Raw genomic sequence first — 55080 nt, 5'->3', positions numbered from 1 at the left:
AGTCTGTGATCAGATAGGGCAGGGCGTGCCCCAACCCGCCAACCGTTGTCATCACACCAGAGGCAAAGCCGCGTTTTATCGGCGAGCCACGCCCAGACAATTGGCCATCGTCACTGGCCGCTTCGGTAAAGCCCATGGAAATCCCAGCTCCGACCGAGGCCGCCAAGCCCACCAAGAATGTGGTCCACGTGTCTTGTGTGGCAAAGGCCGTCGCAAAGATCGGCGCAAGTGTGGAAACAGACCCATCCATTAAGCCCGCCAAGCCCGGTTGAACCCATGTCAAAAGAAACTGCCGCTTGGCTGTTTCAGACTCTACATCACGGGAATCCGCATCCAAATGCGCGTTTTCAAGCTGATGCGCCGTGTCCTGATGATCGGCCTCAGCCGCCGCCAAATCCCCAAGCAGCTTACGCGTTGCCGCATCGGTGCTGTGCTCTGCGGCTTTGCGGTAAAATGTTTCTGCCGTGCGTTCCATTTCTGCCGCTTCGGCCCGCAGGCGCGCCACATCCAAGTTTGTCATCAGCCAAACAGGGCGGCGTGCATAGGCACCTGCCACATGCTCGCGTCGGATTAGGGGAATTGTTTCACCAAATCGCGCAACATGCAGGTTGATCAATTGCTGTCGATGCGCGTCTTCTTCGATGGCCATTCCGTCAAAGACCTTGGCCGTCGCCGGATAGTCATCGCGCACAGTTTGCGCAAAGCTACGATAGATTCTGGCATCGTCTTCTTCGTTGGAAATGGCCAGCGCAATAATCTCTTGCTCGGTCAGATCGCGGAAACGCCGTCTTTGCGTGAAAAATCGCATTTTTCCCCTCACACTTAGAATAATTCTAATTTAAGAGCGAAGTTCCGCCAAGGCAACCGCCATAGACGACTTGTTAAAAATGAACTGATTAGTTTATATTCGAAACCTCATACAAATACAGGCCACTATGAACGCTCCAGCACCAACACTTCGCAAAGGCCGTAAGGTCGAACAGGTTCTTTCAGGCGCCCGTGAAATTTTCCTGAGGGATGGCTTCGAAGGCGCGAGCGTGGATGACATCGCAAAAGCGGCGGGTGTGTCTAAGGCAACCTTGTACAGCTACTTCTCTGACAAACGGCAACTCTTTGCAGAGGTCGTGACCAGCGAATGTGATCGCATGGCCACGGAAATTGTCGGGCAATTGGATGAAGCGGCCCCCGTGCGCGAGCAACTTTTGATGGCCGCCTGCGGTGCTGCCAAGTTCTTAGTGTCTAACTTTGCCCAGCGGATCTTTCGAATTTGCTTGGCAGAGCGGGATCGCTTTCCAGAGCTCAGCATTGCCTACTATGAAAGTGGCCCTCTGAACGGACATCACCAAATCTGCCATCATCTGCAGAAATCGGTCGAGTGTGGCGAGTTAAAAATCGACGACGTCGAAATGGCCGCTTGGCAATTCTCAGAACTTTGCAAAACCCGCCTGTTCATTCGTGCGAACTTTGGGGTGCAAACAGAATTCTCCGAGGAAGAAATCCACGAAGTCGCAATAGCCGCGGTTGATACCTTTATGGCCCGCTACGGCGCATGAAAAAGGCGCCTCGGTAATCCGAAGCGCCTGCTTTTCTCTTAACCAGACTCAGTAAATCTTAGAATTCCACAACCGCGCGGATAGATTTACCTGCGTGCATCAGATCAAATCCTTCGTTGATTTGATCCAATGTCAGTTTATGCGTGATCATTTCGTCGATCTCGATCTTGCCGTCCATGTACCAATCCACAAACTTTGGAACGTCAGTCCGCCCCTTGGCACCACCAAACGCAGTCCCTTTCCAAACACGGCCTGTCACCAATTGGAACGGACGTGTTGAAATCTCGGCACCTGCAGGGGCCACACCGATGATCACGGAAACGCCCCAACCACGGTGCGAACATTCCAGCGCATCGCGCATCACTTGCACATTGCCGGTCGCATCAAACGAATAGTCCACGCCGCCGAATGCGTCTTTTTCCGTCTTCGTCAGCTCAACGATCGCTTCGGCCACCGATTGACCTTTTGGCAATTTCGATGGGTTCACGAAATGCGTCATGCCAAATTTCTTGGCCATCTCCGCCTTTTCGTCATTCAGATCAACGCCGATGATCACATCCGCACCGGCCATACGCAGGCCTTGAATAACGTTCAAACCAATGCCGCCCAAACCAAACACTGCCGCTGAGGAGCCGATCTCGACCCCAGCCGTGTTGATCACCGCGCCAATCCCCGTGGTGACGCCACAGCCGATATAGCAAATCTTATCAAACGGCGCGTCGTCGCGGACCTTGGCCAATGCGATCTCTGGTAGAACCGTGTGGTTCGCAAATGTCGAGCAGCCCATGTAGTGATAAATCGGCGTGCCATCCAACATCGAGAAACGCGTCGTGCCATCCGGCATCAAACCCTGACCCTGCGTGCCACGGATCGCGGTACAAAGGTTGGTTTTACCTGACAGGCAAGCATGACATTCGCGGCACTCAGGTGTGTAAAGCGGGATCACGTGATCGCCCGGCTTTAGTGTGGTCACGCCTTCGCCCACTTCCATCACAATGCCTGCGCCTTCGTGGCCTAGGATCGACGGGAAAATCCCCTCTGGATCAGCGCCAGAGCGGGTAAATTCATCCGTGTGGCATAGGCCAGTGGCCTTGATCTCTACCAGAACCTCTCCCTTTTTTGGGCCTTCTAAGTTCACTTCCATAACTTCGAGTGGTTTGCCGGCCTCTAGGGCAACGGCTGCACGGGTACGCATCATTGGGCATCCTCCAAATGTATTTGCCGCCGACTCTGCGGTAATTGCAGCGCCGGTTCAAGGGCTCCCACGACAGGATCGAGGGTCAATGCGACGTCTATTATTTCTTTTGGCGATAGGCTTTGTGACAGCCGCCACATGACCCACCCAATGCACGCAACCCTGCACCAATTGTTGCCGCGCTAGAGGTATCCAGCGCAACCGCCGCTGCCGCCATCACATCCGCCTTAGCGGAGAAATCCGCATAGTCGTCCCAAATGGCAGGGCGGGCTTCGCTGACCGGATCACTGGCGTTTTCTTGGAACAGCGCAGGCAGGTCTTGCGCAACTTGGATCAACGCGGCTTTGGCCTCTGCCGCTTGAGTCGCGTCATAATCCACAGAGCCTTTGGCCATATCGCCCAAGACCTTGGTCGCTTGTCCCGCCGTGCCCATGGCGTGCATCCGTGCCTTTACAAACGGGTCTTTAACCCCTTGATGCGCCAATGCAATTGAACCGATCATTAACGATCCCATCAAAGCCACCGATAACGTTTTCATGCAATCTTCCCATTCTTGTGTTGGCGAACATGAAACGCTGCCTGTGCCTAAGAATCAAGGTCGCAACACTTTACCCGCAAAAGCAAAAGCGCCCCTGGTTGAGTGAACCAGAGGCGTTTTTAGGTATTAGCCCCCGACGGCACATCTGGGTGGGGGCAAGAAAAGCGTGCCGTCGGGGTAGCGTTAACTTTCGCTATGAAACCGTTATGACGGTCACCTTGGGCGGATTCGGGGAACATGCGCGGCCTTTTGCGGAAGAATCTAAGGCAAAAGCGAGGCAGGGTTGATTTTAGGTAAATTCGGGGCGAGGGTAGAGGTATGAACATATCTCCAACAACACCCTTTTCCGGAGATCGCGGCACATCCACTCAGGTGGCCTTTCATCGTACCGAACTTAACGTGATTCTTTCGCTGTATGGCCGCATGGTCGCTGCAGGAGAATGGCGTGATTACGGTATCTCCAATCTGCGCGACGTGGCGATCTTTTCCGTCTTTCGCCGGACCGCAGAACGCCCCCTGTACCGGATCGAGAAAAACCCCAAGCTGCGCAATAAGCAGGGGCTTTATTCGGTGGTGGCCATGGACGGTCAAATCCTGAAACGCGGGCACGATCTAAAAACCGTGCTGCGCGTTCTGGAGCGGAAGCTGATCCGCGCGGTTGACTGATTAGGCAGGTAAAACCACACGCTTGCGCGACGTTACCGGCCCATCACCCTGTGCATTGATCCGGTTAATCGCGGCATCCACGCCCTCATAGGTCACGGCCATATGATGCGCGTTCGCATGGATCAATCGCCCCTCATCCGCGACAAGGGCCACATGACCCTTCCAGAACAACAGGTCGTTCCGCTCAAGCGGTGCGTCGGCTGGCAGGTCATAACCCAACTGCGCCTCTTGCAAATCGCTATCCCCGGGGCAGCCGACACCACACGCTAGAAACGCGGCCTGCACCAAGCCAGAACAATCTATGCCAAACCGGCTGTTACCACCCCACAAATAGGGCGTGTCCAAAAACAGCTTTGCCTCGACCAAGGGGTCCGGCTGCCGGTCCCCCACATCGCCGCAATGCACAAAGGGCACATAGCCATCCGCAGTTTGCAGAAATCCGTTTTCCACCGCCAAGCCGTGCAACAAACACCCGTGCGACAACCGCATCAAATCCCGCGATTTGAAATCGGGCCGTGCATAGACATGCGATGCCGCTGCCGTCACCCGGTGCGTGGCCTCCGGCACATTCGCCAGTGATGATTTCGGCACATAGCCCACGTAGTTGTCCTTGGTCGATTGAACAAAGGCCCAACCCTCGTGCATTTCGTAAACACCAACGGTCTCACCAAACAACAACTGCCGGTCGCGCCGTCCTTCGGGCGCGTTGCGCAGATCAACCAATGGCCAATGCACCGCATATGGCTCGGGGTCGACATACTGCACACCGGGCCAAGACTCGCGCATCGACGGGTCAGCCACACGTTTATTTGCCGGGGACAGACGCCGATCCATCATAGTTTTAGCACCTCAGGCAAGGCTGCCAAAATCGCCCGCGCGCCCATGCCGACGCCACCTTTGGGGCGGGCGGGTTTCGCGCTTGGGTTCCAACCGTAAATGTCAAAATGCGTATAACGTCCTGTGTCGACAAAGCGCCGCAAGAACAGCGCCGCAGTAATTGACCCCGCAAAGCCACCGCTTGGCGCATTGTCCAAATCCGCGATGCCGGGTTCGATCATCGTCTCATAAGGGTCCCAAAATGGCATCCGCCACAATGGGTCGGCCACGCTGTCCCCAGCCTGTGCTAAGGTCGCCGCTATTTCATCATCCTCGGCATAGAACGGTGAGAGATCAGGCCCAACCGCCACACGTGCCGCACCCGTGAGTGTGGCCATTGAAATGATCTGATCCGGGTTCTCTTCGCTAGCCAAGGCCAGCGCATCGGCCAGCACCAAGCGCCCTTCTGCATCCGTGTTATTGATCTCTACCGTCAGCCCCTTGCGGGAGGTTAGAATATCACCAGGCCGGAACGCATTGCCAGCCACCGCATTTTCCACCGCGGGGATCAGCACCCGCAATTGCAGCGGCAGCCCCAGCGACATGATCATATGCGCAAGACCCAGCACCGTCGCCGCGCCACCCATGTCTTTTTTCATGATCGCCATAGAGGCCCCGGGCTTTAGGTTCAGCCCGCCAGTGTCAAAGCACACGCCTTTGCCAACCAACGTCAGTTTCGGCCCATGTTCCCCCCACCGCATATCCAGTAAACGCGGTTCCTGCGCGGCGGCGCGTCCCACCGTGTGGATCATTGGAAAGTTCTGTTCCAACAAATGCGCCCCACGTGTCACGGCGAAGCCCGCACCAAACTGTTCCGCCAACTCCTGTGCAGCAGCCTCTAACGCATCTGGTCCCATGTCGCTGGCCGGTGTGTTAACCAAATCCCGTGTCAGCGCTTCGCCCGCTGCAATGGCCTCGATCCGCGTGCAGTCCGCACCCTTTGGGCACACCAATTGCGCACGCTCCGGCGCTGGGCTGCGATAGCGATCAAAGCTATAGCCCGCCATAAGCCATCCCAGCAGCTCGTTCTCTGTTTCAAACTCCTCCGGCGTTTCTGCCAAGGCAAACACCCGCGCGGGCAAAGACGGCACCGCCGCCGCCAAGGCAAACCGCCCCCGCTTGCGTGCTTTTGCGTCACCAAAACCAACCACAGCGCAGCCAAAACCACCCTTTGTGTCTGGCACCAATGCCACCTTGCCAATCGACGGCTTAAATTCACACGTCTCCAACCATTGGCACGTCGCCTCTGGCTGGGCTTTCAACCACGCGTCATAGGAATCGGCAGAAACCACATGCAGCGGCACAGCTTCAGAACGGTCAGAGGCAAAGGTCAGGGGCATAGTTTACTCATCTTTTGGTTGCCGACTTTTGATCAGCCTAGCCCGTGACGCATCCGCTGCAAGTAAATTATCCCGATAGGTTCTGCTGATCCCAATAATCTGACAACGATCGGTCCCCAATCCGCAATAATCGGTAAAAGGTCGCCGCAATCGCCGTCGTGTCCTGTGCATCAATCGTGTCCACCACATGTTGGCTAACCAACGATAACGACGTCATTCCAATCTGGTCCCCAATCGCAATCATCGACCGCGCCGATTTACGCAAATCCTTCCACTTGCCCAGTTGAAACAACGTCTCACAATGGGCCAGCCGTGCCGACAATTCCTCCATCGCCCGTATCGCGACATCCTCGGCGGTCTTTGCACCCAGCAGTTGCTCTAGTTCCATAATACGCGCATGATCCAAACAGACGGTCTCATCCGCGAACAACACGTTCACACGTTCCACAATATCACCCCAATTTTCTCAGCCCCCACGGCTAATTCCATTTGTGACGCAAAGAACTTTTGAAATCGTTAGCCGCCAAGCGTCTTTTCTCTCGAAAATTACGAAAATAAAGCATAACTAGGCTGAAACCCGCGAATAGGAGACACGATGAAGTACGCCAAACCCCTGCCATCCTATCTAGTCCAGCGCTTCCAAGGCTGGAAAGCCACCACTTATGAAACCAATAAGGCCTGGTTCCGAAATCTCGGCGAAGAGGGGCAGCACCCCCGGGCAATGGTCATTTCATGCTGCGACAGCCGCGTGCATGTCACCTCCATCTTTGGTGCTGATCAAGGCGAATTCTTCATCCACCGTAATATCGCCAACCTCGTGCCACCTTACAATCCAGATGGCGATCACCACGGCACCTCTGCGGCAATCGAATATGCCGTCACCGCCCTGAAAGTCGCGCATGTGATTGTTCTGGGTCACTCTTCCTGTGGTGGAGTGCAGGGCTGCATCGACATGTGCAAAGGCAACGCGCCACAGCTTGAAAAGAAAGAAAGCTTTGTTGGCCGCTGGATGGACATCCTAAAGCCGCGCTACAAAAAGGTCGAAAACATCAAAGACCCCAAAGAGCAGGCGCGCCAATTCGAAAAACACGCGGTCTTGGCATCCTTGGAAAACCTCGTGTCCTTTCCATTCGTCAAAGAACGCGTGGACCAAGGCCAACTGACCCTTCACGGCGCATGGCATGACATCGCAGGCGGCGGAGTCGAAGTGTACGATTGTGAAAACAACAAATTCACCGCGCTATAAACGCCGGTCCAATTTGAACGCGGAAAGGGCACCCCCTCGGGTGCCCTTTTGTGTGTGATAAACCAACATTTTGTCAGACTAGCGAAGGATATAGCCCTCTGGCCATGTCAATTGGTGCTCTAATTCGACAGAGGCCTTTGCCCCCGGGGCCGTCGTTAGATCCCACCGCAGCACGCCGCGCTTGTTATCAGCATTCTCGACATCGGGTGCTGGTGTGGCAGACCATTCGATCTCTAGGTCTTCCTGAGCAGAAAAAGGCACCTGCCCAAACAATCGTAGATCCCAAGATTTTGGCGTAAAGTTTTCAACATCAAACCGCACCTTTTGCGATTGAATATGCCGCCCCCGCAAAATCCCGCGATCCCCAGAATTGTCATCCAAAACTGTGCGCTCCACACGCAGACCGTCAATCGGCCCAAAGGCAAACACCTCTTCCTGACCTGGCGCAATCGTATCAAAGCGGCTTTGCCCCACAAACGCACCATTCAAGAACATGCTCGCTTCGTTACCCACCCCGATCAAGGGCTGACCTGTGTCATTCACAAACGACGCCATCAAAAAGGCGGTCTCATCCCGCGTGGGGTTCGCCTGCGCGAATATCTCGGCATCCAACGTGATTGGGGGCAACGGCACTGTCGTCTCACCCGCCAAGTCTAAACTGATGCGCTCAGGATAGGGATAGGTCACAACGGTGCCGTCATAATCAAACCCACCGCCGCCCGCGACTTCCATGACAACCGGCGCTTCGATCACGCTTTCCGCCATCATGCTATCCGCCACAGCACTCAGCTCGCGTTTCAAAACGGGCTCTGGCTTGTGAATACGCCGAAGCTGCTCCCAAACCTGCGTTGGTTCCGACTGTGACAAGGGGGCCGCCGAGGTCACAACCAATTCAACGTCCCGCCAAGCTTCAAACCCCTCCTGTGAAATAACGATATTCCGCGTCACGGTCAGCGATGGGCTGTCGCCATCGTCTAGGTGGAATTCATAGAACGGCGTCCATTCAACATTATGGTCAAAATACCTTTGGGTGACCGTGGCCCGCACCGCCTCTGCTGCGGTGATCTTGGTTGAAACGATCCGTCCACCATCACCCGCAATCAGCTGGTTCAACGCGTCTTGCGCTGCGGCAACAGCCTCTTCCGCCTGTGTCACTTCGTCATCCAAAACCCGCGCCGCGATCTGCGCCGCCGCTGACATCTCTGTCGCAGCCCGCGATTCCACGCCAATCACGTCGATCAAGGCCTTTAGGGTGTCCGCATCTAACGACGCGGACCCATCATCCGCCCCCAACCGCTCAATAAACCGAAGCCGCGCCTGCGCATCGGTGGACGGCAGCAGCAGGTCAGCCCGCTGATCCAGAACACGTTTCTGCGCCTCCTCAGCCTGTTTTAAATCCGCCCGCGCCTGAGTCACCGCAGCGCTTTCCATCACCTCAGGAAAGGCGCGATCCTGCTCCGTCATCCAAGTGGCCCCTTTTTGAACACCTGAAACCTCAAGCAGGTCCAAACCCTCAATCACCTCAAAATTCGCAGGCAATGACAAAACATGTTCACCTGCTGGAACATCCACCTCGACCTGCCGCGTAATCCACGCGCCTTGCGGGTGAACCGTAACCATTTTGATCGGAGCATAAATGTCGATCTGATCCGCCAAAGCGGCAGAGGGCAGACATAGCGTAAAGGCAAGAAGACGGCGCATGAGCAATTCCTTTGTCAGCAATCAGAGTCACTCTGCATGTGTCTTCCAAGAATTCAAGCGAAGTCAGATTTCGGGCGTGGATCAGCGAAAAAACGAAGGGTGTTGGTCAGGGCAGGTGCTGTGAAGAGGCGAGGAAAAACTTAGCTTTGCAACTTCTGTACTATTTTGCCAATCTGTTTGGGCAATGGCAGTCTTTGGATTGTCCTGTTCTCTTTTGAATAGGACTGGGCGGGGCATCCCCGTCTTCTAATGTTAGCTATACAAACAAGGCGCAACCGTATCTGGGCTTTGCCCAGTGTGGGTTACGCAGGACCGTGAAAGCAAAGACTGTTCATTGCGACTGATTTATAAACGTTGAATTTTTTAATGAATAGTAAAGAACTTGCACAGAATTTGGCGCAAGGCCTCGCGTTAATCGGATGGTCCAAGCCCGAGATCACGGCAGAACTCTGCCGTCGCTTACCCTTGAAAGTACAAAGGCTGAACGAGGCGATCAGCCTTCGTCTTTTGCATAACCTTCCGTCTGCCTACGCACCCACCGTGAATTCGATTGCCGAAGCACTGCGCTATGTTCCGAATTTCGAAAAGGTTATGCGATATTGTCGGCGGCATGACGTCTGGCCCAACGTCGATTTGCCCAAAACGCGAATGCTGCCGATCGCGCCGTTTGTCGGATTAGACATTCCACAACTCACAACAGAAGCCGAACTTGCGGATTGGCTGCTTATTCCAGTTGAGAAACTGGCATATTTCGCAGACATCCACAGCCGCTCTGAAGAGCATGGTGAAACCTCGATCAATCACTATCACTATGTGCATCTACCGAAAAAGCACACCGGGACTCGTTTGGTCGAAGCCCCCAAACAGCGTCTAAAGGGAATACAGCGTCAAATTCATCGGCAGATCATTGCAAAGGTCTCGGATCACGATGATGCGTTTGGCTTTATTCGTGGCAAAAACTGCCTTCAAGGTGCCGCGCGCCATGCGAGCGAAGAGGTGGTTATTTGTTTTGATCTAAAGGATTTCTTTCCGTCTATCGGCATGGGCCGTATTTTCGGTTTCTTTCGGTGCCTTGGCTATCCACCGGAGATCGCACGTCACCTCACAGCATTCTGCACGACACGCACGCCGCCACGCATTTTAGAGCGTATGAGCTTTGAACAGCGCAGCTTATATCGACTGTCTCATCTACCGCAGGGTGCCCCAACCTCGCCAACTCTGGCGAATAAGGTGACATTCACATTAGACCGGCGCTTGGCATCACTGGCCCAGTCACTTGATGCCAACTACAGCCGTTATGCGGATGATCTTAGTTTTTCGGGTGATCAGAAAATCCAAAAAACTTTATTAAGAGCTGTCCCGCAGATTATCCGCGAAGAAGGGTTTCAACTGAATGGCGTAAAAACGCGCGTGATGAAAAACACAGCCCGCCAAACTGTGACAGGCGTTGTTGTAAACAGCCATCTGAACACCTCGCGATCTTCCTTTGATCACCTCAAAGCGGTCATCCACGCTTGCGGCCGAGACGGCGACACCCGTCTTAGGGACCCTGCTTTCCAAAGCTCGCTGCTTGGACAAATTGAATGGGTCGAATCCGTCAATCCACGCAGAGGGCAAAAGCTAAGGCGACTGTTAGCCGCCGCTTCGGGATAAGTGAATTTAGGAAATCCCAAACGTACGTTTCACCCCGCGAATCGTACGAATTTCCACTTGTAAACGTGCCGTCCGATGCTCCCGCAACCGTTTCGCCGCGAAACCTAGGGGGCCGAAAACGCAAAAGCCCCGCCGGTTAGGGCGGGGCTTTCGGATGCATTCAGACAGGCGATTAGCCTTTCTTTAGAACCTCACGGCCCAGCAATTCAGCGATTTGAACCGCGTTCAAAGCCGCGCCTTTGCGAAGGTTGTCAGAGACACACCACAGGTTCAAACCGTTGTCGATTGTGCTGTCCTGACGGATGCGGCTGATGAAAGTTGCATAGTCGCCCACGCATTCTTTCGGAGTCACATACCCACCGTCTTCGCGCTTATCGATCACCATAATACCCGGCGCTTCACGCAGGATGTCACGGGCTTCGTCTTCGTCTAGGAAGTCTTCGAATTCGATGTTGATCGCTTCGGAATGTCCAACAAAAACAGGCACTCGGACGCAAGTCGCGGTGACTTTGATCGACTTGTCGACGATCTTTTTAGTCTCGGCAACCATCTTCCATTCTTCTTTGGTCGAGCCATCGTCCAAGAACACATCAATGTGCGGGATCACGTTAAACGCGATCTCTTTTGGATAGACCTTTGGCGGCACGTCAGAGGTAGGGTTGTAAACCGCTTTGGTCTGTTCCCACAGCTCTTCCATCGCTTCTTTGCCAGAGCCAGAAACAGACTGATAGGTGCTGACAATCACACGCTTGATGGTCGCGCGATCATGCAAAGGCTTGAGCGCCACAACCATTTGCGCAGTCGAACAGTTCGGGTTCGCGATGATGTTCTTTTTCGCAAAGCCATGAACGTCGCCCGGATTCACTTCTGGAACAATCAAAGGCACATCTGGATCGTAGCGATACAAAGAGCTGTTATCGATCACAACGCAATTCGCCGCCGCCGCAATCGGCGCATATTTCTTAGTCGCTTCGGACCCCACAGCGAACAACGCCATGTCCCAACCCGCGAAGTCGAAAGTGTCAAGGTCTTGGGTTTTCAGGGTTTTATCGCCAAAGCTTACTTCCGTGCCCAGCGAACGTCGGCTGGCCAGTACTGCGATTTCATCAACTGGGAACTGGCGTTCTTCCAGGATGTTCAGCATTTCGCGGCCCACGTTGCCAGTGGCGCCTACGATAACGATGCGATAACCCATGTTTATCTCCAATGTTTCGGACGGGCTCTATTAGCGGCTTTAGTCCAAAGAAAAAAGGGGTGCGATCGTGAAAAATCGTGAGGTGCCCCATTCGTGAACCGAATGCTATGACTTTTGGTCTTCGGCCAGTAGTTGATTATATAGCTCAACAAGCGCCTCGGCTTCTTTCTCAAGGCTGAAGTCAGCCAATACATGCTCACGAGCGGAAATTTTTGCTGCACTTAAATGCCTGTCATCAGACATCAATTTCGATAAAGCGGCGGCAAGTGCATCTGCGTTATCTTTTTCGACGAGGTATCCCGTCTCCCCGTCTCGTATCTGATCGTTAAAGGCCCCGACATCTTTGCTGGCGACCGTTGGGATACCACATGCCATTGCTTCTAATGGGGTTAGGCCGAAACCCTCCAGCAACGAAGGCGCGCTATAGATAGACAAGGCCTGATAAGCCGCGGCCATTTTTGCAATTGGTTGCTCAGGCATGAACAAGATGCGATCGCTTAAGTTGGCTTGACTGATACGCGCCTTTAATTCTTCGGCATATTCTTCATGTTGTTGAGTAATGCGCCCCATAATGATCGCTGAATACTCAGGATGTCGCGGAAGAAGTTGGCAAACGGCATCGACAAAAAGATGCGTGCCTTTCATTGGGCGAATTCGACCAAAGCAACCGATCAGTTTCTGACCGTTTGAGTTGAACAGATCACTTTCACCGGGCTGAAAGCCGTTGGTATCAACACCGTGGGGAATGACGGTCGGCGAGCCGGGCATAACTGTTGCATTGATTTTAGTGGTGGCGACAATCGCATCCATCCTCGCGACTAACCAGCGGGTCAACGCGCCGCGTTTGCGAGGGGACGAGGAGGTGAAAATCAGTTTGAGTTTGCTGCAAAATATGTATTTCAGCAGTATGCCAATAATCATTTCGTTGTTACGGCGTGCGTGCCAAATACGGGTTCGCCGCGAAAGAAATGGAATTCTCCAAAGTGCAATTCGCGGCAAGTCTCTAGGAATGCCCACACCTGTAACAGATACTTTTAGCTGTTTGTTTTGGAGCGGTACAAGGCTAAATACTGTTGCACTAACACCTGATTGGCGCCGATTGAGATTAGGTGCAATAACATCAAGATCTTCCAAGGCGGGCTCCATGTTTAACCATCGCTGTCGCGCAGGTTAAAAATTAACAGTCACATCCGGTAAATCCAGTGCCTTGATCAGTTCGCGCAATTCTTGGCGAGCTGCGACGTTTGAGATGTTGAGCTGCTTTACCCCGATGTCCTTAAGGTCCAACAGTGTCAGACCACGTGGAAAGAGCTCGCGGAAGATAACCCGTTCGTTGAAGCCCGGGGCGGTACGAAATCCAATGCGCTTTGCGAGGCGTTCAATCGCTTTGCCCATTTTCTCTTTGTTGACCATGTTTTGGGCACCAAGACGGTTGCGCACAACGATCCAGTCAATCGGTTTCAGACCAGCTTGCGCGCGCAACTGACGCGCGTTCCATACCATTTCTGAATACACAGACGGACCAAGGATCTTTTCGGCGTCGCCATCAATATGGGCTAGCAAGTCAAAGTCGATGAAACTGTCGTTCAGCGGCGTAACCAAAGTATCAGCCAGTGAATGCGCGACTTGGCTCAAGCGGGTGTGCGAGCCGGGGCAGTCGATCAGGATAAAGTCGTTATCGGGTTCCAGTTCAGCGACGGCCGCAGAAAGACGTAGATCATAGATATTCTCGCCTTCTTGGATCGTGGTGGCGTCGATTTCTGGTAATTCGTGATAGGTTGGGCTTGGCAGAGTAACGCCAATCTTTTCGCAGTAGTTTTTGCGGTTTTCGACATATCGACCAAAGGTACGTTGGCGCAGGTCAAGGTCTAGTCCGCCGACCCGAAACCCCATGCGCGCAAGGGCTGTTGCTACGTGCATAGACACGGTTGATTTACCCGCGCCGCCCTTTTCGTTTCCCACGACAATAATATGTGCCATGCGCCTGTCCCCACTCGACTATTGTTCTATTTCAGCTAGGCCGTCCCCAACCCAGAGTGCTTAAATCACACTATATGTTGTGGCATGCAATAGGGGAAGCGCCATGACTGCCGAAGCTGTTATCTTTTGCCATGTGATGCAGCGGCGCGTCGATTTTGGTCTTATTTGCTTAGACTTCTGCAGCAATCCACTTGCCTGTCGGGATGCTGTCGATGGTCCATGGACCGACGCGATAGCGGATCAAACGCAATGTCGGATGGCCAACAGCTGCCGTCATGCGGCGCACTTGGCGGTTTCGGCCTTCGCCAATCGTTAGCTTAATCCACGTATCTGGAATGCTCTTGCGGACCCGAATTGGTGGATTGCGTGGCCAAAGGTTCACAGGCTCGTCCATGCGTTCAACCTTGGCCGGGCGCGTCATCCCATCCTTTAGTTTTACACCCTCGCGCAGCTGTTTTAGCGCGGCGTCAGAGGGAACGCCCTCGACCTGAACCCAATAGCTTTTGGTCATCTTGTTTTTTGGGTTCGCGATTTTCTGCTGCAACTTGCCGTCAGCGGTTAGCACCAACAACCCCTCGCTGTCGCGATCCAATCGGCCCGCAGCATAGACGCCGGGCACGTCAACAAAATCAGACAGCGTGCGCCGGGTCGATCCCTCGGTTCCCTTGTCGGTGAATTGCGAGAGGACATCGAAAGGTTTGTTCAAAAGGATCACTTGGGTCATGTCTGGGCTTTACACCCTCGGCGCAGTCTTGGCTATTGCAAGGCGCGCAAATTCGCCCTCTAACTTGGACGACCAAGGAGTAGATGATGCGCAAAGATGTCAAACCAGCCACATGGGCGGCCCATGCCGGTGGCGCCACCGATCCGAACAGTGCGGGCATTGTGCCAGCTATTCAGCCCGCCACAACGTTTCTGCGCGATGCGGATTACGAGCTGATCAATAGCGATAACTTGTATCTGCGACCCCACAATGAATGTGTGCGCCATGTCGAACGAATGATTGCGCAGCTTGAGGGGGCGGCTGAAACCTTGGTGTTCCCGTCTGGTATGGCGGCTATTGCTGCTGCATTTCGTTGGGTGCCGAATGGCGGCCGCGTGATTGTTCAGCAGGGGATCTATTGGGGCACCACCAAATGGATCCGTGAATTCTGCGCGCGTCGTCAGATTACGTTGGATGAGGTTGAACTGCGCGATCTGAACACCTTGGCCGAAGCTTGTGCGACTTCTGCTGATTTGGTGTTTATCGAAACGCCGTCTAACCCTTGGCTCGTGACTGTCGATGTTGCCGAGGCCGCGCGTTTGGCGCACGCGGCGGGTGCTGTTCTGGTCGTTGATAACACTGCAGGCACGCCTGTGTTGTCACAGCCTTTGGGCTTGGGAGCGGACATCGTGATGCATTCGGCCACCAAAGCGATGAATGGGCATTCGGATGTCTTGGGCGGCGTGTTGTCCACCAAACAAGAAGCCCCGGTTTGGGAGGCCATTCGCACCGATCGCGCCGACGCGGGTGCCGTGATGGGACCGTTTGAGGCGTGGTTGCTTTTACGCGGGTTGCGGACGCTCCCGTTGCGTGTTGAGCGGATGAGCGAAAACGCTATGCGCATCGCCCGCCATCTTGCGGATCACCCTGCGGTCGAAGACGTGTTTTACCCAGGATTAGAGACACATCAGGGGCACGAGATCGCCAAGCGTCAGATGCAGGGCGGCTATGGCGGATTGCTGTCCGTCTTGGTCAAAGGCGACAAAGAAAACGCTCTGCGCGTTGCTGGGCGATTAGAGCTATTCCTGCGTGCCACATCGTTGGGAGGTGTCGAAAGCTTGGTGGAGCATCGCTTCTCGGTGGAATCCCATACAGGCCTACCCGAGAACCTGCTGCGTCTGTCTGTTGGGATCGAAGATGTTGGTGACTTGATCGCGGATCTGGATCAAGCCTTTGGGCAATAATTAGGGTCTAACAAAGGCCTTTCGGGCGGCTTCTGCTTCGGCGCGGCATTTGCAGCCGTGGGCGTGATCGTTGATCAATCCCATGGCTTGCATAAAGGCAAAGACCGTTGTGGGGCCGACAAATTTCCATCCGCGTTTCTTTAGTTCTTTGGATAGGGCGATGGAGGCGGCGGAAGTGGTTTGTGATTGAGGCTCTGCAAGGTCATCCGCGGCGGGTTCATAGGACCACACAAACCGCGCGATGGATCCTTCTGTTGCGACAAGCTCTTGGGCGCGGCGGGCATTGTTGATCACTGCTTCGATTTTGCCGCGATGGCGAATGATGCCTTTGTTTTGCACTAAACGGTCTACGTCTGTTTGGTCAAATTCTGCCATGATGTTGAAATCAAACTCGGCAAAGGCCGCGCGGAAATTCTCGCGTTTGGTCAGGATAGTGCGCCAACTCAGGCCAGACTGAAAGCTTTCGAGGCAGAACTTTTCAAACAACCGCTGATCGTCTGCAACGGGGTAACCCCATTCACGGTCATGGTAATCCAGAAAGTCAGGTGCGCTGCCAGCCCATTGGCAGCGCGTCTCTCCGTCAGGGGCGAGATAAAGTTCAGTCATGATGAGCCTTGGTTAACGTGCTTGGTCAACCTTACGAATATAATCCGAAACACGCGAGCCGATTTCAGCACTCGCCTTTAGTGACGGATGGATCATGTCGATACCGTGATAAGACCGATCACCATGTGGCACCAAGTCTGCATTCGATAGAAAGTGCACACCACGGTCAGACTCTGCCAACTTTGCAATGCGTGCTTCTAACTCGTCGCCCTCTTCGCGGCATCCCTCAATCGGGGAGCCAACTCCGGGGCTGCGTAAGTAACCAAGCCATAGAACCTGTGCGCCAGATTCGCGCATTTTCGATACTAAATCAGGGATTTTACCGGTACTTCCATCCTCGGAAATCAGTTTTTCGATCTTGCGGTCGCAGGCGTTACAGCCGCATCCAAGCCAAAGATCGTTGCCGCCGCCGTTTAGGACAACCCAGTCCCATTCACCGCCGCGAAACTGTTTTGAAATGTTCAGCCCCATCGCGCCGCTGATCGGCAGGGCATAACTCATGCTGGCGCCAAGAACAGAATGATCAATCACCGGTTCATTCAATTGGCGCGCCACATTATCAGAAATGGCACGACCCGAAACGCGGTGCGCCGCCATCATAGAGTCACCCATGGCCAAGATGCGGGGATCATTACGCGAGGTCGTATCCTGCACGCAGCTGGCTAAGATGAACGTAGAAATCAGCAGAAAAACTGTTGAGAGTTTCATAGCAGTATCCGTCGTCTAAAAAATCGTTGAAAGGTATTAGCAAGGCATTCTGCACCGGCCGCACTCTCAGGGTTCGCCTTGCGATATTTGCACGGCGAGGGTTAAGTCTCAGTTTAAGAATTCACGACAAGGTAGAGCGTTATGTTGACAGGAATGCGGTATTCGCATGTCATTGCCGGATTTATCGCGGTTTTGGTGGGCTACGCGGGCAGTGCGGCCATCATTTTCCAAGCAAGTGCAGCCGCTGGCGCGACACCGGCACAGGCGAGCAGTTGGATGCTGGCGCTTGGTTTAGGTTGTGCGATCAGCAGTGTTTACCTGTCATTGCGTCACAAAATCCCTGTCCTCACTGCGTGGTCCACGCCCGGTGCGGCGCTGTTGGTCGTGGCTTTGCCGGGGACGTCGCTGGAGCAAGCGGTCGGCGCGTTTGTGTTTTGCGGTGTCTTGCTGTGGCTGACCGGTGTGACGGGGTGGTTTGAAAAACTGTCAGCGCTGATCCCGGATGCTTTGGCAAATGCGATGTTGGCTGGTGTGTTGTTCAAGTTTGGGATCGGGATTTTCACCTCTATCCAAATGTCACCTGCCTTTGTCGCGATTATGGGGCTCACCTATGTCCTCGCACGTCGTTGGGCTGCGCGGTTTGCTATTCCTTTGGTGCTGCTTGTCGGGTTGACCTTTGCGGTCGGCACGGGGGCGTTTCAGGGATTAGCAAACATCCCACTGACGCTAGCCAAGCCAGTGTTTGTTATGCCCGAAGCAAACCTGTCAGTTTTGATTGGTGTTGGCCTGCCGCTGTATTTGGTCACGATGTCCTCGCAGAATATGGCGGGTGTGGCTGTTTTGCGTGGGGCGGGGTATCGGCCACCGATCTCATCTGCGCTGAGTGTCACCGGAGGATTGACTGCAATTCTTGCGCCCTTTGGTGGATTTGCCTTTAACCTTGCCGCGATCACCGCCGCCATTTGTGCAGGCGAAGAGGCTGGTGCGGATAAGGCAAAGCGCTATTGGGCGCCGGTTGTCAGTGGTGTGATGTATTTGCTGCTGGGTTTGTTTGGGACAACGGTGGTTGGTTTCTTCCTCGCGGCACCCGAGGTGTTTGTGGCGACCTTGGCGGGGCTCGCGTTGTTGCCAGTGATCGCCGCCAGCCTATCGGCCGCACTAGAGGGCAGCGCGACCCGAGAGGCGGCCTTGGTCACGTTTCTGACCACAGTCTCTGGTATCTCGTTTTTCGGTGTTGCTGCGCCTGTCTGGGCCTTGTTGTTTGGCGGTGCGGTGTGGGTGTTGTCTCGACGGTAAGTCGCAAAATTGCGCAAAATCGGGTACGCTGCAGAAATGCAGATCGAAAAATCCTACCGCCTGCCTTTTGCGCGGCAGCGCGTGTTTACCGCTTGGGTATCGTCAGAAACGGTGGTTGCACCGGCCATTCGCATGTTTGTCGAACCGTGGGTTGGCGGGGCGTATCACTTATTTATGGATGATACCGACGCGCCGAGCATGGCTGGAACGTTCCTTGAGGTCTCTGAACATCAGAGCCTACGATATACGTGGGAATGGTTTGGGGATGGGCATGTGAGCGAAGTCGCGGTGCAGTTCACAGACGATGGAGAAGGCACTTTGATTTCGCTGTCGCACGGCGGTTTTCATAGCGTGGAAAGCTATCAGGCGCATGATTTGGGCTGGGATAGTTACGTCCGCGGTGTGACCAATATCCTAAAACGCCAGGCCCCCAAATGAAAACGCCGCCCTGAAAAGAGCGGCGTTTTGCATGAAAAAGGAAGTTGGGATTAGAAGCCCAGACCTTCGTATTTCTTTTTGAACTTGGATACGCGGCCACCGGCATCCAACAGGCGGGATGTGCCGCCGGTCCATGCTGGGTGCACAGATGGGTCGATGTCCAGCGCCAGTTGGTCGCCTTCTTTGCCCCATGTGGACTGCATCGGAACGATGGTGCCGTCTGTCATTTTGACGTTGATCAGGTGGTACTCTGGGTGTGTATCTTTTTTCATGAGACCACTCCTTACGCTTTAGGCTTGTAGTTTGTGTCTTCTGCGATACGTGCGGATTTACCACGACGTGTGCGCAGGTAGTACAGCTTGGAGCGACGAACGCGACCGCGACGTACAACTGTGATGCTGTCGATGTTGGTGGAGTGCAGAGGGAATACGCGCTCTACGCCTTCGCCAAAGGAAATCTTACGAACTGTGAAAGAACCCGCAATGCCTTTACCGTTTTTACGGCTGATGCATACGCCTTCGTAGTTCTGAACACGAGAGCGCGTGCCCTCGGTTACTTTAAAGCCAACGCGGATGGTGTCGCCGGCTTTGAAATCTGGGATGTCGTGACCCAGAGAGGCGACTTGTTCCGCCTCGATTTGTGCGATCAGGTTCATCTGACCTTCTCCTTAATATGTGCCCGTGGTTATTCCACGAAGATTTACGCGTCCTCAGAGCTCTTGGTCTTCGACCGGGTCCGCCTTAGCGCCCGCCAGAGTTCAGGTCGTCATTCCTTGATATTGCTTTGTTTTTCCATGTCTTACGCGCCGTAGGCAGAAGAAGGCCTGTTTAGCGAAAGATGCGAATACACAAAGCACCCGAGTCGGAGTCCGACCGGGATGGGCGGCTTGTAGGCCAGAAGTCCCTGTGTGGCAAGGCCCATCGTGGTTTCGCGGCGAAACGCGTTGCCGTTGAACCGACCGCTGCGTTCATAGTGGAAATTCGTACGATTCGAGCATTGAAACGTACGATTGGGGGGTGTTCTTTTAGCTTGCTTCGTTGCTGTTCCCGTCGGATAGATCGGTATGTTTAAAACTCCAGCTATTACCTTCATTTTGATTACGCTGATGATTGATGCGATTGGCATCGGCATCGTCTTTCCGATCATGCCGGACCTGATGGACCGCGTGGGTGCAGGTAATACCGGACAGGGCGCGTTTTGGGGTGGGTTGTTGATGGCGGCCTATGCGGGGGCGTTGTTTCTGAGTGGCCCGATAGTCGGAAGCATTTCGGATGCGGTTGGTCGTAGGCCGATTTTGATCGCAGCGCTGACGATGCTGTCCCTAGACTATGTGATCATGGCGCTTGCGGATAGTTTCTGGTTGCTGTTGCTCGGCCGCACGCTCGCGGGGTTGGCTGGGGCAACTTATATTACCGCCACGGCCTATATTGCGGATATTTCATCGGCCAAGGAAAAGGCGGCGAATTTTGGTCTGATCGGTGCGGCCTTTGGGATTGGCTTTGTGCTTGGTCCGGCCTTGGGTGGCCTTGCTGCGGAAATCAGTATCTCTGCGCCATTTTGGATTGCGGCTGGTCTGTCTGCGGGCAATGCGTTGTTTGGGTATTTCGTGCTGCCAGAGAGTTTAGAGCCGGACAAGCGCCGGCCCTTTGGTAAGCGTGATCTGAACCCGTTTAAGTCGATCTTTGATGCGTTTCGCCTGCCGGGGCTAGCGGTGCCGCTGGTGTGCATCTTTGTCTTTGAATTTGCCAATATGGTTTATCCAACGCTGTGGGCGTTTTGGATACGTGAGGTGTTCAACTGGCCGACGTTGTATATTGGGCTGTCGCTTGCGGCTTATGGCGTTTTGTTGGCGAGTGTCCAAGGTGGGTTGTTGCCCATCTTTATCGGAAAGATTGGGGAATACCGGACGTTGATGTTGGGCATGGGCTCTGCGGTGATTGGCCTAATTGGGTTCGGTTTTACCGGGAGCTTTACGGCGCTGGTGATTTTTCTGTTGCTCGCGGCGCTGGCGGATCTTGTGCCTGCGCTAATGACGGCGATGGCGTCGAACCAAACGGATGAAGATCGGCAAGGGCTGGTGCAGGGTGTTATTGCGTCGCTTTCCTCTGTTGCGGCTATTCTGGCCCCGCTTGTGATGACAGGCATTTTTAAGGCCTCTGTCGACGAAAAGGGGATCTATCTACCCGGCGCGCCTTATCTGTTTTCGGCGGTGCTGGTTGTGGCGATGGTTCCGTTGGTGATCCGCTTAAAGGGCCATGCGTCGGCCTAGGTTTCGTTTAGCAATGTGTTCAGGATTTCATAGCACCGGTCGTTTTGCATTTGGCTGACGTTAAAGCGCATAAAGGATGTCTTGGATTGCGAGGCACTAAAGACGTTGCCGGGGGCAAGAACGAGGTCTTGCTTTAGCGCCGCTTGGGCGATTTTAGCCGCATCAGTTTGCGCAGGTAATTCACACCATAGATAAAAGCCGCCACGTGGTTGGATGGTTGGTTTGATGCCGATGGTTTCGAGTTTCGTGATCGCCTCTGTGCGGGCGAGGCCGAGGCGTTTGTGAAGGGTCGCCATGTGTTTGCGATAGCTGCCGTCAGTCAGGGCAGCATGCAGGATGCTAGAGACGAAGGGGCTTGGCCCGCCGAAGTTGGTGGCGACTTGCAGGTCCGTCAGCGCCTTGATCCAGTCTGGGCGCGCGATGATGTAGCCGCAGCGCAGAGACGCCGAAAGCGTTTTGGAAAAGCTGCCAATCCGTAGGACGCGCTGCATTCCATCAAGGCTGGCGAGCCTTGGGGAGGGCGTGGATTCAAATTCGGAAAAGATGTCGTCCTCTACAATCAATAGATCATGGGCTTTGGTGAGGTTAAGAACACCTTGGGCCGTGGTCTGTGAAATGGTGGCACCGGTTGGATTGTGAAGCGCAGAGTTGGTGAGATAAAGCCGCGGTTTTTCGCGGGTTAGGATGCGTGCGAAGTGATCTAGGTCTGGACCGTTGGTTGTGAAAGGCACGCTGACGATGTTGATCTGATGGGCGCGCAGCAGGGCGTTGAAGTTGAAATAACATGGATCGTCGATCAACACGGTGTCGCCCGGTCGCAGCATTAGGCGGCAGATCAGATCAAGTGCTTGGGAGCCTGAACCGGTTAGCAGAACCGCATTGGGATCCGTCGGGTCGCCCTGCTGGGCGATGTGCTGACGCAGTTCGATGTGCCCCTGCGCGTTGCCGTAGTTGGTAAGAACGTGGTTTTCAAACGTCGCCTGTTTGCGCATCGCGCGGCGGAGCGAGCCGACGGGCATCCAATCGGCAGGCAGCCAACCGCATCCGGGCTTTTCAATGTTTTCTCCGGTGTCGATTGATTGGCGCGCGACCCAAAGGGGATCAACGGACCGATCCAATTGCGGCCCTGTTTCGGCGACAGCAAAGGGTTGGGTGCGGTCGGCAACGTAAAAGCCCGATCCTTGGCGGGCAAAGATCACACCCTCGGCGACCAAGAGGTCGTAGGCCTCTGACACGGTGGAGGGGGATAGGTTCTGTTCGCGCGCAAAGGCACGGATCGAAGGAAGGCGATCCCCCGGCACCAAAGCGCGTGATCGCACACGGCGTTTGATTTCGTGGGTGACAGAGGTGCGCAGGGTTGTCTTGGTCATTTGCTCGCCAGTGTATGGGGAATTTGGGCAGTACAGTTTTGCGTGATTGTACTGTTTTTCGGCTGACGAGGCTAGGCGGCTGTGGTTATGTCGGGCCAACACAGGGGTTTGATATGCAGTCTTCGTTTTCGGGTTGGGGCAATGGAATGCTGGGCGTTCTGATCTTTAGTGGGTCATTGCCTGCGACGCGCGTGGCGGTTGGCGGATTTGATCCGTTGTTTCTGACCTCTGTCCGGGCGGTTGTGGCGGCGGGCTTGGCGTTGATCTTATTGGTGATCTTTCGGCAAGTGCGGCCAGAGCGGTCCGAGGTGTTTTCGCTGATTGTGGTGGCGCTGGGCGTTGTGGTTGGCTTTCCGCTGCTGACAGCGATGGCGCTGACGCATATCACCGCGGCGCATTCGGTTGTGTTTACCGGGCTGTTGCCGCTGTCGACCGCGTTGTTTGGCGTGTTGCGCGGCGGAGAGCGCCCATCCCCGGCCTTTTGGGTGTTTTCAGTTGTCGGGGCGACGGCGGTTGTCGGATTTGCTTTGTCGCAAAGTGCAGACGTGTCTTTGGTTGGTGATCTGTTGATGCTGGGCGCGATTGTCGTCTGCGGCTTGGGCTATGCCGAGGGCGCAATGCTGACGCGGCGGTTGGGTGGTTGGCAGGTGATCTCTTGGGCGTTGGTGATGGCCCTGCCAGTGATGGCTGGTTTGGCAATTTATGCGTGGCCGGGGCAGGTGGCGGGTTTATCGGTTTCGATCTGGATCAGCCTTGGCTACGTGTCGGTGTTTTCGATGCTGATCGGCTTTGTGTTCTGGTACCGCGGTTTGGCGGCAGGCGGCACAGCGGGGGTCGGTCAGCTGCAATTGTTGCAACCGTTTATTTCCCTATTGCTCGCGGCATTTCTGTTGGGCGAAGCCGTGGCGCCGCTGATGATTGCAACAGCTGTATTCGTTGTGCTCTGTGTGGCTGGCGCGAAGAGGTTTGCGTGACTTAGGTCTTGTCTGACTTCGCCTGAAAGGCATCCCACAAATCCGGTCTGCGGTCTTTGGTGATGTCTTCGGACATTTTCTGGCGCCATTCGGCGATTTTGCCGTGGTGGCCGGACATCAACACCTCTGGTATTTCGCGGCCCATCCATTCGGCGGGGCGGGTGTATTGGGGATGTTCCAATAGGCCATTGCTATGGCTTTCGTCCTCGATGCTTTCGGCATTACCAAGGACGGATGGCAACAGGCGCACCGTGGCGTCGATCATGGCTTGAGCGGCGATCTCGCCGCCGGTTAGGACGAAATCGCCAAGGCTGACTTCTTGGATGTCGTAGTGGTCCAGCACGCGCTGGTCGACGCCTTCGAAGCGACCGCAGAGCAGGGTGACGCCATCGTATTGCGACCATTCCCGTGCCATGGCTTGATCAAAGCGTTTGCCACGAGGGGAGAGGTAGACCAGCGGGTTGCGACCGCGGGCTTGGCGCATAGTATGGTCGATGGCTTTGCCCAACACGTCGGGGCGCAGGACCATGCCCGCGCCGCCGCCAGCTGGGGTGTCGTCCACATTGCGATGTTTGCCGTCACCAAAGATACGCAGATCTGTGGTTTCTAGCTGCCACTTGCCGTCTTTCAACGCCTTGCCCGTCAGGCTTTCCCCCAGAACACCGGGAAAAGCACCGGGAAAGAGCGTGATGATCCGCGCCGTCCAGGCATTGGCGAGACGCGGATTATGCGTCATCAGCTCGCGCGGTTTGAGCGAGACAGAGATCGACTTGCGGCCGTGGGATTTGTTTTGTCGCTCGGTCATGTGAACGTCTTTCTAAAAAGCACGCAATTCGGAATCAGAAGGGTAGGTTGGTCGTTGCTTTACTCAAACAACCCTTCGGGTGGGTCGATGATGATGCGGCCTGTGGCGAGGTCTACGGTGGGGACCGCTGCCTTTGTGAAGAGCATTAGAACGGTGTTCTTTAAACCCGGACCATGGATTTCTAGCATGTCTTCGGCGCCGTTGTTTTGGACGGATTTGACGGTGCCCAAAACGGTGCCACCGGTGTCGCGGACTTCGAGGCCGATGAGGTCGGAATAGTAGAATTCATCGTCGCCAAGTTCTGGCAGGCGGTCACGGGGAGCGAAGAGTTGCACGCCTTTTAGAGCGTCTGCATCTTCTTTGGTGATCACACCGGACAGGCGGCCCACGATACCGTTTTTGATGCTGCGGGTCAGCACCACATCAAAGCTACGGCTGCCGTCCTCGACGGAGAGGGGGGCGTAATCCGCAATTGCTTCGGCCTCTGCCGTAAAGCTTTTCAGGCGCACTTCGCCCTGGACGCCATAAGCTCCGGCGATTGCGCCTACGCAGATCAGTTCATTTTTCTCGGCCATCGTGACGCCCTTTGTTGGTCATGGGCGTGATAGCGTTTTGCGGGGGGGAAGGCAATTCGTGGTGTTTGGTGGGGGCAGGAGGGTTGACAGCTGTGCGGATGAAGTTGCCGTTCGCCAACCTGCAACGAACGGCTGAAAGTTTCAAATGCCAAGACTTCGTGCCATCGCATCAACAATTGCAGCATGGACTGCTTCGCGGTTAGCTCCAGGGGGATCTGTACAAACCGCATCATCGTCTTCTTCCAATAGAATTTCTTCTGCCGCCGGCTTGCACAAGGGCATTGCGGTGAAGTGGAAGGCAGGCTCGTAGCGTTCGATCTTCGCACTCGGGAGCAAAGCCGACAAGCCACTGGCATCAAAGTCCACCGCCTGCATGCGGTCGCCTTCGCCGCCCATAGCTATCATAAGAACGTTGGAAACGAGACGTTCGGTGTCTTCGGGCTCAAGGCCCCATACAAACCCAGGATCAATAGCCGCGACTTGGGTGATGCGAGGGTCTGAATAATCAGCATTCCAGACTTGGGGATCAATGTCTTGTATCCGCACGTCTTCGGACAAGAGTATATCACATGCATTCATGTTGGCGTAGGTCCTACACGCCTCTACCAAGCCGCCGTGATTGCCAGACAATCCGCCCATCGAAAGCGCTGTCCAGCCCCCGAATGAAAACCCCGAAGCCATAACGCGCGTCATATCTACGTGGTCCGCAAATTCTGGATCAACGATAACAGCATCAAGGGCAGCGGACATATCCGCGACCCGTGTCCAGTGCTTGGCCCCTTCGCTCATGTCGAAATCACCCCACGTTGAATTTGCATGAGTCACGGAAATAACAATCGCTCCACGCTGGGCAAGTGCGGCCCCTAACCAAGCTTGTGCGCGGACTGTTCCTCCCATCCCGTGGCTAAACAAAACAACTGGATAGGACCCCTGAAGAACGCGCGCATCTATTGCGGCATCGACGCCATAGAAAACCGGATTGTCGCCGAACAGTAATGGCTCTCCTCCACCGCCGTTAGGATACCAGATCGACACGCCAGCTGTGCCAGCATGATGGGGCATTTCAACGTCCAAAAGCCGAAGGCCAACATTGCCTGCGGCGACAGCGGACGCCGCGCAACTAAGAGCTATTGCGTAAAGTACGTGTCTCATAAAATCGGTCTTTCTGTTTAAATTTCGATGGTCTGTTCGAGGTGCCAAATCTTGGACACGATCTTCCAACCGTCTTCTCCACGCACGAACCCAAGGTGGTCCAGGAATACGGATTGATGGGCTCGAATGCGGATCTTGACGGTCGCGCTGAGCGGGGACAGGAAGTCGATCATTAACACCTCTGCCTCCAGTGCCTGACCTGCGCTGGCTGGTGATTTGCGGCCAGCGACATCTTGGCTGAAGCTATCAATCGGCTCGACAAAAATCGTGCCGTTGTCGGCATCAAAAAGGCTGGATTCCGGGTGAAAGACCGCGTTCAATTTCTTGGTATCGCACTCGTGGATCGCGTCAAAGTAAGTGTTGATTGCCGCCAGAAGGTCAGTTTGAAAAGTCATTTTTTGTCTCCATTGCTTTGGGGTGAACAAGACTTGCCATGAGGGAAAAATTCGCGATACTGGCAAAATTGACAACATACAGTCGGATTCTGCCAAGATGACAAAATTTGCCGCTTTGCCTGAAAAACACCCCTTGGTGTGCGCCCTTGCCTATGACGGGCTGTGCACCTTTGAATTCGGAATTGCAGTGGAGCTATTTGCGTTACCGCGACCGGAATTTGAAAACTGGTACAGGTTTGCGACCGTAAAGGCCGATGCAGGGCCAATTCGTGCGGTTGGTGGTATCACCATTGATGCGCAATACGATCTTGGTATGCTGAAGGCCGCCAGCCTGATCATTATCCCTGGATGGCGCGGCGCCGATACACCTGTGCCCGAAGACCTGTGTGCAGCTTTGCGGGCGGCTTACGAAAACGGTGCGCGCGTTGCCTCTATCTGTTCGGGTGTTTTTGTTTTGGCAGCTGCGGGCCTTTTGGATGGGAAAAGTGCGACGACGCATTGGCGCTATACTGATAAACTCGCGGAGCGCTATCCACAGATCAACGTCGATCCTGATGTATTGTTCGTTGAAGGCGACCGGGTGTTTACCTCTGCTGGGTCAGCGGCGGGCCTTGATCTTGGGTTACACATTATTCGACAAGATTTTGGCGCACAGGTCGCGTCGTCTGTGGCCCGACGGTTGGTGCTGCCCGCACAAAGGGACGGTGGCCAGCGCCAATTCGTGCCGCGTCCTGAACCAAAAGCCCGTATTGGGTCGAGCCTTGCTGCATTGCAGGACCGTATTCGTGCGTCGATTGATGAAGAATGGCCGGTAGAGCGTATGGCCGGCGCCGCTGGCACAAGCGGGCGAACATTGGCACGGCGTTTTCATGAGGAAGCGGGCACAACACCGTTGAATTGGCTCAAGGTGGAACGTGTTTCGCGCGCCGCTGAGTTACTGGAAAACGGGGCTATTCCACTCTCTGATGTTTGGGAAGTTTGCGGTTTCGGGTCCGCAGAAACCTTTCGTCGCGAATTTCGAAAAACCATGGGTGTTCCTCCTGTGCGATACAGAGAACGCTTGGGCGCGCCGCTGGGCGTATAACCCGATAGGGTCACCTTGCGGGCGCATTTGGGCGCAAAATCATCAATCCGGACATTCGTGCTACGCGCAGCAACGGTCAACATGGGCTCATTGCGGGCATTGGGACAATTGGCTGACGTTTAGAAAAGACTCAGCTTTGGTGGCGCCAATTCGCTTTACCGTCTTTCAACAGGCAGATGCTGCCTGCGGTCTTCCCAGCCAATCTTCTCGAGTTCGGGTGTTTTAGACACTGTTTCAGGGTAGCCGACACAGAGGTAGGCGACCAATGACCAGCCTTCTGGGGCATTCAAGTCTTGGTTTAATTGCACCGGATCAAGGATCGACACCCAGCCAACACCCAGGCCTTTGGCGCGGGCGGTGAGCCAGAAGAGGTTCACTGCTCCCACGACAGAGTAACGGCGCATTTCTGGCATCGATTTGGCACCTAGGCCTGCGCCTTTGGCGGTGTCGTCGTCGCAATAGATGGCGAGTTGCACCGGGCTTTCGGCCATGCCGGATAGTTTCAGGCCAGCATACATCTTGGCCTTGTCGCCAGCGTAGCCTTCTAGGGCCTGCGCATTTGCGGTTTTGAAATTCTCATATGCTGCGGTACGTGCAGCGTCGCTTTCCACGCGGAGGACCCGCCAGGGTTCCGAGAGGCCCACAGAGGGGGCGAGGAGGAAAGCATCGAGGCACTCTTGGAGGAGTGCCTCGTCCACGGGATCAGTGCGGAAGCGGCGTACATCACGCCGCCACCGCATGAGCCGTGCTAGCTCTTCCTGGAAAGATTGGGCGAAAGCCTCCATTCCAGAAATACGCGGGCTTATTCAGCCGCTGCTTCTTCAGCTGGAGCTGCTGCCGCTTCGGCCGCTGCTGCTGCTTTAGATGCTTTTTCTTCTGCGCGCTCTTGAGCTTTTTTGCCTGGAACCGCTTTCTTAGGGTTGGAGCGCTCTTTTTTCGCTACGATGCCAGCGGCTTCGAGGAAACGAGATACACGGTCAGTGACCTGTGCGCCTTCACCCAACCAGTACTGAACGCGCTCTACGTTCATTTGTACGCGCTCTTCGCTGTCTTTTGGCAGCAGTGGGTTGTATGTGCCCAGTTTTTCGATGAAGCGGCCATCACGTGGCATGCGGGAGTCCGCTGCAACGATGCGATAGAAAGGACGCTTTTTAGAACCGCCGCGGGCGAGACGAATTTTCATAGCCATGGTGAGTATCTCCTATAATGGCGTGAGCAGGGACGTATCCCTGTTATTCCTGGTGTTTCTTGTGATGACGGATGACTTCCTGAATGATGAAATTCAGGAAAGCCTTGGCAAAATCGGGGTCCAGGTGGGCCCGGCTTGCCAGATCTTCTAGGCGTGCAATCTGCTTTGCCTCACGGGCTGGGTCAGATGGCGGAAGGTCGTGTTCAGCTTTCAGCTCGCCCACGGCCTGTGTGTGTTTAAAGCGCTCGCCCAAGGTATAGACGAGGATCGCGTCGAGGCGATCAATGCTTTCGCGATGTTCTTTTAGCAGCTCGGCTGCGCGGGTTACGGCGTCAGTCATGGCAATGTCTCCTGATGGACCGTGGCGGAGAGGGTGTAACGGTAGATCAGCATCAGTGCGCCGTCTTCTTGGACGGTGCCGTCCGGCATTCCGCCAAGACGCTTGGCCAACGCGATCGAACGTTCGTTCGCAGGATCAATGTAGCTAACCAGTGTATCGCGCTTTAGCGTGTTGGCTGCAAAGTCGAGCGCAGCCGTGGCCGCTTCGGCGGCGATCCCCTGACCTTCTGCCTTTGCGGTAAACAGAAAGCCTAGCTCTGGCTCTTGATCACCGGGCTCTAGGCCGATGATAACAAAACCAAGCAGTTCCCCTGCTTTGGTTTCAACGGCCCACCCGCCATGTCCATGTAGCATCCAGTTAGACGAAAGCTGGATGAAATCGAACCAACCATCTTCGCGGCTGTAAGGGCCGCCAACGTAAATGCCGCGGTCTGTGCAGACGATCTCTGCATAGACCGCGAAGTCTTCGACACATGGCGCACGCAGCGTCAGGCGTGTTGTCGCAAGCTGGGGAACGGTGCTGGTGATTTGCGCAGCAATGTCCGCCGCAACACCGGTGGATGGCATTTCGCAAGCATAGGTCATGCGTAGGCCTCCACATTGCCGTCAGGTTCAGGGCGTGGGTGGCGGTAGATCAGGCACGGCTGATCGGGCTTTGGCTGTGGTGCCTCTGGGTCAAGCTTAGCCCCAAGGCGTTCGGCCAATGCGATAGACCGAATGTTGTCTTTGTCTATGTAGCTAACGGCGGTTTCCCAATCGAGGACTTCGAAGGCATGGTGAAGCGCGGCTTGCGCCGCTTCGAATGCGTAGCCTTTGCCTTCGGAGCCGTTCAGCATGAACCAACCGATTTCAGTTTCGGGCCAATCGCCCGGAGTCCATGGGCCGATTAGACCAATGATGTTGTCATTGTCTTTGGTTGTTACGGCCCACATGCCGTAGCCAAGCAGATCCCAGTGGCCCACTTCGGCAGCGAACTGACGCCATGCTTTGCCCATTGTATATGGGCCGCCGACATATTCCGCGCGCTCAGACTGAAAGAACGCGACCACAGAATCGAGGTCACGCGCCGCAGGCTTGCGCAGGATCAAACGATCCGTGGTTATGATCGGCGTGTCGGTCACTTATTTCTTTTTCCCAAAGCCGGAAAGACCGGGTGGTAGGCCGCCGCCACCGCCAAGACCCGGAAGGCCGCCCATGCCGCCAGCGCCAAGTTTTTTGGCTGCCGCTTCAAGCGCTTTTGGGTCCATTTGGGAAGGGTCCATGCCTGCTGGCATCTCTGGGCCGCCTTTGCCGCCGAACATGCCTTTCATAGCTTGTTTCAGCATGCCGCCTTTGCCCATTTTGCCCATCTTCTTCATCATGTCCGCCATCTGGCGCTGCATTTTCAGAAGTTTGTTCAGATCAGCAACTTCCATACCGGCACCTTTGGCGATCCGCTTTTTGCGGGAGGCTTGTAGGATTTGCGGGTTGGCGCGTTCCATTTTGGTCATCGACTGAATCAGCGCGATTTGCTGTTTCAGGATTTTGTCGTCCATGCCTGCTTCTTTGACCTGATTTTTCATCTTGGCCATGCCGGGCATCATTCCCATCACGCCTTCCATGCCGCCCATCTTGATCATTTGCTCAAGCTGCATTTTCAGGTCGTTCATGTTGAAGCGGCCCTTTTGGAAGCGCTTCATCATGCGTTCGGCTTGTTCAGCCTCGATGGTTTCTTGAGCTTTCTCAACAAGGGCAACGATGTCGCCCATGCCAAGGATTCGGCCCGCGATACGTTCTGGTTCGAATGTTTCCAGCGCGTCCATCTTTTCGCCGAGACCGACGAATTTGATCGGCTTACCTGTGACAGCGCGCATAGACAGGGCTGCACCACCACGGCCGTCGCCATCCATACGCGTTAGGACAACACCAGAGATGCCGATTTTGCCGTCGAACTCTTCGGCAACCTCAACCGCGACCTGACCGGTTAGGCCATCGACCACCAGAAGGGTTTCGCGTGGGTTGACCGCGTCGCGGACGTCTTCGACCTCTTGCATGAGGGTCTCGTCGATTTGCAGGCGGCCTGCGGTATCGAGCATGTAGACGTCATAGCCAGCAAGTGTGGCTTGTTGTTTTGCACGTTTGGCAATCTGAACCGCGGATTCGCCTGCCACGATAGGCAGGGTATCAACGCCGATTTGTTTGCCGAGGATCTCAAGCTGCTGCATCGCCGCTGGGCGGTAGATGTCGAGCGAGGCCAAGAGAACGCGCTTGCCCTCTTTTTCTTTTAGGCGTTTGGCGAGCTTACCGGTTGTTGTGGTTTTACCGGAACCTTGCAGACCAACCATCAAGATCGGTGCGGGCGCGTTGTCGATTTTCAGCGCACCGGGGTTTTCATCATCGCCCGCCAGAACATGTTGCAGCTCGTCATGGACGATTTTGACAACTTGCTGACCCGGTGTGACGGATTTGGTGACAGATTGGCCTGTGGCCTTTTCCTGCACTGCTTTGACGAAATCACGCGCAACCGGAAGCGAGACGTCAGCCTCTAGCAGGGCAACACGGACTTCGCGCAGGGCGGTTTTGACATCTTCGTCAGACAGGGCACCCTGTTTGGTCAGGCGATCAAAGACACCAGAAAGGCGTTCGCTTAGATTTTCAAACATCGCTTTCGGCTCCTTTTCAGCCTGTTTCCATGTGGATCGAGATAGGCACGATCCGCTCAAGTGCTAGCCCCATACAAGAATGCCCCCGTGGGCGAAACTCGCTGACGGGGGGCGATCCCGGCCATAAGGCCATGGGACCGGAAGCATATAGGACTCCCGGAATTGGGATGCGGGTAAACCGCTCGCGGTGAAGAGTCAAGTTTTGTTGCGAAACTGGTTTGAAATATGAGGCATAGGATTTGGCAGGTTAATGCCCAGTTACCAAAGTGCACCACCTGAGGTTGACAGGTGGGATATCAATTGTCGTACAAAGGGTGAGGGCCGTTGTTTGGCCCGCCGCGACTATCGATAGTTATCCTTAATTCGGGAAACGTGAATGGAAGGCAAACGAAACAAAGTACTTTGGGCATCGTATTACGCCAGTTCTTTAATTTTAATTTGTTTGCTCACCGCTACTTTTTGGTTCTTTTTTGAACGCCAGCGATTGGCGGACGTTGACGCGCGCGCGCGGGCAGAAATTCAGCAAGGCCTTGATGAACTTTCCTCGTCACTGGAAATGCACATTTCGCACAACGCACATGTGTTGCGGGCGATGGAAAGTATGCTGTCGCTTGATCCCAATATGAGCAAAGCGCAATTCGCACGGATTGCAGAGGCGTTTTTCGCAGATCATAGCGAGCTCAAGTCGGTCGCGGTTGCACCAGATTTGGTTGTGGATCGCGTGTACCCCTTGGAAGGCAATGAAGCGGTTTTGGGACTAGATTACCGCAAGCGGCCCGATCAGCTGGATGCGGTACAGCGCGCAACAGAAGCTGCTGGCGTTGTCGTCGCGGGACCAGTGAACTTGGTGCAGGGCGGACGTGGTTTGATTTTGAGAAGTGGTATTCGCGTTTCTGATCCCGCAGAACTGGGACTACAGTTGTGGGGTGTGATCTCGTTGGTGCTGGACGTTGATGAGATTTTTGAAGAGGCCGGCGTCGCAGATGCACCGTTTCGGTTGGCGATCCGGGGGCGGGATGCGTCCGGTCCGATGGGCGATGTCTTTGTCGGGCAGCCGCATACATTTGCAGAGATGCCAGTGACACGTAAAATCGAATTGCCTGTTGGCAGTTGGTTTGCAGCGGCGACTCCTTCTGCAGGATGGATTCCGCCGGCGGGTATGTTGATGCAGCTGCGCTTAAGCTTTGTTGTCGGTGGGCTTGTATTGCTTGCGGTGATTTGGACGGCGTTGCGGTTGGTGCAATTGCGAATACGCGCAATTGCGCAGCTGACCAATGCGATCAACAGCATTGATGACGGCTTTGCTTTATATGACCCCGATGATCGGATGATCATTTGCAATGATAAATACAAAGAGCTGTATGCGGTGTCAGCCGACCTCTTTGTTCCGGGGGCCAAGTTCGAAGACATTATCCGCATTGGGATCGAGCGCGGACAGTATTCAGAAGCTGAGGGGCGTGAAGAAGAGTTCTTGGCAGAGCGGTTGCAAGACCACAAAGCCGCCAATCGTGTCGTTGAGCAAAAGCTTGATAATGGACGTTGGCTAAAGATCGCGGAATCGCGGACGCCAGACGGCAGTACCGTTGGGTTCCGGGTGGATATTACTGAACTGAAAACCGCCAAGGAAACAGCAGAGCGGGCGAACCAAGCAAAGTCAGAATTCTTGGATGTCATGAGCCACGAGTTGCGCACCCCTTTGACTGTGGTTCTGGGGGGCACTCCGTTCTTATGTAAGCCCGAGCTGTTGCCCGCAGCGAATAAGCTTTTTGCAACGTTAGAAGCCAAAGGCGAGGAAGGGGCAGTGATCAAAGAGGACGTCGATGCCTTGCTGGTATCGCTGAAGTCGCTGGCCGGAAAGGTCGAGCGTTCTGCCAAGCACCTGTTGACGTTAATCAATGACGTGTTGGACTTCTCCAAGATCGAAGCGGGACGCATGGATATGTCCATAGATACGCTGGATGTGGCTGAGCTGGTGGAGGACTTGATTGAAGACTTCTCGCAAAAAGCAGAGAGCAAATCACTGACACTAGAGGCTGATGTGCCGTCGCAGTTGATCGCAGTGGACGAGGTGCGCTTGCGTCAGGTGTTTATCAACATCATCGGCAATGCTTTAAAGTTCACAGACACTGGCGGCCTACGGATAACAACAGCGGATGTCGGGGCTTTCCTAAGGATCAGTGTGACCGATACGGGCTGTGGTATTCCCGAAGACCGTTTGGAATCCGTGTTTGAAAAGTTCACACAAGTCGATTCCAGCTCGCGCCGTAAAGCTGGCGGAACAGGGTTGGGTATGGCGATTTCAAAGAAGATCGTCGAGCTGCATGGCGGTCAGATTTCTGCGAAGAGTCGATTGAATGAGGGAAGCACGTTTTCCTTCACCGTCCCAAAGGCCAGTGCGGAAACGGACGCAGCGCAACCCAAGACGGCCAATGCCGCTGGTTAGTGCGTTAGTGAAGTTAAGAAAGTTAAAACCCCGCAGAACAGGTCTACGGGGTTTTAGAAGTTAGCGTTAATTGCTTTGCTTAGGCCGCAACTGAATATGCCGACGCGTCGTCGTTATTCAGGATTGTGACATCTGTTAGGCCCAAGAAGCCAAAGAACATTTTCAGATAAGGGGACGCAAAGTCATTTTCAGTCCCAACAGGAACGCCACCGGTCGCAATGGTGACGATAACCTTTTTACCCTCGAGCAAACCTTTGGGGCCGTTTTCGGTATACTTAAATGTGACACCTGCGCGGCTGATTTGATCCAGCCATGCCTTTAGAACAGCAGGAACATGGAAGTTATACAAACCAGTGCCGATAACGATTGTGTCGGCTGCTTGAACTTCTTTCACGAGCGCGTCTGAAAGCTCCAGCGACTTTGCTTGCGCTTCTGTGCGATCTTCTGGTGGAGTAAATGTTGCAGTTACCCATTCTTCATTCAGGAATGGGACACCTTCATTCAGGTCGCGGCGCAGAACGGTATCCGCATTTAGTTCAGATACGATATGTGCGGAGTTTGCGCGTGAGATAGAGCCGGTTTGGCGCGCTGACGCGTCGAGGTGTAGAATTGTGTTAGCCATTTTTGAAATCCTTTGTGACGTTGGAAATCAATATTGTTCGTTGCACATTTGAACACAATGTATCAGAATGCACTTGAGTTGTTCCTTAATGCACAGGTCTTGGAATGGATAATTGGGATGAAATCCGCACGGCATATCAGGTCGCGCGTTTGGGTACCGTAAGCGGTGCAGCTGATGTTTTGGGGGTGCACCACGCCACCGTCATCCGCCACATTGATGCATTAGAAACCCGATTGGGTGTAAAGCTATTTCAACGGCACGCGCGCGGCTATACTGCCACAGAGGCGGGCGAAGACATGATGCGGGTTGGGCAGGCAACGGACGATCAGTTCGGCCAGCTCGAAGGGCGCATAAAAGGCCGTGGTGCGGATGTGACCGGTGAGCTGGTGGTCACTTCCTTGGCGACCATGTCCAAACGGCTGACCCCGATCTTAACGGATTTTCAGGCGCTTCATCCGGGATTGGTCATTCGGTATTTGACCGATGACCGTGTCTTTCGGTTGGAATACGGCGAGGCGCATGTCGCCATTCGGGGCGGAGCTGTCCCGCAAGAACCTGATAATGTCGTTCAAAACTTGGGCACTTTGGACGTTGGTCTATATGCCACTGACCGCTACATCGAACGCAAGGGCAAGCCGGAAACGCTGCAGGATTTTGCGCAGCATGAATTTGTAGGACCAGACAACGAGAAGAGCCGCGCCCCATTCTATCGCTGGCTAAGCACCGTTGTTCCGCGTGAAAATGTGGTCTTCCGTGGGACTGACCCGGCCGGATTGGAACAGGCGGTTCTTAATGGCGCGGGCATCGGCTTCTTGCAGCGTTGGCGTGCGGAAACAACCGAAGGGTTGCACCAAATTTGGCCTGCTCAAAGTGAGTGGCACGGCTCTGTCTGGCTGGTCACCCATGTTGATTTGCACAGAACCGTAAAGGTTCAGGCGTTTTTGGAATACTTAAAAGAACGCGCGGTTGAGTGGACAGATATCCCAGACGAGACCTAACCCTGATGTGGGGCCTCGTCCGGCTGCGTGTCGGGGCCTGCCTCTAACTCTGTCTCAAGGAACCGCTCAAAGGCGTCTAGGTTGACCGGTTCAAATTGGCCAAAGCCCTGCATCCAAACCGTGGCTTCGCGCATTGAATCAGGCTCTAACTTGCACCATTTCACACGCCCGCGCTTTTCCTGACTGATCAGGCCAGCCTTGGTTAGAATGATCAGATGTTTGGAAATAGCGGCGAGCGACATTTCGAACGGCTCGGCGACATCGGTCACGGCCATATCATCTTCGAGCAGCATGGCCAGTATTTGGCGGCGTGTCGGATCGCTCAGAGCGGCAAATATGGTGTCTAGATCACTCATCCGCGCCATACTACCGAGAGGGCAGGCTAAGGGGAAGCACGAAGCGTGATTGCGCACGTCACGAAATTGAATTGGACTAACGCTGCAACGCGTCTTAGTCGGCTGCAAGAACAATAAAGGAAGGAAGCGCAATGCCGCTGCGATATTGGGCCTACATCATTGTGCTGGCAGTAGCTTGGGGCTCGTCGTTCTTTTTTAACGAGATTTTGCTGCGTGAGCTTGGGCCATTGTCTGTTGGCATGGGCCGCGTTGGCATGGGCGCGCTGGGCTGTTGGATTTGGCTGTTTGTGACAGGACGTCCAAAGGCGCTGCCATTGAACCTGTTGGGTATCATGGCGGTGTTTGGCGCGTTTCAATATGCGATCCCTTTGACCGTCTATCCACTAACGCAGCAATACATCACCTCGTCTGCCGCTGGGATTGTGAACGCCATGACGCCGGTCATGGTGGTCTTGGTCAGTCACTTCTGGCCGGGTGGTGAGAAAATGACAGTGATGCGCAGCATTGGCGTGGCATTGGGCTTTGTCGGCATTGTGCTATTGGCGGTGCCATCGTTTGGCGGGCAGGGCGACTCTGACCCGATTGCGCTGATCCTGACGATTGGTGCGCCGATCTGCTACGCCTTGGCTTTGAATGTGGTGCGCAAGCTGGACGGGTTGGATCGCGTTCTTCTGACGGCTTGGTCGTTGACCTTGGGAATGGTCATGATTTCACCGCTCGCCTTGGTCGTCGAAGGCGTCCCGGTGATCACGCGTGTAGAAACCTGGGTGGCCTTGGTGGTTATCGGATTTTTGCTGACCTCGGCGGCGTTTATTCTGCTGTTCTGGCTGATACCGCGCGTGGGCGGCACAACCGCTTCAACGATCACCTTCCTGGCGCCGGTTTCGTCCGTGTTCTTGGGTGTGTTCGTTCTGGCAGAAACGCTGTTTTCGATCCAATTCCTTGGAATGCTTGTGATCTTGTCCGGTCTCTTGTTTGTCGATGGCCGGTTTTTCAAATGGCTATTGGGACGAAAATCCGCCGCCTAAAGGCATGGATTTGCAGGTCCGGTAAACATGACAAAGGCGAGCCAGTGCGGCTCGCCTTTGTTGTTTGTGTCTAAGTTGGTCCTAGCTAACCGATCAATATCAAGCTGGTGATGGGCAAGGCCACCAATAGCGCGAGGCGGAACAGATCAGCGAACCAGAAGGGCATAACTCCGCGGAAGATCGTCGTAATCGACACATCCGTCAAAACGGTGCGCAGGACGAAGACGTTCAGTCCGATAGGTGGAGAGATTAGGCTGATCTCGGTGACCACGACCACAATAATCCCGAACCAAATCGCCGTGTAATCCGGGTTGGACAACAGTCCAGTTCCAAAGTCGAGCGACATAACAACCGGGAAAAAGATCGGCACCGTCAGCAAGATCATGGAAAGGCTTTCCAGAACCGCGCCTAGGATGATGTAGATCACGATCAGGATAAAGATCACCATATAGGCGCCAACATCCAAGCTTGTGACCCAAGCCAGAATAGCATCTGGCAGACCCGCATAGCTGATGAAGTTTGAAAAGATCTCTGCGCCAATCACCAGTGCAAAAATCATGGCACTGGTTTGGATCGTATCAACACAGGCTTCCCACAGTTTCTTGAGTGTTAAACCGCCAAGGAAGAATGCGATCAGCAGCGCAATAAATGCGCCAATCGCCGCCACTTCGGATGGGGTAAAGATACCGCCGTAGATGCCGATGATGATCACGGCAAACAGAAAGATAACTGCCGCGACGCCTTTCAGGTCACGCGAACTCATCTCAATGCGTGTTGCGTCATTGGCCGCAAGCTCTGGTTTGATGCGTACGATCACCGCTACAGCCAGCAAATAGAACAAGATGCCAATCACACCGGGAATGATCCCCGCAATGAACAGTTTGCCAATGTCTGCCTCGGTGATCAGACCGTAGATGATCAGAACAACAGAAGGCGGGATCAGAATGCCCAAGGTACCGCCCGCGGCAATGGAACCGGTGGCTAGGCTATCGGCATATCCCGTTTTGCGCATCGTAGGCATGGCCACTTTGGACATGGTCGCCGCTGTTGCCAAGGACGATCCGCAAACGGCAGAAAAACCTCCACAAGCCACAATGGTTGCCATCGCAAGACCACCCTTGAGCTTGTAAAGCGCGCGGTGTGCTGTGGAGAACAGCGCATCAGACACGCCAGAGCTTGTCAGCAGGTTCCCCATCAGAATGAACAGCGGAATAACCGACAGCGTAAAGGACATCACCGTATCAAACGCAGAGTTCCCAGCCAGCCGAAAAGCGGCGTCCCAGCTGCGCAACAGGGCGAAGCCGATGGTGCCGACCATAATCATGGCAAAGGCGATAGGAACACGGACCAAGACCAATGCGAATAGGGCTGCAAAGCCAATAAGGGATTCAATCATGTTTTGTCTTTCCCAGCGTTTTGAACAGCAAGCCCACGAAAACCAAAGCGCTAAGGGCACAGCAAGCCGAAGCCAAATAGGCCGGCCAAGAGAGTGGAATTTCTAAGGAGTTCGTGACTTGGCCATAACGCGCAAAGCGTTCCGCGTAGTCAAAGATCTGCCACGCCAAGACAGCAAAGATCGCGAACCCGCAGAGATGTGCAAATGAGCTGCTGATCTTCATCATGACCGGGGACTTGGGCTCGATCAGTTCTACCTCGACATGGGTGCCTGCACGGCATGCCAATGGCATTGATAAGAAAACCAAGCACACCAAAAGCAATTCAGTAATCTCAAAGGCACCGCGAATAGGGCGATTGACGATATAGCGCGCTATGACATCCGTGCTGGTCAAGGCCATCATCGTCAAAAGTGTCAGCGCACTGAGCGCGGTTAATATACGTGAGACGACCAGCCAGATCCTATCGATCTGGCTGGTCGCGGAGACTTTCGTCTGTTCCGGTTGCATGCAACGTTACTCCGCAGCTTGCGCGCGGATGGATGCAAGTGCGGCTGTTCCGTCATAGCCTTGATCGGCTAGAGCTTTGGACCAGTCCGCTTCTTTCGCATCAGCGATGGCTTTGATACCTGCCACAACTTCTGGCGACGCATCATAAACCTGCATGTCAGACTCGTTTACAACGTCCCAACCGCGTTGATCTGCTTTGTCCCAAACAGAACCGGCAACCGCCGCAAGTGTCGCGCCAGAAATCGCCTCGATCGCCGCTTTGTCAGCGTCAGAAATATCGTTCCACTTATCTTCGTTCATCACAAGGAACCAGCTTGTATTATAAATGCCGCCCGGAATGCGCATTGTGTGGGTCAGGTGATCAGACAGGTTAAACGCGCGAATGGCTTCGCCTGGGAAGGTCACACCGTCGATCACGCCGGTTGAAAGCTTTTCAAACACCTGACCTGGGCCCATGAATTGCGTCGTCGCGCCAAGTTCGCTGACCAACTCGGCAATATAGCCGCCGGGTGTCCGGATTTTCAGGCCTGCGAAATCCTCTGGCGTTTTGATTTCACGTTGATTGTTGTGGAATAAACCCGGGCCGTGCACCCAAAGGCTTAGCAACTTTGCGCCTTGGTGCTCTTTATCGGCTTCCAGTTCACCTGTGTAGACGTTCCAATACGCCTCCGAGAGGGATTCTGCGTTTTCACCTAGGAATGAAAACTGGCCAATCCGCGAGCGCAAAAAGCGATTGTCGGTTGTGAAGCTGTGCAAACCAAATGTGATGTCTGCGATGCCATCAATGGCCAAATCGAAATGCGCAGGCGGCGGCCCTAACGGACGCGGCAGGATGCGCACAGTAACGCGGCCCTCAGTGACCTTGCCAACCTCTTCAGCCCATGGCTTGACGATTTCACTAACAACGGGGTGCGCTGGTGGCAGCCAAGCTGACAAAGCAAGTTCCTCAGCAGAAGACTGCGTCGCTGCAATGCTCAAGGCAGATGCAGTGGCCGAAACGGATAGCAAACGGGCAAAACGCCCTACAATCGAATTCATCATTTATTCCTCCCAAGATATTAAAGTCGCAGTAAGAATGCGGCCTCTAATTGGTTTCTGATGAAACTATTTTTGCAAGTTAATTGCAAGTGAAACTTTTTTCTGGCCGTTTATGGCTGAAATGAGGATACTTATGAAAATGTGACTAAAGGCGTGTCGGCCGCGCATGGGAGTGGAAAGTGCTTAATAACAAAGAATTAGCCGAGGATACGCCTATCGTGCTGCAGGATTTCTTTCCTTATATAACGCGCCATTTCTATACAAAGGTGAGTGGCGCCGTCGCTCGAGTTTACCAAGATAGATACGATATGAAGCCAGATGATTGGCGCACGATGGTGATCCTTGGAGTCGATTCCCGGCAAACGGCTGCTCAGATTGTTGAGACCTCTAGCATGGATAAAGTCGCGGTTAGCCGCGCCGTCGCCCGCATGCGAAAACGCGGCTGGTTGATTGAAACTGCAAATAAGAATGATGGCCGCAGCCGGTTCCTTGGACTGTCCAAGGAGGGCCTTGCCGTCTACGCCGATCTGGTTCCACGGATGCGAAAGCTGGAAAAGGAATTGCTCTCGCCCTTATCAAGCGACGAGCTGAATTGCTTGTTAGAATGTTTTGACAAAGTCGCCGAGCAGGCTGACCGCGCGAGTGCTGAACCCGCATAGACAGGGCGTTCGACGTCGGGGACCACGACAGCCCCCAACGAAAAGCTAGACCGATACCTTGGCCAAAAGCGCCTCGCGCTCTGTGTCGGCTCTTGGCGCGTTATGCACCACTTCGCCCCGTGTCAAAGCCACAAAATTGTCGCCCAGACCGTATGCGAAATCAAAGAACTGCTCGACCAACACAATCGCCATATCCCCCCGATCCCGCAAATAGGCAATGACATCGCCGATCTGTTTGATGATGTTCGGCTGAATGCCCTCGGTCGGTTCGTCCAATAGCAACAGCTTTGGTTTCGCCACCAAAGCCCGCGCAATCGCCAACTGTTGCTGCTGACCGCCAGACAAGTCACCACCACGCCGGGCGCGCATGTCTTTTAGTACGGGAAACAGTTCGTAGATTTCATCCGGCACCATGCGTTCATCGCGGGGTAGGCAGGCGTACCCAGTCTCTAGGTTTTCGCGCACCGTCATCAACGGAAACACGTCACGGCCTTGGGGCACATAGCCCACACCATTGCGTGCCATGTAAAACGCTGACGCATTGCGCGGCACTTCGGTGCCATCCAATGACAGATCGCCACCAGATCGCGCATGCGTGCCCGAAATCGCCTTTAACAGAGACGTTTTTCCAACGCCGTTCGTGCCCATCAAGCAAGTGACTTTACCAACATCTGCTTGCATAGAGACGTCGTATAAAATCTGTGAATGCCCGTAATGCAGGGTCAGGTTATCAATTTTCAACATGTCTTAGCGTCCCAGATAAACGTCGATGACTTCGGGGTTTTGTGTCACGTGGTCCAGCGATCCTTCGGCCAGAACTGACCCTTCGTGCAGCACGGTCACTTTGCAGTTCAACCGCCGCACAAATTCCATGTCATGTTCCACAACAACCACCGCACGGGTCTTGGCCGCTTCGACCAAAATCTCGGTGGTCTTCTCACGTTCCGCCGGGGTCATCCCCGCCGCTGGCTCATCGACCAATAACAACCGCGGTTCCTGCGCCAGCAACATCCCAATTTCCAACCACTGCTTTTGACCATGGCTTAACTCGCCCGATTTACGGGTCAGTTGATCGGTCAGGTTGATCTGTTCGGCAATCGCCTCGATCCGCGCGGCACCTTCGGCGGACTTGCGATAAAACAGCACCTCAAACGGCCCGCGCGGGTTCTTGAGCGCCATGGCCAAGTTCTCGCGCACGGTTTGATCTTCGAACACTGTTGGTTTCTGGAACTTTCGCCCCACACCTTCGCGCGCGATTTGGCTTTCGGATTTGCCGATCAGGTTGATCGATTTTTCGCCCCATAAAACGCGCCCTTCATCGGGTTTCGTTTTGCCGGTGACAATATCCATAAACGTGGTTTTACCCGCGCCGTTTGGCCCAATGATCGCCCGCATTTCGGGTTCGTTGATTTGAAAGGCCAGATTGTTGATCGCCTTAAAGCCATCAAAGCTAACCGAGACGCCGGAAAGTTCTAAGAGCGCGCTCATGATGATTTCCTCGCGAATTTATCAAACAACCCGCCGATCCCCGCAGGGAAGAACAGCGTGACCGCAACAAAGGATGTGCCCAGCAGCACCAGCCACCATTCCGTCCATTGAATTGTGTAGAACCCAAGGTTCACCGCAGGTGCGCCACCGCCGGTAAACCAGCTGGACAGCAACGACACGAAAGCCGTGCCGATCACCGCGCCATACAGACGCCCGCGACCACCGATAGCAACCCAAACCGCCAGATAGATTGATGCAATCGGTGCGATCTCTGCCGGGTTGATGATGCCCGCTTGTGGGTAATAGAGCGCGCCGGCGATCCCCGCGACAACAGCCGTCAGGGTAAAGATGAACAGCTTGTAGCTTTCCACGTGATAGCCAAGGAACCGCACCCGCGTTTCGTCATCACGAATGGCGCGAATAACGCTGCCCATCTTGCCAGACAACACCCGCGCAAACAGGACATACCCCAGACCCAGCGCTATGGCTGACGCCCAGAAAAAGCCCATCGACACCACAGATTGCGGTACGGCTTCGAACCCCGGAATATTCTGCAAGCCAGACAAGCCGTTGTTGCCGCGCAGACCACTGTCGTTTTGAAACAGATAGAGCGCCAAGGCCAATGTCATCGCTTGGGTCAGGATCGACAGGTAAACGCCGGTCACCCGCGACCGGAACGCCAGCCAGCCAAAGATCAAGGCTAATAGCCCCGGCACCAGAACCACCAGCAGTAGCTGCAACACCAAGCTATGCGAAAATGCCCAGATCAGCGGGAATTCGGACGATCCGACCACCCCAAAGATCTGCGTCGCAATCGCGTCGTTCACTTCAGTCGGTGTCGCTGGAATGGTCCTTTCGGCCAAGTTAGAGACGACAATCGCCTCGGTCCGCGCATACATCAGCCACATGCCAACCGCATAGCCGCCGATGCCAAAGAACGCGAAGTGACCCAATGAAAGGATACCGCAGTAGCCCCACACAACATCCATCGCGATGGCCACAAGGCATAGGCACAACACCTTGCCCAAGGTCTTAACGAAAGAGGTAGAGATCAGGCCAGCGCCCGTCGCCTCTGCCATCAAGGTGACAACAACGGTGAACAAGCCAAGGCAGGCCAGAAACCAAAGGACAGACGGGTTTTGAGCAATAAAACTTTTCCGCATGGTCTTAATCTCCTGCCGCGCGGCCCTTCAGGGCAATGATGCCCTTCGGACGGAATTGAATGAACAGGATGATGAACAAGATCATATAGGTCTGCGCCGCCAAGGTGTTGGTCGGGTTCAACCACTCGACACCCTTTTGGAAGAAGCCAATCATCGCAGCCCCCGCCAACGTACCCCAAACGTTGCCAACGCCGCCGACCACAACGGTCATAAAGCTTTGCACAATATAGTCTGATCCCATCTCGGACGTGACTTTGGCAAACAGGCCAATCGCAACACCGGCGATCCCCGCGATGCCAGAGCCAAGGCCAAAGGTCATCATCTTGATCTTATCCGGGTTGATCCCCATCGATGCCGCCATGCGTGGGTTCTGCGTTACCGCGCGCACCTCTAGGCCCAGACGGGTCTTTTTCAGAATGAACAACAATAGCCCCAAGAACATCAGTGCCAGCACGAAAATCGCGATACGAATATAGCTGATCTGCACAACGTCATTGATGACCCAAGCGCCATCCAACCAACCCGGAGAGGTCAGCGGACGCGCCTGCGTGCCAAAGATGTTCTTTGCCAACTGCTGCAACGCCACCGAAATACCAAAGGTCGCCAATAGCGTTTCGAGCGGGCGGTTATAGAGCCAGCGAATAACCAACCGCTCCATCGCGACACCCGCCGCAAACGTCACCGCAAAGGCCAAGGGCAGGGCCACAACCAGTGACAGCGTGTAGTTGGTAATGAACTGCTGCACGACGTAACCGGTATAAGCACCCATCATGATGAACTCGCCATGCGCCATGTTGATCACGCCCATCACTCCAAAGGTGATGGCCAAGCCAACAGCGGCCAAGAAATAGATCGACGCCAAAGAAATCGCATCCATGCCCAGATCAACCGCTTGGTTCATCGCCACTTTGGTCTGAATGGCCTTCTGCGTTTCTAAAGCTGCCGCCGTTACGGCCGCGTCGTTTTCTAGGTAAACTTGGTAGAAACCCCACTCCGCAAAGGCACGATCCAGATCGCCTTCGGAGACACGTTTTTGAACCAATCCCTGCGCTGCCAGCGTGTCATAAGCCACCGCGCGATTTTGCATGTCGCCCAACTGCGCAACAGGAACACCACCGGCTTTGCCGCCGTCCACATGCGCCTCTAGCGCAAGGCGCACGTCATTGTCGGTGAGCCGCGGTGGGAAGCCATGTTCCTCAACCAAAATCGCATAAGCCGCATCCCGCGAAAGTGCCTCGCTACCGGGCTCCAATACCTCAGACACATTCGCATCTGGCACAGCATCAGCCGCCACAAACCGCGTTTCCAAAATCTGGGACATCACGGCTCGGCCATCAACGCTTAGGTCATCCGACAGAAATTCAATCGCATCCACACGCGCCTCTGTGGTGTCGCCAAAACGCGCAGTCAAATAGCCTGCTAATCGCCTTTTCCGCTGTAATAGAGCCGCATCAGGCTCACCTTCGATCGACGCCACCAATGGCGCGATTTGGTTTGGGCTTAAGTTTCGCGCAATGGCATCCACCGCATTTCTGCGGCGTTCAATATCGGGATCGCTTAGCAAAAACTGCACCAGCGCCTCACCAATCACCTTACGGACACCGCCGTTCGGTTTTATTTGTTTCAAAGTACCGGCATCAACGCCCGTGGCCACAATCTCACCCGTTGAAATATCAATCAGGTCACGGCCCTCGGCGGATTTCGCGGCATAAAAGAAAACCCCATCGTCTTTGCGCACATACAGTGCCTTATCCTGCCAACGTTCCAGGAAAACGGGAACCTCTGGCAAGCCTGACGCACCAAGTGCTTCGATCACCGGCCCAACGGTTTTCCGTGAAGGTTTTTCAACGATCTTTTGATGAGTTTGTAAGAGGCTCTGTAAGTCTTGGGCATACAGCGCAACAGGCAGGCAGAGCAGTGCCAGCGCCAATGTAAGTGTACGGATCATGGGGGAGTTTTCTAAATCAGGGGTCGGGGCGCCAAACGTGGCACCCCGACAATTTCTAGACAGATTAGTAGTTAGACTTCAGCTGTACACAGGAACCGGTTTCGGTGTTGTACATACCGCAGCCCAGGTCTTTCCAGTCGGACTTCAGAACAGCAGAGGCTGGCAAGAAGTCAGTCCATGCGTCACCCGGAACTTCTGCAGTTTTAGAGATGATATCGAACTGACCGTCCGCTTGGATTTCACCAATCAGAACTGGTTTCGCCAAGTGGTGGTTAGGCAGCATAACCGCTGTACCGCCAGTCAGGTTCGGGAACTCTTGACCGTACATCGCTGTACGAACCGCATCCACGTCTGTGGTGCCAGCCGCTTCAACCGCGTTAACCCACATGTTGAAACCGATGTAATGCGCTTCCATTGGGTCGTTGGTCACACGCTCTTCGCCAGCAAAGGCTTTCCATGCGTCGATGAATTCAGCGTTTGCATCAGATTCTGCAGACTGGAAGTAGTTCCAAGCCGCCAAGTGACCTTCTAGGTTCGCTGTGTCCAGACCGGATAGCTCTTCTTCACCAACAGAGAACGCAACAACTGGGATGTCATCCGCAGAGATGCCCGCCGCTGCCAGCTCTTTATAGAAGCCGATGTTTGCGTCGCCGTTGATGGTAGAGATGACACCAACAGATTTGCCGTCTTCACCCAATGCCACAACGTCAGCAACGATGGTTGCCCAGTCAGAGTGACCAAATGGTGTGTAGTTCACAAAGATGTCGTCTTTCGCGATACCGTTGTCTTGTAGGTACTGCTCAAGAATGTTGTTTGTGGTCCGTGGGTACACGTAGTCTGTGCCCAACAGTGCGAATTTCTCGACACCAAGCTCTTCTAGGAAGTAATCAACCGCTGGGATCGCTTGCTGGTTCGGCGCCGCACCTGTGTAGAATACGTTCTTAGAAGACTCTTCGCCTTCGTACTGAACAGGGTAGAACAGCAGGCCGTTCAATTCTTCGATCACTGGCAGAACAGACTTACGGGACACCGAAGTCCAGTTGCCAAAGATAACGTCAACTTCATGTGTAGTCAGAAGCTCACGTGCTTTTTCAGCAAACAGTGGCCAATCAGATGCCGGGTCAACAACCACTGGCTCAATCGCACAACCCAAGACACCGCCTTTTGCGTTCTGCTGTTCAACCAGCATCAGCATTGTGTCTTTCAAAGTTGTTTCAGAAATCGCCATGGTGCCGGACAAAGAGTGCAGAACACCCACTTTAACGGAACAATCACTCGCCATAGCAGTGCCGGCCATTACGGTTAGGGCAGCAGCACTTGTTAGGGTTTTAGAGAACAGGTTCATTTTTAGCTCCTAGCGAAGCCCGCCGAGATTGCACCGCGCGGCGCAAAATCGTAGCAATGGCTTCGCAACTGTTGTTGCAATTCGTGTGGCGGCCGCTTCGAGGTCCAATTCGTATGGTCGTCACACACCCACATCCCACATTTTGACAGCAATGCGTCTGGGTGCCCTTAGTGAAGAGTATGCTTTCGCCCTAGATCAATGTTCCGAGTGATCCACGCGGCAAGATTGAGGCGTTTGCTCAAAAATTGCGCTCACAGCCCGTTGATGGGTTAAAAAATGTGCAAACTATCGCAGCCATAATCTCAAAACGAGGGAATCATAGTCACTTTACGGTCTAGGTGATCAAGGATGCAGCAACAGGACATGCATAAGGACATCCGACCATTAACGCGCCGTTTACATATGACCCAGCATACGCCGTAGGTCCCGTGCCGCGAACGGTCGGAAAACTGTCGCTTTCCAGTAAAGAGGTCGGAGCACGCAGCGGCTTGGACCAGTTCCGCACCCAAGGCGCGATGAAGGCTCTCTTTGCTCGCAGCAATGATGTACAGGCGATCCTGATCAACACATCCGGCGGCCTGACAGGCGGGGACACCCTCGATCTAAATCTAACAGCAGGCGAAAACAGCCAACTGACCGCGACAACTCAAGCCGCCGAACGCGCCTATCGCGCGCAATCCGGCATGGCGCGGGTCACGACGCATCTAACAGTCCACGACAACGCCCAACTCAATTGGCTCCCCCAAGAGCTGATCCTGTTTGAAGGCTCGGCTTTGCATCGCACCCTCAAAGCCGACCTGACCGAAAACGCCCGTCTATTGATGGTCGAACCCGTTGTCTTTGGCCGCACAGCTATGGGCGAAACCCTGACCGACATTCAGTTCCACGACCGCATCGACATCCGTCGCAACGGCACACCTATATATAAGGACGGTCTCGACCTAAACGGCGACATGACCCAACACCTCGCCCGCCGCGCCATCGGCCAAGGGGCAGGGGCCATGGCCAGCCTTGTCTACATCGCCCCCGATGCCGAGGCCCATCTGAAATCCATTCAATCCCAGCTACCGCCAACCGCCGGCGCCAGCCTGCGCGAACCTGACATGCTGGTCCTTCGTATGATCGCCGCCGACAGTTTCGAACTGCGCCGCAGCCTTCTTCCTATCCTTGACCGGCTCAGCCGCGATGGCCTGCCAACCTCCTGGAGACTCTAACCATGAACCTGACCCCTAGGGAAAAAGACAAACTGCTGGTGGCCATGGCCGCCGAAGTGGCCCGCAAACGCCTTGCCCGTGGTGTGAAACTGAACCACCCCGAGGCAATTGCCCTGATCACCGACGCCGTCGTCGAAGGCGCGCGCGATGGCCGGTCCGTCGCCGATATGATGGAGGCTGGCGCCCAAGTCATCACCCGTGATCAATGCATGAGCGGCATCCCCGAAATGATCCATGACGTACAGGTCGAGGCCACCTTTCCAGATGGCACCAAACTCGTCACCGTTCACAACCCCATTCGCTAAGGAGACACTCCCATGACATTCGCATCCAAAATCGCCCTGCCTCTGATCGTTCTTGCCGCCCCAGCATCCGCACACACCGGCGCACATCTGCATCCGCATGGCTCTGAAAACATCCTGATGGGTCTGGCCTTCATCGCCGTGGCCGCACTTGGCGCAACATTGGCGCTGCGCAAATGATCCCCGGCGAACTCTTTCCAGCCGAGGGTGATCTCACCCTAAACGACGGCGCAACCGCGATCACGCTGATGGTCGCCAACACCGGCGACCGCCCGGTCCAAGTTGGCAGCCACTACCATTTCGCTGAAACCAACCCGGCCCTCGATTTTGACCGCACCGCCGCCTACGGCCACCGCCTAGATATCGCATCCGGCACCGCCGTCCGTTTCGAACCCGGCCAACGCCGCGAAGTGAACTTGATCCCGATTTCTGGCAATCGTAAGATTTTCGGATTTAATCAGAAAGTTATGGGGAATCTCTGATGGGAACCGAAGTTGTTGTTATCGCTATTTGGCTTTTCTGCTTTCTTGCAGCAATCGCCATAATTGCCCGCATGTTGTGGACGTCACGAAAACTCGAAGCCATCGTTTCAACTGCTGCACTAGGCGTTTCTATCGTAGCAGTTACAATGCCCTTTGGTTCTCAGACTTGGTATGTATTGGCTGCTTTATCTGTAGTTACATGTTTGTTTAGTCTTGTTTCACTCGGCTTCCAGTGGCGTTTTCCGGTAATAATATTTGGCGCCATTCTACCAGCGCTCGCAAGCTTGAACCTGTTCTTTCCTCGCGTTTTTCCGAACTCACTTGGGCTAATTGGGGAGATCACATTGATCTTCGTTCCTCTGCTCTTCGTGCTTTCAACTGTGTTCCTAACTGGTGCTCTCACTAAGCGCTCAATCCAAGGACCTTTCTGACATGCCAGCAACCATCAAACGATCCGACTATGCCGCCATGTTCGGCCCAACCGTGGGCGACAAACTGCGGCTTGCAGACACTGACCTGATCATCGAAGTCGAACGCGACCTGACCGGCCCTTACGGCGAAGAGGTCAAATTCGGCGGCGGTAAAGTCATCCGCGATGGCATGGGCCAATCCCAAGTCACCCGCGCGGCAGGGGCGGTGGATACTGTCATCACCAACGCGCTGATCGTGGATTACTCCGGCGTATATAAAGCCGACGTTGGCCTGCGCGATGGCCGCATCCACAAAATCGGCAAGGCCGGAAACCCCGATACCCAGCCAAACATCGACATCATCGTCGGCCCCGGCACCGAAGTCATCGCAGGCGAAGGCCGCATTCTGACCGCTGGCGGTTTTGACAGTCACATCCATTTCATCTGCCCACAGCAGATCGACGACGCATTGCACTCGGGCCTGACCACAATGCTCGGTGGAGGCACCGGGCCAGCGCACGGCACTTTGGCCACCACCTGCACCCCCGGTGCTTGGCACCTTGGCCGCATGATGCAGGCCGCAGATGCCTTTCCAATGAACCTCGCCTTCGCAGGCAAAGGCAACGCCAGCCTGCCCGCAGCGCTAGAGGAACAGATCAAAGGCGGCGCCTGCGCGCTGAAACTGCACGAGGATTGGGGCACCACCCCAGCCGCCATCGATTGCTGCCTATCGGTGGCCGATGACATGGACGTGCAGGTGATGATCCACACCGACACGCTGAATGAATCTGGCTTTGTCGAACACACTGTCGGCGCTATGAAGGGCCGTACTATCCATGCCTTTCACACCGAAGGCGCGGGCGGCGGCCACGCGCCCGACATCATCAAAATCTGCGGCGAAGATCACGTCTTGCCCAGCTCCACCAACCCAACACGCCCCTTCACCGTAAACACGATCGAGGAACACCTCGATATGCTCATGGTTTGTCACCATCTGGATAAATCCATCCCCGAAGACGTGGCCTTTGCCGAAAGCCGCATTCGCCGCGAAACCATCGCCGCCGAAGACATCCTGCACGACATGGGCGCGTTCTCGATCATCGCGTCAGACAGCCAAGCGATGGGGCGCGTGGGCGAGGTTCTGATCCGCACATGGCAAACTGCCGATAAGATGAAAAAGCAACGCGGGCGATTGTCCGAAGAAACCGGCGAAAACGATAACTTCCGTGTGCGCCGTTATATTGCGAAATACACCATCAACCCTGCCATCGCGCATGGTCTAAGCCACGAAATCGGCAGCATCGCCGAAGGCAAGCGTGCTGACCTCGTTCTATGGGATCCGGCGTTCTTTGGTATTAAGCCAGAAATGGTCTTGCTCGGCGGCACAATCGCTATGGCGCAAATGGGTGATCCGAATGCCTCGATCCCAACACCGCAACCGGTCTATTCGCGCCCCATGTTCGGTGCCTTTGGCCGCAGCGTTGAACACTCTGCCGTGACCTTCGTGTCCCAAGCCGCCCAAGCGGATGGCCTGCGCGACAACCTCGGCCTCGCCAAGCAAACCGTTGCTGTGCAAAACACCCGCAACATTGGCAAGCGCGACCTCAAACTGAACAGCGCGACGCCCAAGGTCGAAGTGAACCCCGAAACCTACGAAGTCCGCGCCGATGGCGAGCTGCTGACCTGCCAACCGGCAACAGAGCTGCCAATGGCCCAGCGTTACTTCATGTTCTGAGGTTTGAATGATGTCACAACTCCCTCTCGCACAAAAACTACACCGCCACGGCCATGATAAGGCCGAGGCGTTCGTAACCCTCGACTACGACGGCCGCTTTCTACGTCGCAAACGTCTCGTCACCAGCGGCGGCTGGGCTTTCGTTGTCGATCTGGAACAAACCACATCGCTGGATGACGGCGATACGCTGGAACTCTCCGATGGCCGCATGGTCGAAATCCGCGCGGCGGCTGAGGATGTTCTAATCGTCACGGGCGACAGCCTGCACCGCCTCGCATGGCACATCGGCAATCGCCACACGCCCTGCCAGATCGAGGAAACCCGCCTGTTGATCCAGAACGATCCGGTGATCAAACACATGCTGGAACACCTCGGCGCAACTGTGGTGCAAGCAACCGAACCCTTTACCCCTGAAGGTGGCGCATACGGTCACGGCCGCACGCATTCCCACGAACATGTGGCAACCGCCCATGCACATTGATCCGCGCCTTTTAACCCTGACGCAATGGCTGTCCCCCGCCTATCCGGTGGGCAGCTTTGCCTTTTCCCACGGGTTAGAAAGCGCAATCGCCAATGGCTGGGTCAGCGATGAAGCCACGCTCAAGGCTTGGCTGCAAGACATCTTGACCCACGGCACCGGCAAATCCGATGCTGCCTGGATTCACATGGCCTATAACTCCACAGCCTCAGACCTTGACGATCTAAACGCCCAAGCCATCGCCTTTGCCCCATCCAAAGAACGCCTACGTGAATCCATCCGCCAAGGCGCCGCCTTTGCGCGGGTCACGTCCGAGGTTTGGCAGATTGATCTGCCCAACCTCATGCTCCCAATCGCGTTGGGCCGCGCTGCACGCTTAGTCGATCTCGACCCAACCGCCACAGCAACACTCTATCTCCACGCCTTCCTCAGCAATCTAACCTCAGCCGCGCAGCGCTTGATGCCCCTTGGGCAAACCGGCGCACAACGCGTGCTCGCACAGCTGACCCCCGATTGCACAACCATCGCCCAAGCCGCGACAGAGCTGACGCCGGATGACATCACATCCTCGGCCTTTCTGTCTGACATCGCAGCGATGCAACACGAAACACTTGAACCAAGGCTCTTTCAATCATGACCAAGATGAACGGCCCCCTCCGCATCGGCATCGGCGGCCCCGTTGGCGCTGGTAAAACCACGCTAACCGCACGCCTGTCCGAAGGGTTAAAATCTCATTACTCCATCGGCGTCATCACAAATGACATCTACACCCAAGAAGATGCCGAAGCCCTGATGCGGATGCAAATCCTGCCCGGTGATCGGATCATCGGTGTCGAAACCGGCGGCTGCCCCCATACGGCCATCCGCGAAGATGCCTCCATCAACCTCGCCGCAGTGGCAGAGATGCAAGAGCGTCACGCTGATCTGGAAATCGTTTTGATCGAAAGCGGCGGCGATAATCTCTCTGCCACCTTCAGCCCCGAACTCGCTGACATCACGATCTACGTCATTGATGTCGCCGCCGGTGAAGAGATCCCGCGCAAAGGTGGCCCGGCGATCACGCGATCCGATATTCTGGTGATCAATAAAACCGATCTCGCCCCACATGTCGGCGCGTCACTTGAGGTGATGAAAAGTGACGCAACCCGCGTCCGCCAATCGCGCCCATTTGTGTTCACCGCGATGCGTCACGGTGAAGGTGTCGATCAGGTGATTTCCCTGATCAAAGAGGTCGCGGGCCTCGCCTAAAAGGAATCGTACGTTTCGGCGCGTGAAACGTACGAATTTCCAGATTACCAAAGTGTGAAGGCCTGCGTTCGGTGCGTTCATATTAACCTTTGGCCGGTGGTGGCTGGCAAGGCCTTCTCAGGGCGGGGTCGGCTATGGTATGGCGCATGAAATTGGTATTTTAGAAGGCACATATTATGGCACCGAAATTCGGCACAAGCGGCGTTCGCGGGTTGGTCACAGAGCTCACCGACGAGGTTGTCACGTCCTATACCAAAGCCTTCCTGTCCGAATGCGACGCGGGGGATGCGGTCTACGTTGGCTGGGACTTGCGTGAATCCTCACCCCTTATCGCAGAGGTCGTGATGCGAAGCGTGCAGGATATGGGCAAAAAGGTCGTGAATTGCGGCGTTCTGCCAACCCCGGCTTTGGCCCTTGCCGCTGATAATGCCGATAGTGGCGCGATCATGATCACAGGCAGCCACATCCCAGCAGATCGCAACGGGATCAAGTTTTACACGCGTGCGGGTGAAATTTCCAAGGCGGATGAGGCAAAGATCGTGGCGTCTTTGGCAAAACAACATCAGGCCCAATCCAACGACAACCCGCGTATAGACGCAGCCGACGACGCCAAAGCGGCTTATATTCAACGCTATGCCACAGCCTTTGGTGCGGATGCGCTAAATGGGTTGCGCATTGGCGTGTACCAACACAGCTCTGTCGCGCGTGATATTCTGGTAGAAATGGTGACGCAGCTTGGCGCGAAAGCCATCCCGCTGGAACGCACATCGCATTTCGTGCCGGTGGATACAGAAGCCGTCGATCCAACCTCTCGCGCCAAATTCGCGGAATGGTGCGAAACCCATAAGCTAGACGCGCTGATCTCAACCGATGGTGACGCAGATCGCCCAATGGTGACAGATCACAGCGGCCAAATCGTACCTGGGGACGTGCTTGGTGTGTTGACCGCTCTGTATCTAAAGGCGGACACCATTTGCACACCTGTGTCGTCAAACTCGATGATTATGTCGATGGACGCATTCAGCGACATTCAGCTGACCAAAATCGGCTCGCCCTTTGTTGTGGCGGCAATCGAAGAGGTTCTGGCGAAGAACACAGAAGCTAGGGTTGTTGGCTATGAGGCCAACGGTGGTTTCCTGCTCGGCTATACGCATCAAACGAATGCTGGCGAATTGCGTCCCCTTCTGACCAGAGACTGCGCTCTGCCAATCGTCGCCTCACTGGCGTCTGCGGTCCGTGCAGGGCTTTCATTGGCTGAGCTTACGGCAACGCTTCCAAGCCGCTTTTCGGCGGCTGACCGGATTGCAGGCATTCAAACGGCAACATCTGCTGCATTTCTAGCGGATCTCATCGCCGACCCACAAAAGCGCACTGCGTTCTTTGATATGCCTGCCGTAGAAGCCAAGGTCGATACGACTGATGGCTTACGTGTGACCTTTGCCAATGAAGAGGTGGTTCATCTCCGTCCTTCAGGCAATGCACCAGAGTTTCGCTGTTATGCAGAGGCGGAAACAGCAGACCGTGCCCGCGCACTTGTCGACCTTCACTTAAGTAAGGTCGCGGCCCAATTGGCGTCGTAGAGATTGAAATGCAAAAGGGCGCCTCTAGGGGCGCCCTTTTTGTCAAAAGTGCCGTCGCGCTGAAACAGCACAACGACTTATTTTGTGTTTAGGTATTCTACCCAATGCGGAACATTGCGACGTTCCAGTTTTGAACAAAAGCTGTCCATAAGTTTCTGAGCGAAAGAAAAGCCCGAAACACGGGCAACTGTATGAGCCAAAGCGGCCATGTGACTTACTCCTGATAATGGTTTTGATGTGCCCCCCTCTAGAATAGGGGGCATTCAAGAACCACTGCTAGATTCGCATGGCCGACCTGCGTTTCAGCGAATCCGCGACGATTCTAAGCCAGATCCCAAGAGATTCCCGCGAGTCACTCCCGATATCAGGGTGACTCGCCGTTGAATCGAATTGCGCGACGCGTGATTCAGCACAAAAGTCCTGGATTTGGCGATGAAAACCGGACTTTCTGGTGGGGGATTGCACAAAATGTTAGCGCCATTGCCCTTATTTTATTGAGTGTGACACTTTTTTGAAAGTTTCCTGTAAAAAGCGCTTGCGGCTGTGCGCAAGTAACCTTAGAACCCCCCTTACCGGCGGCGCTGAGGCGCACAACGGCGGGTCAGACGGGAAACGGAGCGGTGCTCTGGAGACGGTTTGAGAAGAAAATTTTGAGGTACTAAGACGCAGGTTGCGCCGTAAGTTAGGGCGCTACGTGTTAATTTTTGTCTCTGAGGTCTTTGGTTTTACTGAGGATTTCACGCTTTTTGACATTGTGATGACACTGAAGAGATATGTGGGCGGTTTGGCCGTTATACGACGGACGAATGTTTGCATATCTGGTCTTTAGGGCTTCGGCTCGATGATAAGATTAACAGCTTCACTGTTTGGACGGCTTTTTGTTAACTTTGTTAACTTAAGCACAACA

The 55080-nt window shown here is 54.7% G+C and carries 60 protein-coding genes (1 of these 60 only partly in view); 24 read left to right on the top strand and 36 right to left on the bottom strand.

What is annotated here, in order from left to right; translation table 11 throughout:
* A protein-coding gene (gene mbfA, locus Q4544_RS07895) for an iron exporter MbfA (protein WP_303505108.1) crosses the window boundary here: on the bottom strand, positions 1-808 show its 5' portion. It extends 167 nt beyond the left edge of the window; the window shows 808 of its 975 coding nt (coding positions 1-808); its start codon is at positions 806-808; the stop codon falls past the left edge of the window.
* 127 nt (positions 809-935) lie between these two features.
* On the opposite strand from mbfA, the gene Q4544_RS07890 reads away from it, so the two are divergent.
* The gene (locus Q4544_RS07890) at positions 936-1553 is read left to right on the top strand and encodes a TetR/AcrR family transcriptional regulator (protein WP_303505107.1); all 618 of its coding nucleotides are present in this window, start codon (positions 936-938) and stop codon (positions 1551-1553) included.
* Positions 1554-1611: 58 nt separating this feature from the next.
* Here Q4544_RS07890 and Q4544_RS07885 read toward each other — a convergent pair whose 3' ends face one another.
* Together Q4544_RS07885 and Q4544_RS07880 are read right to left on the bottom strand one after the other, a co-directional pair.
* Positions 1612-2748: an S-(hydroxymethyl)glutathione dehydrogenase/class III alcohol dehydrogenase gene (locus Q4544_RS07885; RefSeq protein ID WP_303505727.1), complete on the bottom strand. Its 1137-nt coding sequence runs from the start codon at positions 2746-2748 to the stop codon at positions 1612-1614.
* Between the two features lie 100 nt (positions 2749-2848).
* Positions 2849-3286 (bottom strand): cytochrome c, encoded by a 438-nt coding sequence (locus Q4544_RS07880; RefSeq protein ID WP_303505106.1) that lies wholly within the window; start codon positions 3284-3286, stop codon positions 2849-2851.
* A 318-nt stretch (positions 3287-3604) separates the two neighbouring features.
* Between Q4544_RS07880 and Q4544_RS07875 the strand changes: the two genes are divergently transcribed.
* Positions 3605-3952 (top strand): DUF2794 domain-containing protein, encoded by a 348-nt coding sequence (locus tag Q4544_RS07875; RefSeq protein ID WP_303505104.1) that lies wholly within the window; start codon positions 3605-3607, stop codon positions 3950-3952.
* Here the strand turns inward: Q4544_RS07875 and Q4544_RS07870 are convergent, their stop codons facing one another.
* The 3 genes from Q4544_RS07870 to Q4544_RS07860 form a co-directional block, all read right to left on the bottom strand.
* The gene (locus tag Q4544_RS07870; protein WP_303505102.1) at positions 3953-4789 is read right to left on the bottom strand and encodes an NlpC/P60 family protein; all 837 of its coding nucleotides are present in this window, start codon (positions 4787-4789) and stop codon (positions 3953-3955) included.
* Positions 4786-6168, bottom strand: a complete 1383-nt coding sequence (locus tag Q4544_RS07865) for a M17 family metallopeptidase (RefSeq protein ID WP_303505100.1) — start codon at positions 6166-6168, stop codon at positions 4786-4788. The genes Q4544_RS07870 and Q4544_RS07865 overlap by 4 nt, the downstream gene beginning before the upstream one ends.
* Before the next feature lie 67 nt (positions 6169-6235).
* Positions 6236-6616 (bottom strand): hypothetical protein, encoded by a 381-nt coding sequence (locus Q4544_RS07860; protein WP_303505098.1) that lies wholly within the window; start codon positions 6614-6616, stop codon positions 6236-6238.
* 147 nt (positions 6617-6763) lie between these two features.
* On the opposite strand from Q4544_RS07860, the gene Q4544_RS07855 reads away from it, so the two are divergent.
* The gene (locus Q4544_RS07855; RefSeq protein ID WP_303505097.1) at positions 6764-7414 is read left to right on the top strand and encodes a carbonic anhydrase; all 651 of its coding nucleotides are present in this window, start codon (positions 6764-6766) and stop codon (positions 7412-7414) included.
* A 78-nt stretch (positions 7415-7492) separates the two neighbouring features.
* Here Q4544_RS07855 and Q4544_RS07850 read toward each other — a convergent pair whose 3' ends face one another.
* Positions 7493-9115, bottom strand: a complete 1623-nt coding sequence (locus Q4544_RS07850) for a DUF4139 domain-containing protein (RefSeq protein WP_303505095.1) — start codon at positions 9113-9115, stop codon at positions 7493-7495.
* 366 nt (positions 9116-9481) lie between these two features.
* On the opposite strand from Q4544_RS07850, the gene Q4544_RS07845 reads away from it, so the two are divergent.
* The gene (locus tag Q4544_RS07845; protein WP_303505094.1) at positions 9482-10768 is read left to right on the top strand and encodes a reverse transcriptase family protein; all 1287 of its coding nucleotides are present in this window, start codon (positions 9482-9484) and stop codon (positions 10766-10768) included.
* Positions 10769-10940: 172 nt separating this feature from the next.
* Here Q4544_RS07845 and Q4544_RS07840 read toward each other — a convergent pair whose 3' ends face one another.
* The 4 genes from Q4544_RS07840 to Q4544_RS07825 form a co-directional block, all read right to left on the bottom strand.
* Positions 10941-11963, bottom strand: coding sequence for an aspartate-semialdehyde dehydrogenase (locus Q4544_RS07840; protein WP_303505092.1), 1023 nt, complete (start codon positions 11961-11963; stop codon positions 10941-10943).
* 105 nt (positions 11964-12068) lie between these two features.
* Positions 12069-13097, bottom strand: a complete 1029-nt coding sequence (locus tag Q4544_RS07835; RefSeq protein WP_303505091.1) for a glycosyltransferase family 4 protein — start codon at positions 13095-13097, stop codon at positions 12069-12071.
* Between the two features lie 36 nt (positions 13098-13133).
* Positions 13134-13943, bottom strand: coding sequence for a division plane positioning ATPase MipZ (locus Q4544_RS07830; RefSeq protein WP_303505089.1), 810 nt, complete (start codon positions 13941-13943; stop codon positions 13134-13136).
* Between the two features lie 169 nt (positions 13944-14112).
* Positions 14113-14667, bottom strand: a complete 555-nt coding sequence (locus tag Q4544_RS07825) for a pseudouridine synthase (RefSeq protein ID WP_303505087.1) — start codon at positions 14665-14667, stop codon at positions 14113-14115.
* Between the two features lie 86 nt (positions 14668-14753).
* On the opposite strand from Q4544_RS07825, the gene Q4544_RS07820 reads away from it, so the two are divergent.
* The gene (locus Q4544_RS07820; RefSeq protein ID WP_303505085.1) at positions 14754-15890 is read left to right on the top strand and encodes a PLP-dependent aspartate aminotransferase family protein; all 1137 of its coding nucleotides are present in this window, start codon (positions 14754-14756) and stop codon (positions 15888-15890) included.
* Here the strand turns inward: Q4544_RS07820 and Q4544_RS07815 are convergent, their stop codons facing one another.
* Positions 15891-16496, bottom strand: coding sequence for a DNA-3-methyladenine glycosylase I (locus tag Q4544_RS07815; RefSeq protein ID WP_303505083.1), 606 nt, complete (start codon positions 16494-16496; stop codon positions 15891-15893). It abuts the gene before it with no gap.
* A gap of 12 nt (positions 16497-16508) precedes the next feature.
* Positions 16509-17204: an SGNH/GDSL hydrolase family protein gene (locus Q4544_RS07810; RefSeq protein WP_303505081.1), complete on the bottom strand. Its 696-nt coding sequence runs from the start codon at positions 17202-17204 to the stop codon at positions 16509-16511.
* A 141-nt stretch (positions 17205-17345) separates the two neighbouring features.
* On the opposite strand from Q4544_RS07810, the gene Q4544_RS07805 reads away from it, so the two are divergent.
* A complete protein-coding gene (locus Q4544_RS07805; protein ID WP_303505078.1) occupies positions 17346-18500 on the top strand; it encodes a benzoate/H(+) symporter BenE family transporter in 1155 nt (384 codons plus the stop codon).
* Positions 18501-18509: 9 nt separating this feature from the next.
* Positions 18510-18938, top strand: coding sequence for an SRPBCC domain-containing protein (locus tag Q4544_RS07800; protein WP_303505076.1), 429 nt, complete (start codon positions 18510-18512; stop codon positions 18936-18938).
* Positions 18939-18988: 50 nt separating this feature from the next.
* On the opposite strand, the gene rpmE is transcribed toward Q4544_RS07800, so the two are convergent.
* Positions 18989-19210, bottom strand: a complete 222-nt coding sequence (rpmE, locus tag Q4544_RS07795) for a 50S ribosomal protein L31 (RefSeq protein WP_303505075.1) — start codon at positions 19208-19210, stop codon at positions 18989-18991.
* 11 nt (positions 19211-19221) lie between these two features.
* On the bottom strand, positions 19222-19593 hold the full coding sequence (rplS, locus tag Q4544_RS07790) for a 50S ribosomal protein L19 (protein ID WP_303505074.1): 372 nt from the start codon (positions 19591-19593) through the stop codon (positions 19222-19224).
* Between the two features lie 408 nt (positions 19594-20001).
* On the opposite strand from rplS, the gene Q4544_RS07785 reads away from it, so the two are divergent.
* Positions 20002-21207: an MFS transporter gene (locus Q4544_RS07785; RefSeq protein WP_303505073.1), complete on the top strand. Its 1206-nt coding sequence runs from the start codon at positions 20002-20004 to the stop codon at positions 21205-21207.
* Here the strand turns inward: Q4544_RS07785 and Q4544_RS07780 are convergent.
* Complete coding sequence (locus tag Q4544_RS07780) at positions 21204-22577, bottom strand: PLP-dependent aminotransferase family protein (protein ID WP_303505071.1); 1374 nt, start codon at positions 22575-22577, stop codon at positions 21204-21206. The two genes, Q4544_RS07785 and Q4544_RS07780, sit on opposite strands and share 4 nt — an antisense overlap.
* Before the next feature lie 113 nt (positions 22578-22690).
* Between Q4544_RS07780 and Q4544_RS07775 the strand changes: the two genes are divergently transcribed.
* On the top strand, positions 22691-23551 hold the full coding sequence (locus Q4544_RS07775; RefSeq protein WP_303505070.1) for a DMT family transporter: 861 nt from the start codon (positions 22691-22693) through the stop codon (positions 23549-23551).
* Between the two features lies 1 nt (position 23552).
* Here the strand turns inward: Q4544_RS07775 and trmD are convergent, their stop codons facing one another.
* The 4 genes from trmD to Q4544_RS07755 all read right to left on the bottom strand — a co-directional run bounded on the left by trmD (position 23553) and on the right by Q4544_RS07755 (position 26478).
* Entirely contained in the window at positions 23553-24356 is an 804-nt protein-coding gene (gene trmD / locus Q4544_RS07770) for a tRNA (guanosine(37)-N1)-methyltransferase TrmD (protein ID WP_303505069.1), read from the bottom strand.
* Between the two features lie 59 nt (positions 24357-24415).
* Complete coding sequence (gene rimM, locus Q4544_RS07765) at positions 24416-24931, bottom strand: ribosome maturation factor RimM (RefSeq protein WP_303505068.1); 516 nt, start codon at positions 24929-24931, stop codon at positions 24416-24418.
* Between the two features lie 141 nt (positions 24932-25072).
* Positions 25073-26083, bottom strand: coding sequence for a hypothetical protein (locus Q4544_RS07760; protein ID WP_303505067.1), 1011 nt, complete (start codon positions 26081-26083; stop codon positions 25073-25075).
* Positions 26084-26100: 17 nt separating this feature from the next.
* On the bottom strand, positions 26101-26478 hold the full coding sequence (locus Q4544_RS07755; RefSeq protein ID WP_303505066.1) for a nuclear transport factor 2 family protein: 378 nt from the start codon (positions 26476-26478) through the stop codon (positions 26101-26103).
* Between the two features lie 97 nt (positions 26479-26575).
* Here Q4544_RS07755 and ftrA point away from each other — a divergent pair, with 97 nt between their 5' ends.
* On the top strand, positions 26576-27562 hold the full coding sequence (gene ftrA / locus Q4544_RS07750; RefSeq protein ID WP_303505065.1) for a transcriptional regulator FtrA: 987 nt from the start codon (positions 26576-26578) through the stop codon (positions 27560-27562).
* A 155-nt stretch (positions 27563-27717) separates the two neighbouring features.
* On the opposite strand, the gene bluB is transcribed toward ftrA, so the two are convergent.
* From bluB to ffh, 6 genes are read right to left on the bottom strand one after another with little or no spacing between them, the layout of a single operon-like run.
* Positions 27718-28347 (bottom strand): 5,6-dimethylbenzimidazole synthase, encoded by a 630-nt coding sequence (bluB, locus tag Q4544_RS07745; RefSeq protein ID WP_303505064.1) that lies wholly within the window; start codon positions 28345-28347, stop codon positions 27718-27720.
* A 17-nt stretch (positions 28348-28364) separates the two neighbouring features.
* The gene (rpsP, locus tag Q4544_RS07740) at positions 28365-28751 is read right to left on the bottom strand and encodes a 30S ribosomal protein S16 (protein WP_303505062.1); all 387 of its coding nucleotides are present in this window, start codon (positions 28749-28751) and stop codon (positions 28365-28367) included.
* Between the two features lie 43 nt (positions 28752-28794).
* Positions 28795-29091, bottom strand: coding sequence for a chorismate mutase (locus Q4544_RS07735; RefSeq protein ID WP_303505060.1), 297 nt, complete (start codon positions 29089-29091; stop codon positions 28795-28797).
* Complete coding sequence (locus tag Q4544_RS07730; protein WP_303505058.1) at positions 29088-29675, bottom strand: GNAT family N-acetyltransferase; 588 nt, start codon at positions 29673-29675, stop codon at positions 29088-29090. Before Q4544_RS07730 ends, Q4544_RS07735 begins: the two co-directional genes overlap by 4 nt.
* Positions 29672-30211, bottom strand: coding sequence for a GNAT family N-acetyltransferase (locus Q4544_RS07725; protein ID WP_303505056.1), 540 nt, complete (start codon positions 30209-30211; stop codon positions 29672-29674). The genes Q4544_RS07730 and Q4544_RS07725 overlap by 4 nt, the downstream gene beginning before the upstream one ends.
* A complete protein-coding gene (ffh, locus tag Q4544_RS07720) occupies positions 30212-31732 on the bottom strand; it encodes a signal recognition particle protein (protein WP_303505054.1) in 1521 nt (506 codons plus the stop codon).
* Between the two features lie 484 nt (positions 31733-32216).
* Between ffh and Q4544_RS07715 the strand changes: the two genes are divergently transcribed.
* A complete protein-coding gene (locus tag Q4544_RS07715) occupies positions 32217-34175 on the top strand; it encodes an ATP-binding protein (RefSeq protein ID WP_303505052.1) in 1959 nt (652 codons plus the stop codon).
* Positions 34176-34254: 79 nt separating this feature from the next.
* Here Q4544_RS07715 and Q4544_RS07710 read toward each other — a convergent pair whose 3' ends face one another.
* Positions 34255-34797, bottom strand: a complete 543-nt coding sequence (locus tag Q4544_RS07710) for an FMN-dependent NADH-azoreductase (protein ID WP_303505050.1) — start codon at positions 34795-34797, stop codon at positions 34255-34257.
* Positions 34798-34901: 104 nt separating this feature from the next.
* Between Q4544_RS07710 and Q4544_RS07705 the strand changes: the two genes are divergently transcribed.
* A complete protein-coding gene (locus Q4544_RS07705) occupies positions 34902-35795 on the top strand; it encodes a LysR family transcriptional regulator (protein WP_303505048.1) in 894 nt (297 codons plus the stop codon).
* Here Q4544_RS07705 and Q4544_RS07700 read toward each other — a convergent pair.
* Positions 35792-36151: a helix-turn-helix transcriptional regulator gene (locus Q4544_RS07700; RefSeq protein ID WP_303505046.1), complete on the bottom strand. Its 360-nt coding sequence runs from the start codon at positions 36149-36151 to the stop codon at positions 35792-35794. The genes Q4544_RS07705 and Q4544_RS07700 overlap by 4 nt on opposite strands.
* Positions 36152-36282: 131 nt before the next feature.
* On the opposite strand from Q4544_RS07700, the gene Q4544_RS07695 reads away from it, so the two are divergent.
* Positions 36283-37179, top strand: coding sequence for a DMT family transporter (locus Q4544_RS07695; RefSeq protein ID WP_303505044.1), 897 nt, complete (start codon positions 36283-36285; stop codon positions 37177-37179).
* 85 nt (positions 37180-37264) lie between these two features.
* Here Q4544_RS07695 and Q4544_RS07690 read toward each other — a convergent pair whose 3' ends face one another.
* The 3 genes from Q4544_RS07690 to Q4544_RS07680 are packed head-to-tail and all read right to left on the bottom strand — an operon-like array spanning position 37265 to position 40124.
* Entirely contained in the window at positions 37265-38575 is a 1311-nt protein-coding gene (locus Q4544_RS07690; RefSeq protein WP_303505042.1) for a TRAP transporter large permease, read from the bottom strand.
* A complete protein-coding gene (locus Q4544_RS07685) occupies positions 38568-39083 on the bottom strand; it encodes a TRAP transporter small permease (RefSeq protein WP_303505040.1) in 516 nt (171 codons plus the stop codon). Before Q4544_RS07685 ends, Q4544_RS07690 begins: the two co-directional genes overlap by 8 nt.
* Positions 39084-39089: 6 nt before the next feature.
* Complete coding sequence (locus Q4544_RS07680) at positions 39090-40124, bottom strand: TRAP transporter substrate-binding protein (protein ID WP_303505039.1); 1035 nt, start codon at positions 40122-40124, stop codon at positions 39090-39092.
* Positions 40125-40300: 176 nt separating this feature from the next.
* Here Q4544_RS07680 and Q4544_RS07675 point away from each other — a divergent pair, with 176 nt between their 5' ends.
* Positions 40301-40780 (top strand): MarR family winged helix-turn-helix transcriptional regulator, encoded by a 480-nt coding sequence (locus tag Q4544_RS07675; protein WP_303505037.1) that lies wholly within the window; start codon positions 40301-40303, stop codon positions 40778-40780.
* A gap of 45 nt (positions 40781-40825) precedes the next feature.
* Here Q4544_RS07675 and urtE read toward each other — a convergent pair whose 3' ends face one another.
* The 5 genes from urtE to urtA form a co-directional block, all read right to left on the bottom strand.
* The gene (gene urtE / locus Q4544_RS07670) at positions 40826-41524 is read right to left on the bottom strand and encodes an urea ABC transporter ATP-binding subunit UrtE (protein ID WP_303505035.1); all 699 of its coding nucleotides are present in this window, start codon (positions 41522-41524) and stop codon (positions 40826-40828) included.
* 3 nt (positions 41525-41527) lie between these two features.
* Positions 41528-42268: an urea ABC transporter ATP-binding protein UrtD gene (urtD, locus tag Q4544_RS07665; RefSeq protein ID WP_303505033.1), complete on the bottom strand. Its 741-nt coding sequence runs from the start codon at positions 42266-42268 to the stop codon at positions 41528-41530.
* Positions 42265-43431, bottom strand: coding sequence for an urea ABC transporter permease subunit UrtC (gene urtC, locus Q4544_RS07660; protein ID WP_303505031.1), 1167 nt, complete (start codon positions 43429-43431; stop codon positions 42265-42267). The genes urtD and urtC overlap by 4 nt, the downstream gene beginning before the upstream one ends.
* 4 nt (positions 43432-43435) lie before the next feature.
* Complete coding sequence (urtB, locus tag Q4544_RS07655; RefSeq protein WP_303505029.1) at positions 43436-45379, bottom strand: urea ABC transporter permease subunit UrtB; 1944 nt, start codon at positions 45377-45379, stop codon at positions 43436-43438.
* A 64-nt stretch (positions 45380-45443) separates the two neighbouring features.
* Positions 45444-46724 (bottom strand): urea ABC transporter substrate-binding protein, encoded by a 1281-nt coding sequence (gene urtA, locus Q4544_RS07650; RefSeq protein WP_303505027.1) that lies wholly within the window; start codon positions 46722-46724, stop codon positions 45444-45446.
* A 428-nt stretch (positions 46725-47152) separates the two neighbouring features.
* Between urtA and Q4544_RS07645 the strand changes: the two genes are divergently transcribed.
* The 10 genes from Q4544_RS07645 to Q4544_RS07600 all read left to right on the top strand — a co-directional run bounded on the left by Q4544_RS07645 (position 47153) and on the right by Q4544_RS07600 (position 54173).
* Positions 47153-47938: an urease accessory protein UreD gene (locus Q4544_RS07645; protein ID WP_303505025.1), complete on the top strand. Its 786-nt coding sequence runs from the start codon at positions 47153-47155 to the stop codon at positions 47936-47938.
* Between the two features lie 2 nt (positions 47939-47940).
* Positions 47941-48243 carry an urease subunit gamma gene (locus Q4544_RS07640; protein ID WP_303505023.1) on the top strand — a complete coding sequence of 101 codons (303 nt, stop codon included), beginning with the start codon at positions 47941-47943 and terminating at the stop codon, positions 48241-48243.
* Positions 48244-48255: 12 nt separating this feature from the next.
* On the top strand, positions 48256-48420 hold the full coding sequence (locus Q4544_RS07635; protein WP_303505021.1) for a hypothetical protein: 165 nt from the start codon (positions 48256-48258) through the stop codon (positions 48418-48420).
* The gene (locus Q4544_RS07630; RefSeq protein ID WP_303505019.1) at positions 48417-48722 is read left to right on the top strand and encodes an urease subunit beta; all 306 of its coding nucleotides are present in this window, start codon (positions 48417-48419) and stop codon (positions 48720-48722) included. The genes Q4544_RS07635 and Q4544_RS07630 overlap by 4 nt, the downstream gene beginning before the upstream one ends.
* Positions 48722-49153, top strand: a complete 432-nt coding sequence (locus Q4544_RS07625) for a hypothetical protein (RefSeq protein ID WP_303505017.1) — start codon at positions 48722-48724, stop codon at positions 49151-49153. Before Q4544_RS07630 ends, Q4544_RS07625 begins: the two co-directional genes overlap by 1 nt.
* Before the next feature lies 1 nt (position 49154).
* Complete coding sequence (gene ureC / locus Q4544_RS07620) at positions 49155-50867, top strand: urease subunit alpha (RefSeq protein ID WP_303505015.1); 1713 nt, start codon at positions 49155-49157, stop codon at positions 50865-50867.
* A 10-nt stretch (positions 50868-50877) separates the two neighbouring features.
* Positions 50878-51348, top strand: coding sequence for an urease accessory protein UreE (locus Q4544_RS07615; RefSeq protein ID WP_303505013.1), 471 nt, complete (start codon positions 50878-50880; stop codon positions 51346-51348).
* The gene (locus tag Q4544_RS07610; protein ID WP_303505011.1) at positions 51338-51982 is read left to right on the top strand and encodes an urease accessory protein UreF; all 645 of its coding nucleotides are present in this window, start codon (positions 51338-51340) and stop codon (positions 51980-51982) included. Before Q4544_RS07615 ends, Q4544_RS07610 begins: the two co-directional genes overlap by 11 nt.
* Complete coding sequence (gene ureG, locus Q4544_RS07605) at positions 51979-52593, top strand: urease accessory protein UreG (RefSeq protein WP_303505009.1); 615 nt, start codon at positions 51979-51981, stop codon at positions 52591-52593. The genes Q4544_RS07610 and ureG overlap by 4 nt, the downstream gene beginning before the upstream one ends.
* Before the next feature lie 176 nt (positions 52594-52769).
* Positions 52770-54173, top strand: a complete 1404-nt coding sequence (locus Q4544_RS07600; RefSeq protein ID WP_303505008.1) for a phosphomannomutase — start codon at positions 52770-52772, stop codon at positions 54171-54173.
* Positions 54174-55080 lie beyond the last annotated feature (907 nt).

The sequence above is a fragment of the Cognatishimia sp. 1_MG-2023 genome (assembly GCF_030548175.1).
Lineage (GTDB): Bacteria > Pseudomonadota > Alphaproteobacteria > Rhodobacterales > Rhodobacteraceae > Cognatishimia.
This window is presented reverse-complemented; position numbering and strand designations above follow the sequence as displayed.

Excerpts from the sequence above, each read along its gene's own strand:
- Q4544_RS07840 (WP_303505092.1), bottom strand. The coding sequence starts at position 11,963 with ATGGGTTATCGCATCGTTATCGTAGGCGCCACTGGCAACGTGGGCCGC.
- ureG (WP_303505009.1), top strand. The coding sequence starts at position 51,979 with ATGACCAAGATGAACGGCCCCCTCCGCATCGGCATCGGCGGCCCCGTT.
- Q4544_RS07680 (WP_303505039.1), bottom strand. The coding sequence starts at position 40,124 with ATGATGAATTCGATTGTAGGGCGTTTTGCCCGTTTGCTATCCGTTTCG.
- rpmE (WP_303505075.1), bottom strand. The coding sequence starts at position 19,210 with ATGAAAAAAGATACACACCCAGAGTACCACCTGATCAACGTCAAAATG.
- Q4544_RS07630 (WP_303505019.1), top strand. The coding sequence starts at position 48,417 with ATGATCCCCGGCGAACTCTTTCCAGCCGAGGGTGATCTCACCCTAAAC.
- Q4544_RS07710 (WP_303505050.1), bottom strand. The coding sequence starts at position 34,797 with ATGGCTAACACAATTCTACACCTCGACGCGTCAGCGCGCCAAACCGGC.
- Q4544_RS07810 (WP_303505081.1), bottom strand. The coding sequence starts at position 17,204 with ATGAAACTCTCAACAGTTTTTCTGCTGATTTCTACGTTCATCTTAGCC.
- Q4544_RS07890 (WP_303505107.1), top strand. The coding sequence starts at position 936 with ATGAACGCTCCAGCACCAACACTTCGCAAAGGCCGTAAGGTCGAACAG.
- Q4544_RS07825 (WP_303505087.1), bottom strand. The coding sequence starts at position 14,667 with ATGACCCAAGTGATCCTTTTGAACAAACCTTTCGATGTCCTCTCGCAA.
- Q4544_RS07700 (WP_303505046.1), bottom strand. The coding sequence starts at position 36,151 with ATGAGTGATCTAGACACCATATTTGCCGCTCTGAGCGATCCGACACGC.
- Q4544_RS07780 (WP_303505071.1), bottom strand. The coding sequence starts at position 22,577 with ATGACCAAGACAACCCTGCGCACCTCTGTCACCCACGAAATCAAACGC.
- rpsP (WP_303505062.1), bottom strand. The coding sequence starts at position 28,751 with ATGGCTATGAAAATTCGTCTCGCCCGCGGCGGTTCTAAAAAGCGTCCT.
- Q4544_RS07635 (WP_303505021.1), top strand. The coding sequence starts at position 48,256 with ATGACATTCGCATCCAAAATCGCCCTGCCTCTGATCGTTCTTGCCGCC.
- Q4544_RS07625 (WP_303505017.1), top strand. The coding sequence starts at position 48,722 with ATGGGAACCGAAGTTGTTGTTATCGCTATTTGGCTTTTCTGCTTTCTT.
- ftrA (WP_303505065.1), top strand. The coding sequence starts at position 26,576 with ATGACAAAATTTGCCGCTTTGCCTGAAAAACACCCCTTGGTGTGCGCC.
- Q4544_RS07830 (WP_303505089.1), bottom strand. The coding sequence starts at position 13,943 with ATGGCACATATTATTGTCGTGGGAAACGAAAAGGGCGGCGCGGGTAAA.
- Q4544_RS07885 (WP_303505727.1), bottom strand. The coding sequence starts at position 2,748 with ATGCGTACCCGTGCAGCCGTTGCCCTAGAGGCCGGCAAACCACTCGAA.
- Q4544_RS07695 (WP_303505044.1), top strand. The coding sequence starts at position 36,283 with ATGCCGCTGCGATATTGGGCCTACATCATTGTGCTGGCAGTAGCTTGG.
- Q4544_RS07755 (WP_303505066.1), bottom strand. The coding sequence starts at position 26,478 with ATGACTTTTCAAACTGACCTTCTGGCGGCAATCAACACTTACTTTGAC.
- ffh (WP_303505054.1), bottom strand. The coding sequence starts at position 31,732 with ATGTTTGAAAATCTAAGCGAACGCCTTTCTGGTGTCTTTGATCGCCTG.
- Q4544_RS07690 (WP_303505042.1), bottom strand. The coding sequence starts at position 38,575 with ATGATTGAATCCCTTATTGGCTTTGCAGCCCTATTCGCATTGGTCTTG.
- Q4544_RS07760 (WP_303505067.1), bottom strand. The coding sequence starts at position 26,083 with ATGAGACACGTACTTTACGCAATAGCTCTTAGTTGCGCGGCGTCCGCT.
- Q4544_RS07685 (WP_303505040.1), bottom strand. The coding sequence starts at position 39,083 with ATGCAACCGGAACAGACGAAAGTCTCCGCGACCAGCCAGATCGATAGG.
- ureC (WP_303505015.1), top strand. The coding sequence starts at position 49,155 with ATGCCAGCAACCATCAAACGATCCGACTATGCCGCCATGTTCGGCCCA.
- Q4544_RS07820 (WP_303505085.1), top strand. The coding sequence starts at position 14,754 with ATGCGCAAAGATGTCAAACCAGCCACATGGGCGGCCCATGCCGGTGGC.
- Q4544_RS07855 (WP_303505097.1), top strand. The coding sequence starts at position 6,764 with ATGAAGTACGCCAAACCCCTGCCATCCTATCTAGTCCAGCGCTTCCAA.
- urtB (WP_303505029.1), bottom strand. The coding sequence starts at position 45,379 with ATGATCCGTACACTTACATTGGCGCTGGCACTGCTCTGCCTGCCTGTT.
- Q4544_RS07870 (WP_303505102.1), bottom strand. The coding sequence starts at position 4,789 with ATGATGGATCGGCGTCTGTCCCCGGCAAATAAACGTGTGGCTGACCCG.
- Q4544_RS07850 (WP_303505095.1), bottom strand. The coding sequence starts at position 9,115 with ATGCGCCGTCTTCTTGCCTTTACGCTATGTCTGCCCTCTGCCGCTTTG.
- trmD (WP_303505069.1), bottom strand. The coding sequence starts at position 24,356 with ATGACCGAGCGACAAAACAAATCCCACGGCCGCAAGTCGATCTCTGTC.
- Q4544_RS07805 (WP_303505078.1), top strand. The coding sequence starts at position 17,346 with ATGTTGACAGGAATGCGGTATTCGCATGTCATTGCCGGATTTATCGCG.
- urtE (WP_303505035.1), bottom strand. The coding sequence starts at position 41,524 with ATGTTGAAAATTGATAACCTGACCCTGCATTACGGGCATTCACAGATT.
- Q4544_RS07880 (WP_303505106.1), bottom strand. The coding sequence starts at position 3,286 with ATGAAAACGTTATCGGTGGCTTTGATGGGATCGTTAATGATCGGTTCA.
- Q4544_RS07875 (WP_303505104.1), top strand. The coding sequence starts at position 3,605 with ATGAACATATCTCCAACAACACCCTTTTCCGGAGATCGCGGCACATCC.
- Q4544_RS07705 (WP_303505048.1), top strand. The coding sequence starts at position 34,902 with ATGGATAATTGGGATGAAATCCGCACGGCATATCAGGTCGCGCGTTTG.
- Q4544_RS07615 (WP_303505013.1), top strand. The coding sequence starts at position 50,878 with ATGTCACAACTCCCTCTCGCACAAAAACTACACCGCCACGGCCATGAT.
- bluB (WP_303505064.1), bottom strand. The coding sequence starts at position 28,347 with ATGGAGGCTTTCGCCCAATCTTTCCAGGAAGAGCTAGCACGGCTCATG.
- urtC (WP_303505031.1), bottom strand. The coding sequence starts at position 43,431 with ATGCGGAAAAGTTTTATTGCTCAAAACCCGTCTGTCCTTTGGTTTCTG.
- urtA (WP_303505027.1), bottom strand. The coding sequence starts at position 46,724 with ATGAACCTGTTCTCTAAAACCCTAACAAGTGCTGCTGCCCTAACCGTA.
- Q4544_RS07730 (WP_303505058.1), bottom strand. The coding sequence starts at position 29,675 with ATGACCTATGCTTGCGAAATGCCATCCACCGGTGTTGCGGCGGACATT.
- urtD (WP_303505033.1), bottom strand. The coding sequence starts at position 42,268 with ATGAGCGCGCTCTTAGAACTTTCCGGCGTCTCGGTTAGCTTTGATGGC.
- rplS (WP_303505074.1), bottom strand. The coding sequence starts at position 19,593 with ATGAACCTGATCGCACAAATCGAGGCGGAACAAGTCGCCTCTCTGGGT.
- Q4544_RS07610 (WP_303505011.1), top strand. The coding sequence starts at position 51,338 with ATGCACATTGATCCGCGCCTTTTAACCCTGACGCAATGGCTGTCCCCC.
- Q4544_RS07845 (WP_303505094.1), top strand. The coding sequence starts at position 9,482 with ATGAATAGTAAAGAACTTGCACAGAATTTGGCGCAAGGCCTCGCGTTA.
- Q4544_RS07865 (WP_303505100.1), bottom strand. The coding sequence starts at position 6,168 with ATGCCCCTGACCTTTGCCTCTGACCGTTCTGAAGCTGTGCCGCTGCAT.
- rimM (WP_303505068.1), bottom strand. The coding sequence starts at position 24,931 with ATGGCCGAGAAAAATGAACTGATCTGCGTAGGCGCAATCGCCGGAGCT.
- Q4544_RS07600 (WP_303505008.1), top strand. The coding sequence starts at position 52,770 with ATGGCACCGAAATTCGGCACAAGCGGCGTTCGCGGGTTGGTCACAGAG.
- Q4544_RS07785 (WP_303505073.1), top strand. The coding sequence starts at position 20,002 with ATGTTTAAAACTCCAGCTATTACCTTCATTTTGATTACGCTGATGATT.
- Q4544_RS07735 (WP_303505060.1), bottom strand. The coding sequence starts at position 29,091 with ATGACTGACGCCGTAACCCGCGCAGCCGAGCTGCTAAAAGAACATCGC.
- Q4544_RS07640 (WP_303505023.1), top strand. The coding sequence starts at position 47,941 with ATGAACCTGACCCCTAGGGAAAAAGACAAACTGCTGGTGGCCATGGCC.
- Q4544_RS07815 (WP_303505083.1), bottom strand. The coding sequence starts at position 16,496 with ATGACTGAACTTTATCTCGCCCCTGACGGAGAGACGCGCTGCCAATGG.
- Q4544_RS07775 (WP_303505070.1), top strand. The coding sequence starts at position 22,691 with ATGCAGTCTTCGTTTTCGGGTTGGGGCAATGGAATGCTGGGCGTTCTG.